A 57,671-nucleotide genomic window follows, 5' to 3' on the forward strand; every position below is an offset into this window, starting at 1 on the left:
CTGCTAAATCTCCTGCCCGCTTAAGTGCGTTACTCAGAGCCTGGGCTACCGATTGCAAACAGCGATCGCCAGCCAGATGACCGCAAGCATCATTGTAGGTTTTAAAATAATCGATATCGCACAATAATAAAGAAAGCGGTTGTCCTTCTCGAGAACAGCGGCGCAATTCTTGGGTCAGATAACAATCGAACTGGCGGCGATTGGCAATACCCGTCAACCCATCTAAGGTAACCAGGCATTCGAGAGTTTGGTGAACCTTTTCTAATTCGCTTTGGGTTTCTTGATGCTGTTGCATTTCCCGTTTCAGTTGTGCGTTTTTCTCGATCAGTTCTTGAGTTTGTTGCTGTAAGTTTTGATGTTGGCGAGCGATTGCAATGTGATTCTCGACCCGAGCTAAAATTTCAGCCTGTTGAAAGGGCTTAGCAATAAAATCTGTCCCGCCCATATTAAAAGCAATAACTTTATTTTTCGGATCGTCTACTTCACTGATGAATAGAATCGGAATATGGCAGGTGTTTGCAGAAGAGCGAAGTTGAGAGCAAAGCTTGTAGGTCTCAGAGTTTGGCGTTTTAATTTCGAGAATAATGAGTTGGATATTATAGCAATTAACAACTTGAATTGCTGCGGAATTATGATGTGCTTGAAATAGACGATAGCCTCGTTCTTTTAAAAGAACGAGTAGAGTCGAAGAAGGATGACCCACGTAGTCGATTATCAAGATGTTCGCATTTCGGTCAATACATAAAGAAGTCACAAATCCTATCCCTAAAAAAGTTAGCTAAATTAAAAAAATGGAAAAATTAGAGGTTTTTAAATTGAGAGCGCTAAAAATAGCTTCGGTATCAAAATTCTATTCGCGAGCTTCGAAACCTTATGCCGCTATGCGCCATGAAACATACAGGTATGAAGAAGCTGAGTCTATAGCAGTTCCGGGTTGACTGACAACTAAGAGCGACAATTGTGCCCGATACGCTCTGCCCCGTTGCCCGATCGGAATTGGCTTTTATCTTTTATGTTTGCGTTCAAGGAATCTTTCGATGGCAAATGTCAAATACCAGACATCTGGAAGTCGCTTGCAGCTCGGGAACGTGACAGACTCAGTTGAGAGTCGATGGGCGATCGACCCGACCGCTTCCTCATCATATTAAAGGGTTAAGGTACAAACTGAGAGGTTCGATCTCCACAGCCACTGGTATCGCTATATTCAATATCCTGTTTGACACACTTTGTTTGTGAGCTGGGGGAGACAAGGGAGACAAGGGAGAGGGGGGAGACAAATAAAGAAAGAGACGCTCATGTTGTCGGGCGGTCCTCACCTCATTGAATACAGCTATAGACATCGAGGGAGAGCGAGTTTCCGAATTCTTCACGTTTGTGATGTAACTTGTTCGGTGTCCCTCGCAATCGCCTGTTCGATCGCGCCGGTTTCACAAACTCCACGGCTTCTCGTACGATCGCACTGTAAGATCGATACTCATTGGGTTTGAGAGATTTTAAACGTCATGAAATTGCTAGTTGTTGAAGATGACGAATGGGTAACCGAAGCACTGGTGGAGTATTTTACCGATCTCAACTATTTAGTCGATGTCGCCCACGACGGTCAAACGGGTTTGGAATTAGCCCAGGCCTTTAGTTACGATTTGATGTTGCTCGATTTGATGCTACCGAAACTCGATGGCATCAGCCTGTGTCGGCGCTTGCGTCAGAACGGGTGTACCATACCCATTCTCATGCTCACCGCCAGAGATACCAATCCCGACAAAATTACCGGACTCGATGCTGGGGCAGATGATTATGTCGTCAAACCCTTCGATCTCGAAGTCTTGTCAGCTCGCATTCGAGCGTTACTCCGTCGGGGGGGGCAAAGTCTGCCGCCGGCTCTGGAATGGGGGGATTTGCGCTTGGATACCGTCTCCTGTGAAGTGTGCTATCGCGATCGCCCCCTGACCCTGACCCCGAAAGAATATCGCCTGCTCGAACTCTTTATGCGTAACGGTCGTCGCGTCTTCAGCCGCACTGCCATTCTCGAATTGCTGTGGTCTTTTGAGGAACTGCCCACGGAAGCGGCCGTGAAAACTCACATCAAGTGCTTGCGTTCTAAATTCAAAACCGTGGGTGCTCCTACTGATTTAATAGAAACCGTCCATGGCTTGGGTTACCGACTTAAAGAAATTTCGCCGCTCTAATTTTTTCAGTCTGCGGTTGCATCTACTGCTGTCTTACCTGACGGTAATGGCCGCTATTTTGGGGGTGTTTGCCGTTGGGGCTTATATTTTCTTCACTCGCAGTTTTTACCGACAACTCGACGAGAAGTTACAAATCCTGGCTCAAGCAGCCGCACCCTCCCTCGAAGAAGTGGAAACCCAAGGCAGCGAATATCTCGATCGCGTCGATGAAGTGCCCTGGCGGGATATTTTCAATCGCGATCGCCAAAGTTTAGAGTGGTTTAACGCCCAAGGGGAGCGCATGGCCCGCAAAGGACAACTCGATTTGGTTCTGCCCCCGCAACCGGGTCCCCAAACCATCGGTGCATCCGGTTGGGCATCGGTGCGATCGTTTACGATTTCGGTGTATACCGATAGCATCTACAATGGCAAACCCGACTTGGTGGGATACATTCGCGCCAGCCAGTCGGGGGAAGACTTAAAAACCCTGAAAATACAACTGCTGTGGGGATTGGGTATGGGGGGTTTAATGGCCCTCGGTTCCATCGGCATTGGCGGAGTGTGGCTGACTCAGAAAGCACTCGCCCCGATCGAGCAAAGTTTCCAACAACTGCAGCAGTTTACCGCCGATGCCTCCCACGAGTTGCGCGGACCCCTCACGGCGATTAAAACCTCGATCGATGTGATTCGCTCTCATCCCGAACGCATTCATCCCAAAGATACCCGCAAACTCGCCGCCATCTCCAGTGCCAGCGAACAAATGAAACATCTGGTGGAAGATTTGCTATTTCTGGCCCGAACGGATACCCAAGTCCCCGTCGCCCCGCGCGAGTGGGGAGCGGTCGCTCTCAACCCCCTCCTGCGCAGCATCCTCGAACTTTTGGAACCCTCCGCCCAAGCCAAAGATATTACCCTACTCTGGGAACTGCCCTTTGTCCTGTTTGTCTCTGGGGACAAGGCACAACTGATGCGGTTATTTTCGAATTTGGTCGATAACGCCCTCAAATACACGCCAGAGGGGGGTAAAGTCGTACTTTCCCTGGAAAAACAAGGTCGCTTTGCCGTCGCCAGCGTCAAGGATACCGGTATCGGGATTAGCGAACGCCATTTACCTCTGGTGTTCGATCGCTTCTGGCGAGCGGATAAGGCTCGCTCGCGTCGGGAAAAGGGTACGGGATTGGGCTTAGCCATCGCCCAGGCGATCGCCACTCGCCACGGCGGCAAAATTACCGTCACCTCCAAAGTGGGGGAAGGCAGTTGTTTTCAAGTCCGCTTGCCTCGCATTGTTTCCACGGTGACGATGCAATAGACTTCTCGAGGACAAGGGTGGAGGGGGAAGGGGAAAAGGGATAAAAAATATATGAATTCGGCATATAAATTGATTTGAGTTTTTATTTCTGGAGATGTCGAATAGAACAGCCTTGCATCGAACCAGAAGTTTTGTTACCTTGCCGGAATGGGATTCGGTGTCCTTGAGGGTAAATCCAATGATAAAAACTGGGATGGTGGCGTGAATGTGCGGAATTGTGGGTTATATCGGCATGAGAGCGGCCAGCGACATTTTGCTCGATGGGCTTGAGAAGCTCGAATATCGCGGCTACGATTCGGCAGGGGTGGCGACGGTGGGAGCGGGAGAAGTTCGGTGCGTGCGGGCAAAAGGTAAGCTGCACAACCTGCGCCGGAAACTCGACGGTGCGGAAAATCCCGATCGCATCGGCATCGGACACACCCGATGGGCTACCCACGGCAAACCCGAAGAACGCAACGCTCACCCCCATCTCGATGGCGTCGGTCGGGTTGCGGTGGTGCAGAACGGTATCATCGAAAACTACCGAGAACTGCGATCGGAACTCAAAGAGAAAGGATACGAGTTTCGATCGCAAACGGATACGGAAGTTATTCCCCACTTAATTACCCACATCCTCAACCATGGGGTGATGGATTCGTTTTCCCCCCTGCTCGATGCCGTCCGACAAGCAGTGCATCGCCTCGAAGGAGCGTTTGCCATCGCCGTCATTTGCGCCGATTATCCCGACGAACTGATTGTCGCCCGCCAGCAGGCCCCCCTCGCGATCGGTTTCGGGCAAGGAGAGTTTTTCTGTGCCTCGGATACCCCAGCGATCGTCCCCCATACCAATGCCGTCCTGCATTTGGACAATGGGGAGATGGCACGGCTGACTCCTTTAGGTGCAGAGGTCTATAACTTCGATGGCAAGCGCCTGAACAAGCACCCCCAAGTCATTGACTGGAGTCCGATCCAGGTGGAGAAGCAGGGCTTCCGCCACTTCATGCTCAAGGAGATTTACGAACAGCCCGGGGTAGTGCGCACCTGTTTGGCCAACTATCTCAACAGCGAGTGGAATCTCGATCGCCCCGAGGGGTCTCCGATCAAGCTGGATGTGCCCCCCAGCCTCTACGAAAATCTCGATCGCATCCAAATCCTCGCCTGCGGTACCAGTTGGCACGCCAGTTTGGTGGGAAAGTACCTCCTCGAACAACTGGCCGAAATTCCGACGATGGTGCAGTACGCCTCCGAATTTCGCTACTCTCCCTCCCCCATCACCGCCAATACCCTCACCATCGGCGTGACGCAATCGGGGGAAACGGCCGATACCCTAGCCGCCTTGGCGATGGAACAGCAGCGTCGGTTTGCCAAATCGAACCAACTCGAGGACGATCGCGGTCCTTGCTTCGAACCGCGATTGCTCGGCATTACCAACCGCCCGGAATCCTCCTTGGGACAGTTGGTGGCTCATATTATCGATACCCACGCCGGGGTGGAAATTGGCGTGGCGGCGACAAAAACCTTTGTGGCCCAGTTGATGTCATTTTATGCCCTGGCTTTGGATATCGCCCATCGGCGCAAAACCCTTTCGATCGAGCGGCTGGCGGAAATTTTGGAGGGGTTGCGTCAGATTCCAGTGCAAATCGAGCAGGTCTTGGCGAGTCAGGAAGCGGGGATTGAGGAGTTAGCCCACGAGTTTAGCGAGACGACGGATTTTATTTTCCTCGGCCGGGGGATTAACTACCCGATCGCTCTGGAAGGAGCGCTCAAACTGAAGGAGATTAGTTACATTCACGCGGAAGGGTATCCCGCCGGAGAGATGAAACACGGTCCGATCGCCCTGTTGGATGCTAAAGTTCCCGTGGTGGCCATTGCTATGCCGGGGATGGTCTACGATAAAGTCCTCTCCAATGCCCAGGAAGCCAAAGCGCGGGATGCTCGGTTGATTGGGGTTACGCCGATGGACGACCTGGAAGCGAAGGAAACCTTCGACGATTTGCTGCCGGTGCCGACGGTGGAAGAGTTGCTCTCGCCAATGCTGTCGGTCATTCCGTTGCAGTTGCTGTCCTATCACATTGCAGCGCGGCGCGGGTTGGATGTGGATCAGCCGAGAAATTTGGCGAAGTCGGTGACGGTGGAGTAGGAAGTCAGGGTCGCAGCAGACGAGGCTTGAGAGCCCACCAAAAGTGAAATCCGGTCCGTTCTGGCAAGATTGACACCAATCTCGGCCGAGCAGATGCTACATTGATTTACAAGCACAAATGAAATGGAGAAGCACAGCCTCGGTTAAAGCGAGTGGGTTGGGTGGCTCGGCAACCGCAACAATCGAGGGACTTGGGTGTTAAAAGTGAGTCCATGTTGCTGTGTCTGAAATCTAATAATGCATCGAAACGTCCTTTCTTGCATTTACTTCATCACGGAAAGCTATCTATGTCCAACTCCGATTCCGATGGGAAAGCGCTACCCTCTCAAGACAATGCAAAATCACCATCCGTACCGCTATCGGTGTATCGGGAGCTAGCGGCGGAGCTGCAAGCCACTCAAGCGATGCTCGATTCCTTGCACGCTCAAAACAAGCAACTCACCCAACACAACCAGCAATTGAGCGATCGCAACGAGCAACTGCAAACCGAAATTGGCAAGGTCATCGAATCGGTCGATCGTCTCAGACAAGTCGCCTCCGTTGAGGAATTGAAGGGTTCGAGCGCCACAACGGATACTTCCACATCCACCCTCGATTCGCGCTCGCCATCAAAATCGAACAGTACTCCCGAGAAAATCGATCGATCTCTATTCTCCCAAACGGTGACCGAACAGCCGGCCAGTACGCCCCCAATCTGGAGTACGCCAGCTGGAAATATCGATCGAAAATGGTCGATTGCGATGATCGTGGCGATCGTCCTCGCGGCCTTTAGTGCCGGTTACTGGTATCAGGTTTCTTTCGGGAACGATCGCTAGGACGTGTTATCGGTTAAATCGAGGAGCCTTTTAGGACAAGGATTTGATAGCTTTGGCTTGAACATATCGCAGTTCGCGCTCGTATCATTACAGATTTTCAGTCATGGGGAACACCGGAACGGGAAACGGGGAATGGGCATTGGTGAGGCGATTTTCATCGAACCTCATGAATCATGTAGGCTAAAATGTTCCATAAAAAAAGCCCTCATCATCCCTGTTGATGAGGGCTTTTCTGCGGGTGTCTAACCCTCAGAGTACCTACAATTAGTGATACCGGTTTTAGCGATGGCTGTCATCCGCCAAATGGCTGAATTTACTCGGATTTGGGCAATATTCGTATATTTTGTTACCGTTAATCGAGTCCCAATTCTCGTTTGAGTAGATTAATTGACTTTGCACCGATGTAGTTTTCAATGCAGACGATTTGAGGCGGACGAATCAGATCGTCTCGGGCTGCATTGATCGACATTTTTACACTCGGTTGACTGGCGCGATCGCAAATAATCGTCCGGGCACTGCGCACGAGGGCATTGAGTTTGTAAGCATCGCCCATTTGAGCGGTGACCACCAACAGGTCATCTCCTCGCAAGCTATGGATAATGACTTCGGAGGCTCTGAGCAACCCAGTACTTAAGCTTACCAGACCCACACAACTATCTTTCGGTAAACCTTTGATCAGTTCGATTTCCCCGGCGTAGTCGTAAATATCCACGGGAATCACCCGCACGGACTTGGGAGCGGCAATTTCTTCCGCATCGCCGATAAAATAGCGACTGGTGACAACGGTGCCGGAATTGGCGCGATCGAGAGTCCGAGCCAGCTCTTCCATGGGAACCAATTGTACCGGGATGCACAGCGCCTGCTCCAACTCCCGCGCCATCAACTCCCCCACACCGATATCTTGGGTGGGAGCCGTCACCAGCACCCGCGCGCTACACCGCAAACGCCAGTCAATTTCGGCCAGGAACAGCTCTCTGGCTTGGTTGAGGGAGCAACCCTGCTTGAGGAGGTCGTCGAGGCTCTGCTGGACGATTTTATAGGCCTGGGGATACTTTTCTAGGGTGGGGGAATTGAGCTGCGTGCCACCTTCGTGACCTTGAGCGCGAACGTAAATCCCCGATCCCGCTTGGGCTTCCACTAATCCCGTTTCTTCAAGCTGTCGGTAAACTTTGCTGATGGTATTGCGGTGCAATCCCGTTTGCATGGCAAGCTGGCGGGTGCTGGGTAGCCGATGTCCGGGGGGAAATTGCCGCGAAGCGATCGCGAACCGAATTTGGTTGAATAGTTGGTTCGAGGCCGGAATATCACTATCGGGTTGGATGTGAAACTGCATAACAATGTAATCCTCGAGGGTGAGGGGGTGGAGATACCCAATATACTTAAGCTTACCCTGTACTCAGTATACGAATGCTTTGGGGCAGATGGCTGGGTTTTGGCAGGGATTTGACGGTTTTTGCCTGGCGAGCAAGGGGGACACTCGAAGGCTGGGGGAGAAAGATACTGGTGGGAGATCGGACTGCGCGCGCGACCGATGAATACAGCGATATTAGCGTTAGTTCGGGATTGTTGTATCCGGAGAAGGTGGGGCGAGGGCTCGGGGGGAATGGGGATGGAGTACTTTCATGCTGAGCCAGGAGATCTCGCCAGTGTTGCCCCTTTGCTGTCGCGAGGCTTGCCGACCGCCCGAACCTCACCCAGAGTCGGCATCCCGGCGAGGTCGCGGTAGCAAAACTGACGTGATTTAGAACGATCGATCGTTTAATTTTTCGATGCCATGGGTTCGTGGAACTTCGTAAAATTTAGATTGCGAACCTATCAGATAAAGCATTCGCTTTCAATCTCACAAATCGGGATTTGCGAGTCTCCCTTCCCCTTTTCTGTGATTCATCGAACGAGAACGAAACAAACTTATCTAACTTCCACGAATTTCCCGATATTCTAGAACAGTTAGAATCTTGCTTCTTCAGAAAAATGACCGTATTAGAAATTAATTCAGAGCGCGTTAAACTTGTCAATGGTGATTTACAAATCGATGCTTACCTCGCTCGACCCGTTGGCGAGGGTCCGTTTCCCGGCATTGTTGTGTTTCAAGAAATCTTTGGCGTAAACGCCCATATTCGAGATATTACCGATCGCATTGCCGGGCAAGGCTACGTGGCGATCGCTCCGGCACTATACCAACGCACGGCACCCGGTTTCGAGATCGGCTATACCGAAGCCGATGTGGCACTGGGTCGATCGTACAAAGTCCAAACCCAAGCCACGGAACTCCTCGGGGATACCCAAGCTGCGATCGACTATCTCAAGGCACTTCCCAACACCACCGATGCCATCGGCACCATCGGGTTTTGCTTCGGGGGACACGTCGCCTATCTCGCAGCCACCCTAGCGGACGTGCGCGCCACCGCTTCCTGTTACGGGGCCGGCATTACCACTCTCTGCCCCGGAGAAGAAGGAGCAACCCTCGATCGCACCTCTCAAATTGGGGGAACGCTCTACGGTTTCTTCGGTACGGCCGATCCCCTCATTACCCTCGAAGAGGTCGATCGGATCGAAGCCGAATTGAAACAGCAAAATATCCCCCATCAAATTTTCCGTTACGAAGGGGCAGACCACGGCTTCTTGTGCGATCGACGTGGTAGCTATAATCCCACCGCTGCTGCCGATGCATGGCAGCAAATCTGGCAACTGTTCGAGCACACTTTAAAAGCTTAGGGATCTGCGGGAAAATAACAGACCAAGTCCCTGAGCGAGGCTGCCAGAAGCCTCGCTCTCGATTTGACGGCGACGCAAGGAATCTCTGATTTCACGCCACATCATCAGTCCGCTAGTACTCCGCCAAGGCAAAAATGACTGGTGAAGACTGACGCACCAGACACGGTGAAACGGGAATGCGGAGAATATTAACACTGGGCAAAGTTAGCTTGGCAGAGTACTAGGGGAGAAGCAGGAATCTTCACCAAGCAAGGTTGTTCGTCGTCCGTTTTGTATCGTCCGCGATATGTATAGCAAAGTGCATAGTCCTTAAGACAAATCGAAAGCGGAATTAAAAATGCGTCTTGAAAAGTTGAACGGGACTCAAACCGACACCCCCTACGCCCACGTTTCGTTCGCAAAATTAAAAATTAAAGATGCTGACTGTATATAGCTTTGAGCGCATTTGAGAACGAGCTTGTTATTTCTGGCACGCTGCAGTAGCCTGCATGATTCGTGAGGTTTGACGACTATCTCTCAAAGCTTTACTTCAAAAGCAAGCTGGCAATTTGTGCGAAAAATTATCTGTTTTTTGAGGCTGACGAGAGATCGGAATCGATCGCATCTCTTCGTGAATAATCCAGGCTAGCCACAACAAGGTTTTTTCTGACGACCCAAAACTGACCGCTGAGTACTCCTTGCCATCAATATTTTCTTAGCAATCAAAATCTAAAACAAATACAAAGAAAATGACTAGCTTTGGCGAGGTAACGGAAGATTAAACGATAGTTTTTTTCAAGAGTTTATTAATACTATAAAAATATAAACTCTTCATAATTTATTTGCAGAACCTTTGACTAAGGATGATTGTTATGAAGGATAATACTTTTCTGTTTATTCAGACCGATCTTGATGCTAGAAAAGTAACAGGCTCGCTCTCAACTATTTCAAATGTTGTCTGGGTTTCTCCCATATACGGGCCCGATCGTATTGTGGCTTACTTGGAATCGGATGGTCCGGCTGAGATGCAAGCAGTCATCAACGACATTCGGACTAGGCGATATATAAAAGCTGTTGATTCTCGTCGGTGCAAAGTGATTCCCGGCTACCCCGATCGACCCGGTGTCAAATTTACAAAGGCGGTTCGCGCTTGTTTGATGATTAATGTGGATTACCACACCCTTCAAGAGCATGACTTCGTTGCTTTTCTCAAGGCACAACCTTACTCAGTTCAAGTGCGGGCGTGTTGGGGAGCTTCAGATACAATCGCCTTGATTGAAGCAGACAACAATGAAGATTTGCAAAATATTGTCTGTGATGAAATCAAGATTTATGAGGGGGTAAAATCTTTAAGCACGCGGGCTTGCTATAAAATGGTCTAGAAGATCGGCAAATGCAAGACATTACATATCGTCAAATTCTCAGTTGGTATCAAGAATAATTTTCTGCACAACAAACTGAATCTGCGCTCAAAAGCGGACTGGGCAAGGAACGATTTAGCGCAGCTTCATAGAGAAACGGTATGAGTTGAAAAAGCCTATCTTTTGCCTCAGGCACCCGTTGCCCCCCTTGCTCGCGATCGAACTGTGGGAGTTGGTCGGTTCGGTCGTATCCGATGGCAGTGTAAGAGGATTCGTGTGAGATATTGCCTAAGGCAGATATGGGAGACGCGAAGACGCCCAGAGGGGGAGGTGGGGAGACAAGGGAAGAGGAGGAAGAGCATCGCAACTGACCCATTGACTCCTCCCCGACCCCAATCCATTGTCGTGATGCTCTAGACCTTAGAGAGGCTGGTTGTAATCGATGGTGACTTGACCGTCGGGAGAAACGGTGACGGCCGTTTCTACTGAAAACACGTCAGAACCCGGACGACCGCCCATGAAGGTAAACGTCCAACTGCCATCTTCATTGACGACAAACGGGGCTTCCGAAGAGGGGCCGTGCATCGACGGTTCGGCCCGGTAGTTTTCTAAACCGCCATTGAACCGTTCGGCAGCTTGACGGGCGTAATTTTTGGCGCGATTGAGTTCGATCGAATCGCTAACAATCCAGACATCGCTGGGTTCTACACTTTCAATTTCCGTCTGGGCAAATACGCTGCCTGCACTAAAGAATAAAGGAGTCAATAGCGTCATCGCAGCAATGGCGAACTGAGTAGATTTCATCGTGATTTCGCTCCTGGATTGGTATAGGAATCTGTCTTATTTGTTTCTTCACTTTCCTGACGCTCAAATCCGCCTAAAATGTTTCCAAATTGCCTATTTTTTTTCGATTAACTTGTCGATTTAATCGCATCCGCGTGAATGACGCTTGCCCGAGATCGTCAGCGATGGTGACGTAACGCTCGTCAGCTCGGAAAGCTGGAGAGGTCGATAAACGTGGAGGTCAGAAGGTCGGTATCCGGATGTGAGGAGGGCGGCTTCTTTTCGATTCACTCCAGATGAAGGTCGAGTGCGATCGAACCCAAGTTTCAGGAAAAGGCGAAGTGGGCGATACCCCAGGCTCAATCGTATTCAAGATCGTGCAGAGGTGACTTTTGCACGCCCTCGATATCGAGAAACTCATCGAGGAGAACGAGGTGACCTCGGACGATCGAATCTATCTTTTTTAGAATTAGTAAATCCTTCGATATTTATTGCAAAATCAGAATGAATATAAAGACTTTGTATTCGGTTTAAGGAATATTTTAAAGTTTCGAGGGCGTTCAATCAAAACATCCCGATTCTTGAAAAGTAAATTTTATGTAACAGAATCTTCATAAAAGTCACTGGTTTCTGTATTCTAAGTAAAAGTCAAATCAAAAACTTCCCATAAGAGAGAACGATTCATGCCCTATTACTGGTATAAAGCATTTCACCTGATTGGCGTGGTGGTTTGGTTTGCCGGGTTATTCTACCTCGTGCGCCTATTTATCTATCACGTCGAAGCCGAAGCCGAACCGGAACCCGCGCGGACGATTCTCCAAAATCAGTACCAGATTATGGAGAAGCGCCTGTACAATATCATCACCACGCCGGGAATGCTGGTCACCGTTGTGATGGCGATCGGGTTGCTGAGTACGGAACCCGAGGTGCTGAAAATGGGTTGGCTGCACGTCAAACTTCTGTTTGTCGCCTTGCTCATCGGCTACCACATTTACTGCGGTCGCCTGATGAAACAGCTAGAAGCAGGCGAATGCAAATGGGGGAGCAAACAACTGCGAGCCTTGAACGAAGCCCCGACGTTGATGCTGGTTTCGATCGTCATGCTGGCGGTGTTTAAAAATAGCTTACCTACCGATGCAACAGTTTGGACGATCGTTGGTTTAGTGGTGGTGATGGCCGCGACTATTCAGCTTTATGCCAAAAAACGGCGATTGGATAAAGAACGCCAACTCGCAGAACTCGCGCAAGAGTAGTATCGAACGTCAGTTCGGGATCGGATAGTTTCCGGTGAGGATGGGGTGTAGGGTGTCAGGAATAGAATCCCAAGCGATCGCCTCCCATCAAACATGTTCCCCTTGGTTGTTCAAAGCATTCGATCGCACTGCCCAAACCCACAAGACTTCCCCAACATTTGAATACTCCCGATCGCAAGCCTGACGCGATCGAGTTCCGTTCGAGATCGAGAATTCACCATCAGAGGAGCCTCGAGGGCATCGGGGGCGGGGGGAGACAATTATCGATCCCGATCGAAACACTCACCGCAATTCCTGACGCAATCGATCGAGAATTGAATCTCGATCGACTCGTGCGAGAATGTCGCGAATAATCGTATCCGCCCCCAGTTCTCCCCAGGTACAGCCCCGTTCCAGATACACCTGTGCAGCTTGCCCCACGGCATAAGCCCCGTATCCGGCAACGGCCCCCTGGGCAATCGCTGCCCCGGCAAATCCCGGTAGTCCCATTGCTGCCCCGGAAACTCCTTTTCCCAAACCGAATACCGCATTCGTTCCCAATTCTCCCAACAGCAACCCACCGCTACTGAAAAGAATCGTTTTCCACAATTTAGTCGCTTCGTAACTCGTCATCGGCAATCCGTACAACTGTGCCAGCGATCGAATCAGCACTAAATCCGAAATCGCCCCACCCAACACATCCAATACCGCCACGGGATTCACCCCCACCGCGATCGCCTTATACCGGGCGAACTGCCAGATGAGTTCTTCCGCCTCGCGATCGCGCAACTCCACGCTTTTACGAGCGATGGTTTCCTGGGCGTTCCGCGCCTGTACTAACGCATTCAATGCCAGTAGCGATCGCCCTTCGGTTCCCAAAATTTCAATCAGGGTTTGCCGCAGGGCCGCCACATCCGAAGAGGGGGTTTCCCACTCTTCGGTAACCCGTCCGTCGGGCCATTCCTGCCGCACTTGTATCGGCATCGGGGCGGCCGCAACCCGGACGATTTCCTCGGGTTTGAGGGGTACGTCGCGCCCGAGTTGTTGCAACTGTTCGTAGATCGCTTCGCGATCGCGATCGGGATACAAATCGATTTTGTTGAAGACCAAAATTAGCGGTTTGTGGGTTTGCCACAACTCCGACAGCGCCCGATACTCCGTCCGAGTGATATCCCCCGCCACGACGAATAAAATCAGATCCGCTTGCCGGGCCACATCCCTTGCCATTTGCGAGCGATCGAATCCACCCACCTCATCCAAACCGGGGGTATCGATGAGTTCCACTTGCAGGCTTTCATCTTCGCTTTGCGCCCACAACACCGATCTCGGCCACTTCGTCACCCCATTAATCGGTCCGGTTTCTAACAGGTTTTGACCCAATAGGGCATTTAATACCGCCGATTTACCCCGACTCACCAATCCAAATGCTGCAATCCGAATGACGCCGCCATCGAGTTTTTTCAGGTTGGCTTTGAGGATATCTCGCTGGGTTTGCAGGGCTACCCGCGCCGACTGGTTACGAGTGGTGGGGCGGTAACTTTGATTTTGGGAAAGGCGGGCGAGGGCAGTGCGGATGCTGTTACGGGCGCGATCGAAGTGGGAGTCGTTCACGGAGGGGTTAGACCTGAGAAGTTATTCTTAGGTTTAATATAATCGTTTCTCTGGGGATATCGATCGCTTGTTTGAGTGCGGAAATTGCGACAGTTCTTGAAGACGATCGTCTCTCGACTATTTTCAATCAAGGTCTGATGAAGAAAATCACAACATCCCATGGGCGATCGTAGCCAATGTTCGGGACGCATTCTGAATCCCACGCACTTACCAAAAACCAGAACCGAGAATTCCAGCAATAAAATAACTTTTGTAAAAAGATAATATTCTTATATTAAGAAATTTTTCTTTGTAAGAATTAGAAGTCTCTCACATAAGTTTCATCTCCACTCACCCATATTTCACATCAGATTCATGGGTGAGTTTAATACTAAATTTATGAAGCCAAGAAAAGCTTTGGCTTGAGAGTTAAGACGAATCAATAAATTCTTGAGGTGACTTCATGAAAAAAATAAGATTGAACGGGCACCAAATTATCAAAGATTTATTATCTTAATTCTTTTTCTGAATTTTTTATTTTTCTCGATTTGATGTCAGATATGGGGTGAGAAAAAGTCGATCGTTGTTCCACCTCAAGAAAGATGAATCAGTAGCAGAAGCACAGAAGCAATCGTTTTTTTTTCAATATTTGTGGCAAGGAAATTTAAGTTTTCAGGAGCTTACTATGAATGACGATTTTATGATGAACGACATGGATGGCATGGATGACATGAACGACATGGATGGCATGGATGGCATGAACGACATGGATGACATCGATGATGATGATGACGACATCGATGATGATGATGACGACATCGACGATGATGATGACATCGACGATGATGATGACGACATCGACGATGATGATGACGACATCGATGATGATGACGACATCGATGATGATGATGACATCGACGATGATGATGACGACATCGACGATGATGATGATGACATCGACGATGATGATGACATCGATGATGATGATGATGACATCGATGATGATGATGATGCGATCGTCGGTGTTTCTTCAGGACAATTCTTTACCCCACCAGGCATTAGCTCGACTTCAGTTATCGAAATTTCTGATGAAAATGGCGGGGAGAACAACCGATTGGAATGGGGTGTTGGTACAGACGAGAGTTTCTCTAGCCTGATTCAATTCGATGGTGCTGACTTATTTGGCACTCAGGACGATGATGCCTTTAAGATCGGTCAACTTTTCTATCGTAACGGTACGATCGAATCCGGTACGGGATTTGACGGTGAGTTTGCCTTCAGCATCGATCTCGATTTTGAAGGCACCGACGACGATCCCGACCCCTTTGTTTTCCTCTTCGATATTCTCAATACACCCAACGTCCACGATGATGCGGATTTAGATGCCGACATACTGCGTTTTATGGGTAGCGGACTCACCCCGCAAACCTTTGAACTCGATGACGATACCTATACCCTAGAACTACTCGGTTTCTCCCAAGATGGTGGCGACACCTTTACCAATGGGTTTGAGTCATCTGAAGAAGGAATCGATATTGCGAATTTGTACGGTCGATTGATTGAGATTGATGATGACGATGCCGCGTTCGCATCCCTCAGCGCAACAACGATCGCCGAAATTACAGATGCAGGCGGAATCTTTGTGGGGGGTAGCAGCGGCCCCGTTGCCGGATCGGTCATCATTGACGATGCCTCCGATTTGAATACGTTTTGGAGTATCAACGCGGGAGCAGCCCTTCGCTTCCACGACGACTCTACTTTCGAGATGGAGAACGAGACAGAAATCGATCTCGACGATCTCGATATTACCGCAGCGATCGGATCCGATGATGATGACGATATCGATGGTTCCGATCTCAACGATGCGATCGACGGTGACGATGGCGACGATGCGATCGACGGTGGCGATGGTAACGATGTCTTAATGGGTAGCGATGGTAATGACGTCTTGATGGGTGGCGATGGTAATGACTTGGTTTACGGAAACCTTGGCAATGACGTTCTCTCCGGTGGCGATGATGACGACATTCTTCGAGGTGGAAAAGGGAATGACGTTGTTGTCGGAGACGATGGAGATGACGTTCTTGCTGGAGACAGCGGCTTCGACGCACTAACTGGTGGCGATGGCGACGATGTCTTTGTCTTGCTAGCCGAATTTGACGAAGCCGAATCCACCTTTAGTGCCGATATCATTACCGACTTTACTGCTGGAGAAGATTCGATCGTCTTGAGCATCGATGTTGCCGTTACCTTTGAAGTGGGCGATTTCAACGCCGACGGTACAGATGATGTGGCGATCGAACTCGCTCAAAACGATGCCATTATCGGCTTCGTCCTCGGAACCGATCGCATCGCTGACGTTGAAAACTCGATAATGTCAGTTCCCGAAGGCGACTTCGCCCTGATGTAAGAGCGGTTTTGCGCTTCGAGTGGTTGTCAGATCGGTCTGAGTGAAGTTGCAATTGCTGGTTATCCATGGTTTCGGGATCGCCAGCAATTTTGTCTGTCAAACCGGGTATTTATGTGTGTTCCTTCTATGCGATCGAACTATACGATCGAAAATCTCGACTGAAATCGCGCATCTGCCAAAATTTTTCCTCAAATTCGTGAAACCGTGACGATGCTTGAATTTGAAAGAGATAATTGTGCGGCAATTCCTGGATTTTTCTGATGTTCTCGCATCCATTTCGGAAATTTCGCCAGCCAAAGTGCATAAGTTTCCAGCCCTGAGAAATATGTAGTAGTAGCTGACGCACGCGAGACGCTTCACTGCTTTCTCAAACATCGTCAGTCAGGCAATTTGAGTTGTAAGGAGTCTGGCAATGAACGACGACATGATGATGGATAACATGGATGACATGAACGACATGGATAACATGGACGACATGGATGACATGGACGACATGGATGACATGAACGACATGGATAACATGGACGACATGGATGACATGGACGACATGGATGACATGGACGACATGGATGACATGGATGACATAGATGACATAGACGACATAGACGACATAGACGACATAGACGACATGGATGACATGAATGTTGAAGCGATCGTCGGTGTTTCTTCCGGTACGTTCTTTAGTCCGAACGATGTAACCTCCGATTCAGTTATCGTCATTACTGATGAAAATGGCGGAGAAGACAACCGATTTGAATGGGGAATCGGCATTGAAGATAGTTTCTCTAGCGTGCTTCAGTTCGATGGTGGCGATTTATTCGGTGCCAAACCAGACGAACCCTTTAAAATCGGTCAAATCTTCTATCAAAATGGCACGATCGACCGGGGTACGGGTTTTGATGGCGAGTTTGCCTTTAGCGTCGATCTCGATATTGACGGTACAGACAACGATCCCGATCCTTTCGTCTATCTCTTCGATATTTTTAATACACCCAACGTTAACAACGATCCAGTACTAGACGCTGACGAACTACAGTTCATCGGTAGTGGATTTACCCCGCAAACTTTTGAACTCAATGGCGACACGTATACTTTAGAACTGCTCGGTTTCTCCCAAGATGGCGGTGACACCTTCACCCAAGGCTTCGAGTCTCCCGAGGAAGGGTTTGATATTGCCAACTTGTACGGTCGGTTAATTCAGATTTCTTCTCCCCAAGATCCCACCGATCCGACCGATCCCAATCCTACGGACCCCCCAACAAACCTAAACATCACGAGTTACACGACTTTAGAACAAACCACCATCACCGAGATCCAAGCTTTTGGAGGCATCTTTATCGGGGGTAGCAACGGTCCCGTTGCCGGTTCGGTCATCATTGATAACGCCTCTCAACTCAATACTCTTTGGAGTATCAATGTCGGAGCTTCTTTCAGCTTCAGCAGCGAAACCACCTTCGAGATTACCTCAACAACAACCACCACGATCGATCTAGATGCTCTCGATATTACCGCTGCGATCGGGTCTGATGGCGACGATGGCGTAGATGGTTCTGGCGGTAACGATGCGGTCGATGGTGGCGATGGCGACGACATGCTCGAAGGAAACGACGGTAACGACGTTTTAATGGGTAGCGATGGTAACGACACTCTCATGGGGGGAGACGGCATCGACTGCGTCTATGGTAACCAGGGAGATGACTTTGTATCTGGTGGAGCAGGGAATGATGTAGTCCGAGGCGGCAAGGGCAATGATGTCGTGCTCGGAGATGATGGAGATGACATTCTTTCGGGAGATAGCGGTTTCGATATTCTCACCGGTGGTAGCGGCGAAGATGTCTTTATCATACAAACCACATTCGACGAAACGGAAGCGACTTTTAGTGCGGACTTGCTAACGGATTTCGAAGCTGGGGAAGATACGATTGCTTTGACGGTTGATGTGGCTCTCACCTTTGAAGTGGGAGACTTCAATGCCGACGGTACGGATGATGTGGGCATCAAACTCGCAGAAAATGATTCCTTTATCGCCTTCGTTCTGAATACTGACAGCACCACTGATGTGGAGAACTCGATTTTCACTGCACCTCAAAATGACTTTGCTTTAATTTAATATCGGTTTCTAGGTTGTAGTTTGGATTAAATCGATCGCCTTTAAGTTAAAATTGCTGGTTATCCTATCTTTTGGAATAGCTAGCAATTTTCCCTTAAAACTATTTGTAATATCGGGATTGTATCACCAGCCTAAAATCGTTAAAAAGTTTTGAATATGATTTCAGATATTCGAATAATATGCTAAATTTATTTCTATAAAAATTAGTTTAAAAATATCGATTAGACATCGACCTAAATCAAACTTAAATCATTAACTGGGGTGTTAGAAGGTCAGGATATGAAACGGTGGATCTATCGAAGTGCGATCGCATTACAAGTGGTAAGTTTGTGGGGGGCGATCGAGGGTACCGCGTTGGCGCAAATCGTCCCAGATGCCACGCTTCCGAATAATTCGATCGTCACTCCCAATGGCAACGTCATTACCATCGATGGTGGAACGGAAGCGGGAAGCAATCTCTTCCACAGTTTCCAGGAGTTTTCCGTGACCACTGGGAACGAAGCATTTTTTAACAATAGCATCAGTATCGATAATATTATTACCCGCGTCACCGGAGAGAACTTTTCTAATATCGATGGTTTGATTCGTGCTAACGGCACGGCGAATCTATTTCTCGTGAATCCTAATGGGATTCAGTTCGGTCCCAACGCCCGACTCGATATTGGCGGTTCGTTTCTCGGGAGTACGGCCGATCGGGTTTTATTTGAAGATGGCAGTTTCTACAGTACGACAGATACTAACGCCGAGCCATTATTAACAGTGAACGTTCCCATCGGCTTGCAATTTGGGACCAATCCGGGAGATATTCAAGTGTCGGGTGCCAGGCTCGGGCGGCAGCCTTCTCCTGAAACCGCAACGATCGAAGATTTGCGCCAAGAAGAGATCGCCTTTCAAGAAACCCTCTTAAACGATACTCGGGGACTGGCGGTAGAATCGGGGCAAACCCTAGGTTTAATCGGGGGAAATGTGAACTTCTCCGGTGGAACGATCGAAGCTCGCCAGGGACGGATCGAATTGGGCAGCCTCGGCGAGAACAGTCGCGCGAACCTCTCTCTCGAGGAAGGGGGATTTACCCTCGACTACGCCGGAGTTGAAAACTTTCGAGATATCCAGCTCGCGGCGGAAGCGGGAGTTTTTGCCAGTGGGGAAGGGGGCGGTAATATCCAAGTTCGGAGTCGTAATTTGAGGGTGACGGAGGGTTCCGAAATTACGACGGCAAGCTTGGGAGCCCAACCCGCCGGATTGCTTTCCATTCAGGCAACAGAGACCGTCGAGATTAGCGGCGTATCCCCCAATGATATCGGCAGTAGCGTGGCTGCTGGGACTTTGGGGACGGGAAATGCTCGGGAATTGACCATCGATACCCGACAGTTGAGGGTTCTCGATGGTGGGGCGATTGGTGTTCTCTCCTTTGCCCAAGGAGATGCGGGAACTGTCACCGTCCGGGCTGCAGATTTAGTTGAAGTGAGCGGGACTCAAAACGATGGAAACCCTAGTCTTCTGGCTTCGATCGCCCTGAGTACGGGGAATGCGGGAGATATCACCATCGACACTCGGCAGTTTAGCGTCCGGGATGGCGGTGAGGTTTCTGTGAGTACTCGGGGCGATGGCGACGCGGGAACCGTGAGGGTGAATGCATCGGAACTGGTCGAGATTAGTGGGAGTTCCCCCGATGGTACAGCTAGTGCCTTAGCCGGAGCGACGTTTGCTGCGGGAAATGCGGGAGATGTCACCATCGATACCGGACGTTTGAGGGTTCTTGATGGCGGCTCTATTTTAGTGGGGTCGCTGAGCAGTGGCAATGCCGGAACCATCGAGATTAATGCCACCGAATCCGTGGAAATTCTTGGTGCGGGTAGTGGTTTATTGGCGATCGCCAGCGATACTGGGGAAGCGGGAGATATTTCGATCGAGACCGATCGATTCACCGTTCGCAATGGCGGCCAAGCATCGGCATTTACTCTCGGTTCGGGTCGGGCGGGAACCTTAAACCTTCAAGCCTCCGAGTCCGTGGAATTGAGCGGTTCCGGGAGTAGTTTGAGTGCTGGGACATTTGCCGCTGGGGACGGGGGCAACGTGAGAGTGGCAACGGAAGAGTTTCTCGTGCGCGATGGGGCATCCATTAACGTTGCCAGCCTACTCGCCGAAAACACGATCGTCCTTGGACAACCCGGCACGATCGATGTGGCTGCCGAAAACGTTCGCATTCTCGATCGCGGCAGTTTAATCGCGATTTCCTCAACGGGTCGGGGTGGCGATATTAATCTCAGCGCAGAAGACGTGAGAGTTAGCGGTCAGAGCTTTATTTTTGCATTTGGTGTCGAAACCCAGGAAGGTAATATCGATATCGCGTCCGATCGCTTGTTACTGTTCCAAGACGGCAGTGCGATCGTTACCCTCGCTGCCGATCCCAAAGAAGGTAGCAACCTCACCCTACAACCCCAAGACGATCCCTTTTTCACCCTCTTCTTGTGCAATAGCTGTGTTATTAGCGCCAGCGGAACCCTCCTCATCTTCGACGAAATTGAAGATCCCACCGTCATCGTCAACGATCCCTTCCGCGTCGATGACTTAATCCGCGACGATATCTGCGTCACCGGTTTGGGAAGCGAATTCTACATCACCGGACGAGGCGGTATTCCTCCGAGTCCCTTAGATATTATTCCAGGGCAAGCCCTCATCACCCTCGATTGGGTGGAATTTCCCGAGGAAGCAGCAGAAAATAGCAACAATACCGAGATTGCAGAAATTGCCGTTCCCGCAGAACACCCCCCCCTCATCGAAGCCCAGGGGTGGCAGGTGGGGGAAAATGGCGAGATTATCCTCACGGCCGAACCTCACTCAGGAAGGTCTTACCCTGGGAGAAATACTGGGGCTGACTCTAGCATCTTTCAACCCATTCGCTGCCAGGATTTGTGGCAAGGGGCGAGTGTCAATTGAATCGATATTGAGTAGTTCGCCGAACGCGATTTGAGCAGGTGTTAGGGGTAGTGCACCCGTGCTTACCCCGTCCAGATTCGAGGCTATACGAGAGAGGTTGGCCGAATCATTGACTATCTACCTCGGAAGCGGGTTTGCTGGCTGCAAATCGCAACCGCACGTAATCGGCAGCCCATTGCCCCGATTCATCCCGTAATGTCGGTTCCAAACGGGTAACGACCTCCTCTAAAAATGCCTCCCGTTCTGTACTCGGTAGTGCGACCAAAAATGGATTGGCAAAGGTTTGCAGCCAGCCGCGAATATCCGTTGGTAGGGGAGTGGGGCGCGGAATCAGGGCTATTTTATTGACTTGAAATCCTCTCAATTCGAGGCGGGTACGGTATTCTTCAACTGTGGGAAAATACCAGGGATGAAGGAGTTTTGCATCAATGCCTCGATCGGCTAAAGCATGATGTAAGGCATCGACGATCGCACCGACATTACCATCTCCCCCAAATTCACCCACAAATCGACCGCCGGGTTTCAACGCTCGCCACACCCCCTCGATAACGCGATCGGGTTGTTTCATCCAATGCAGTGCCGCATTACTAAACACCGCATCAAATTCACGCTCGAACGGTAATTCTTGCCCGTCCAAAAGTCGCGCATCTAATCCCAAAGAACGAGCAGACTCGATAAATTCGGGACTCGAATCGACCCCCACCACGTCACATCCCAAATCTCGCAACTTCAGCGTCAAAACACCATCACCGCAGCCGAGATCTAAAATGCGATCGCCCGGTTGAGGTGCCAGCCATTCCACCACTGCCATGCCCAAATCGGAAACAAATCGGGCATTTTCGTGATAGGTTTGAGTGTTCCAAGTTTGAGCCACGGCGATGGAGATTCCCTTGAATATTAACGATTTCACTAGGATAACAACTTGCGCGATTCTGAAATCGCCCTCAAATATAGCGTTTCTCGCATGAATGAGGTATAGAAGATCCCCCTAAATCCCCCTTGATAAGGGGGACTTGAGATTTAAACTTAGCCCTCACTGATTAGAGAAACGCTATATCAAAAAAAATTATTTCACCGATCGAACTTTGAGCGTTTTACTCAGAATTTTAATCGATATGATTTTGTGAAAAGTCTTGAAACTCTGCCATCGCAGACAAAAAAATATGGAAATCAGACTTGCAAATTTAGATGACCTCGAAGGTTTAGCCTTTCTATTCGATCGATATCGTATTTTTTACGGACAAGACTCCGATCTCGAAGCCGCAAAACAATTCTTACGCGATCGTCTCCAAAATAGTGATTCGGTAATTTTTATCGCTAGGGAAAACGAACAGTTCATTGGGTTTACGCAACTTTATCCCAGTTTTTCTTCGGTGTCGATGAAACGAATCTGGATTTTAAACGATTTATTTGTCGAGCAACGATACCGCAGACAAGGAATCGCCACCGCTCTCATGAATACGGCTGAGAATTACGCACGAGATACCGGTGCCGCGCGGATTGCATTATCCACGCAAATCTCGAATACATCCGCCCAAACTCTTTATCGATCGCGCAATTACACCAAAGATGAAGCATTCTACCATTATCAATTACCGTTCCAGTAGCCGGTTGCTATTAAGCCTTAAGTAATACTTAAAAATCAAATTAAAAGTACGGAAAGCAACATTTTTGATAATCGTTAAGCTTCGATCTTGCTTCCCCCTAATCTTCTTGAACTAGAGGGAAGTTTCATCCTCACTGGAGTTTAAAAAACTGAGGGTGTCAGAGGTGTATCGAAATCGGGAAATGTTGGATTTGAAAAATTGAGTTCGATGTCTCGTTCCGGGATAAAATCAAGGTCGGGTTGCAGTTGCGCGAACTGTCGATCGTCGAAGAAGAGCGCACCGGTGTCTCCATCGTACTGGAATTGGGTAATCGAGACCTCTCCCAAACCGGAGATCGCGATTTTATCCCCTTGATTGGTATTGAAATCTTCGATCGTATCGATACCCGGTTCGGGTCTGGGTGGCGGAACCACGAAGGGAAGACCGAAAAATGGATCGAGAAACGAAAACTCAAACGTATCGGCTCCTCCGCCACCATTGAGAATATCGCTCCCAAAACCTCCGGTGAGCCGATCGACTCCATCTCCACCTAAAAGACTGTCGTTCCCGTTTTCTCCCCTTAAATTATCGTCGCCAACACCCCCCAGCAGGGAATCATTGCCACCGGCTCCAATTAATGCGTCGTTACCTTCTTCACCCTTGAGCAAGTCGTCTCCCGAACCGTCAACGCAGAAAAATCCAGCACAGGCAAGATGTTGAATATCGATACCCCCGACGAGAATATCATCGCCACTTCCTCCTTCTAGAGAATCGTTGCCACCGCCACCATCGAGTCGATCGTTTCCTCCCTTTCCTTGAAGAAGATCGTTACCTCCTTCACCTAAAATTAAATCTTTGCCGTTACCACCGATGAGCGTTTCATCATCCTCTCCACCGAACATTACATTGTCATAAAATCTTAAATAGAATTGTTTTAAATCTTTGGGAACTTCAACGGTTTGAATGTCAAGATTAACAGTTGTCATCATCGTACCCCGAACACTTGAGAATTACCGAGAATAACTCTATTTCAAGATGAGTTTACCGGAGCCCTCGAGCAAGGTGTTGCCAATTTGCCGTAAAGATTCCAGTCAGAGGGATTTTTTTGAGAGATAGAGATGAAGGAAAAGCTTACCAATATAAACCATTCGAAATGTGGGTCAAGGTTCGATTTTCTCGATCGGTAACGAGCATATTCTCATGACTTTCCTAAACCGACGATCGCATCAATTCCACCCCATCTCGTCCGTCATATTCTTGCAAGTACACCTTCACGGTTTCCTCCTTGGCTGTCGGTAGCGTTTTACCCGTAAATGTCGGATGAATCGGTAATTGGCGATGTCCGCGATCGACCAATACTGCCAGCCAAATCGCCTCGGGTCTGCCGTACTCGTGAATTGCGTTCAGGGCCGCGCGAATGGTTCGACCGGTATAAATGACATCATCGACCAAAACGACACGCTTTCGGGTTAAATCGAAGGGGATTTTGTCCTTTGCGGGGGTGCGCACCCCACGGCGATCGAGATCGTCGCGGTAAAAGGTGATATCCAACGCCCCGAGGGGAACGGTAACATTTTCTAATGCTTCGATCTGCGTCGCCAGCATCTGCGCTAAGGGAACACCTCGGGTATAGATGCCCAACAGTACTAAATCTTCGAGATTTCCCGACTTTTCTATAATCTGAGAGGCTAAGCGCGTCAGGGTACGGCGAATTTCCTCTGAGGAGAGAATTTCAACGACTGAATTCGACATAAGCAGTTCTCACTGGTTCTACTTTCACCATATCTGGTTTAGATTGGAGATTTGAAAAGTTACGATTCACCCTCGATCCAGACACCCTACTCAATTCCACCCTCCCCAAACAAGCCACTCAGCCGGGCCAGTTCGTTCGCCGCGACGTAGGTAAAGTGTCCAGACAAAATACCCGATACGTTGCGGAAGGGTTTATCGATATGCATCCCCTTGCCATCGATGCGAAACTCCCGAATATCTTTATCGTGCATGGAACCGCGCATTTTCAGCACCGTCAGTCCTCGCTGCATCTCCCCGTACATTTCCACGTAGCGCAGCAGGATAATCGAATCGGTAATTGTCGAAATATGGGATTCCGTCACCGAAGATCCCCCTAAAAGCGTCGGAGTCGTCGAGGTAAACAACCCGGCAATGGTTTGGAACTTGATAAAAGAGGTCAAACTAATCACGAATTCCCGAAATCCCTTCTCGGTGGAAACTCGTTCCAAGGCTGACAGACTATCAACCGCCACGCGATTGGGTTGGAAGCGATCGATGACTTCTTTCATCTTAATCAGATGGTCTTCGAGTCCCGTGGCTTCGGGATAGCGACAGACCACCTTCAGTTTGCCTTGGGCTTCCATTTGCTCGAAATCCACCCCCCATCCCGTGGCATTGCGGAAGAGTTGTTCTCGGCTTTCTTCAAAGGCAAACAACAAACATTGTTCCCCGTCCCGAACGCCACCTCCCATAAACTGGGTCACCACTAGGGTTTTACCCGTTCCCGTCGCCCCGGAAACCAGAATGACGGAATCGCGGAAAAAGCCCCCGCCGCACATTCGATCGAGTTCTTGAATTCCGGAACTAATGCGGATATTGGAGGATTTTTGCTTCAACTCCATCGCCGAGAGGGGAATCACCTCAATCCCTTTGCGAGGCAACACCGTAAAGGGATACTCTCCTTTTTGGTGGGTGGTTCCCCGAAACTTGAGAATTTCCAACGTGCGCCGCCGTTTTTCCCCTTCCAAAACGTTGCGGAGGATAATCACGTTATCGGTGACAAACTCCTCCACGCCGTAGCGGGCAATATCGCCATATTCCTGGGTTCGTTCTGCGGTGAGGATTGCCGTGACTTCGAGTTCTTTAATAGCACTACCAATGCGGAACAAATCGCCGCGCACCGTTGCCACATCCCCCACCTGGGTAAATACGGCCCCCAAAGAATCGATCGACAAACGCGACGCCCCGATCGAGCGAATCGCATACTCGATCCGAGCAATCAGCGCCCCGAGGTCGTATTCGCCAGTCACCACGGGTTTTTCTCCCGGAGGCGGAGATGCATCGACAAACGCCCATTTCTTCTCGGCTTCCCATTCTTCGATGTTCCAACCAAAACTGCGCATATGCTTGCGCAGGGCTTTGGGGGATTCTTCAAAGGTGACGAAGACCCCCGCTTCCCCAGTTTCGAGAATGCCTTTGGCGAGGAACTGGCTGGCAAACACGGTTTTCGCACTACCGGCCGTCCCCGCCACTAACGTCGTGGCGCATTTGGGCAACCCTCCTTCGGCAATCAGATCGAAGCCGGCGATTCCCGTTGCGAGTTTTTCAACCCATTCTCGGTCGTCTTCAAATTGGTCGTTGATTAAAGTCATCAATTTTTACGCTCGTCGATCTAACGGTTTAAATCATGTTGGTAAAATCGCGTTGGCGATCGCTCAATCGAACTGGCCGAGTTCCAAACCCATCAGAACCCGATCTCGATTCGATAAATCGCCAATAGTGCGCCTCAGCGGTGGTGGCAGTTGTCTGATCAGGGTTGGGGTAACGAGTATTTTTTCCGATTCGGCTAGATTGGGATACTCTAAAACGTCAATGATGACGATTTCGTAGTTATCCGATAGTTCTTCTTCGCAAATACGGTATAAGTTCGCGATCGCCCGTTTCGTTCTTGGCGTTTGACCGGTCACATACAGCTTGAGTACGACTTTATCCATTAGAGTTTTATACTTAAGAGCGATCGGACCTCAGATTGACGAAGACAGGATTTCAACTTCGGATCTCATCTTACAAGTTGGCAAGCCGATCGTTGGTCCCATTTAGCAAACTTCGATCGAGCGAAAACGTTGATGTCTCCCCATACTTCCTCGACTCCCCCTCAAAATGTCTTCATTCTTAGCCGATTGGCTTAATCTTTACGAGGTTGCTCCAGCTTGGTTCGGGGGTACACGTGACTCAACGCCAAATGATATTTCCGGTAGTAAGATGTGAGGAAGCCCATGAGTTCGAGTACCATAATTCGGGCTTCCTCAATATAGACTTGAGCTTTGGGGGATGGCACGTTGATAATTTTCTGTTGGATGGCTTGGGTGTGAATCTCGATAATGTCCCGAGGACTGGCTTTGAGAAAGCCTAATTGTTCCGCCATGCCTCGCAATCCGTCGGAAATCGGATGGGTGACCCGATAAATTCGTTGTTCTAAGGCGCGATCTAAGAATTGACCGTACTGTTGCACTAATTGCTCGAAATCCTCGGGAATGCTTTCTTTGAGGGGGAGATTTCCGTAGAGTTTCGAGGCAACGAGGGTGGCTTGGCTGGTGGTCAAATGTTCGAGAAGCAAGAGTTCTCGTTCCTGGGGTTGCTGCGATCGATCGGCATGTTTCTCCACGCGCAACCGCTGCCGTTCGATGGCGTAGCGAATCGATCGCACGAGCAATCGACTATCGATTTGACCTTTGACGAGATAGTCCTGCGCGCCTTCGCGCACGGCTTCGATGGCTCGTTCGGCATCGTCAAAGTTACTCAGGACGATGGTGGGGATGTGGGGACAGCAACCATAAAGTTGTCGGAACCCATCGAGTCCGTCGCACTCTGGTAAAGATAGATCGAGTAATATCAGATCGAAATCGCTTTGGGAAAGCTGTTCGAGTCCGGCTTCCAGGTTGCGCGCGTGGGTAACGATAAACGGTACGGCCCGAACGACTGGCATCAGCAGCGTGCCGAACAGGTTGGCATCATCTCGATCGTCCTCGATCGATAAAATTCGGATCGGCTCGACTTTCACTTCACAGTTGCAGCTATCTCGATTGCGATCTGACCCATTCAAACGTCGATCTGAGTGACATCATAGAAACCTGACTCTCATTATCGCCTTTGCCGCTTCGATGGCTCGATCGCCTTTATCTTTTTTTCCGTTTCGATCGCGTTTCTTTGAGGTCGAGAACCTACGCCCTTACAAGGTTCTCAAAACTCTCGCCGGGAAAAAACCACCGTTGCCACCGACAGGAGCAAAATCACATACACTCCACCGTAGATGGCGTTGAGCAAGAGGGTCGCGATATCTGGCAGGGCCGCACTGCCGTACACCGCACCGTTTTTCAAATCCAGCCGAGCCAAGTCCGGTAAAATCAGGTACAACCCTTTAGCGATCGGTTGAATGCCGGGATTATCGGCCATCTCCCCCAGTTGCAACAAATCGCGACTGAAATGCCCCATAAAGTAAATGCCGAAGGTGAGCAGCGTTGCCAGCAAAGAACTGGTGAACGTGCCAAAGATAATGGCAATGGAAACGATGAGAGACAGCTGGAGAAAGAGGAACACAGATGCAATGATGATACTCCCGAGGGGAAAGGCAATTTCGTTGGCTTGAAGAATTAAGATAAAGATTGCCGTCATCAAAACGATCAGAACCGCTAAAACGGCGGATAATCCGAGAAACTTGCCGATAATGAGTTCCGATCGCCCGATGGGTTTGGAGATGAGAACAAAGACGGTGCGTTTCTCGATTTCTTTGTTAATCAGCCCCGTCCCGATAAAAACGGTGACGATTAAACCCAGGAGATTCATCGCCCCCAAGCCGACATCGAGGGTCATTTTATCTTGCGTTCCGGCGGCCACTTCCGGCAGCAGTAAAATGGCTGCGAGCAAAATCAGGGCATACAATGCCACCAGATAGAGCGTTCGATCGCGAATGACCTCTCGGAAGACATTCGCCGCGATCGTCGAAATGCTTCCCAAATTGACTTGAATCATTGAATTGACAACGAACAATGACGGCTAACCCAAGGGAGATGACCTCGGCAACGTTTTAGACCCTCATTGTTCGCGGTCGACGATCGATTGTCAATAGTTCGTTCTCCATCGAGATCCCTCAGTCAAAGGTAAACTGAGTGGATTCGCAACTGAGAATTCCGGCTGGGTAGTTTGGGGCATCCATCGGCATCCGAGTATCGGTGCGAATGCGGCAGGTTTTGCTGAGCAGGTAATCCGTGCGATTGCGACCAAAAGAGGGTTTGCGAGCGAAAATTCTCAAGTCGTATTCCGACTCGGGGACGATGTCAACTTGAACCGACCAGCGCTCGCGCTCGACAATCCCTTGCAGTTGATTCATCACCTGTTCTTGGATATTGATACGTCCTAATTGGAGATTGAGGAGAAAGCGTTCGATACTACCCCAAGTTTGACCGTTCACTCGATCGGCTATTTGGCTGACGGTTTGGTCTAGAATCACTTTGCCTTCTGTATTTTCGGGATTCCCCACCCGCACGACAAAGTTACTGCGACTCAAATCGGCGGAGGCGAGTTCGGGATAGTCTTGGGTCCAGTGGTTGACGACGAAGGCAAAGCCCAGCCAAGAACTGAAGATTAAGCTAATCAACCCGAGAATCAACAGTTGCGATCGCTCCTCTATCGGGGGAGCTTGCCATTTCTCATTGCCCGGACGAACTTTGGGAAAAATGGCGATCGCCGCTGCCAGAATCGGCCAGATTACCCAGGCGAAAGGGGGAATTTCTCCAGTCATCAAACTGGGAAAAAATAGTAGGCAAGCCAGGGCGCTTAAAATCCACGGTCGGAGGGAAAAGGATCCAATTTTAATGGGGTTCTCGATTTGCCACCATGCCAATCCAACACTTAACAGTAGCAAGCTCGATCGAATAAAGGCATCGCGATCTTCTCGTTCGATTTGTAAAGTCTCAGTGGGATAATACAGTTCTGAGAGATAAACAATGGCTAGAAATAGCCATAAAACTAAACTAATTAAAATTAAAGTTTGCCACGAAAATAGTTTTTTGGGCTTCAGGTTTTTATTAAACCATTCAACTGGATTAAACATAACGCTCTCGTAATAACGGGTTAGGGATTGTCAGTTGGAGATGAGAGACGAGAATGATTCGTCTGCCAATTACGTTCTCAGGAATTGGAGGTTTAAAATGACTAAAATTACCAGTATCGCACTATGGCTTAACCCGTGAGCCGCTAAAATTGCTAAGGTTTGCTCCCGACGAATCACCATCCGCTTGTGACGTTGAATGACGCGACCTTGCTGTACGATTCGACTGGGAATCGTGCCGGTGAGTTGCAAAAGATAAAGCGCTTGAACTTTGACTTCGAGAGTGATAAAAAAGATGGCAAATCCGATGACGATCGCCCAAAATTCAAACACTTGGGAAGCACTACTCGAGAGCTTGCCAATCAAAATATAGTGAATGAGTTGATTTTTGACGGGAGGGGGTAAAAACTCCGGTTCGACGGCGAAGAAAGCCAACCAGCTAATCACAACCGAGAGCAGGTTGATGATGGCTGCATAGATAACGCTGAGTTGGCGGGGTAAATTCAGGCGGTTGCGCAACACCCAAGACTCGATGGCAATAGTCACGAGTAGCAGGAGGGTTTGCAATAAAAAGGTTTTGAGGGGAAAAATAGAGGACACTGTTCGATCTCCAAGTCGGGTGGGAAAGGGGCGATCGCCATTTCAACCGCACTAGCGCTGGATTTCGGCGTTCACTTCATTAATCGGTCGGCGCTTCAACTCCACGGATTCAGAACGGGGCAGCAAGTTGAAGATTTCGCGAAAGCGATCGTCGAGCTTTTCAAATTCTACGATTCCACTTTCATTGAGGAGGACGTTTCCGGCAGTATCGAACAACACGGTTTGGGGAACCACGCCTCGATAGTAATATCCCGGTTCGTTGGTGGCGTACTCCGATTTGGGGACGATCGCATCGACGTTGATGGGAACGATATTGGTGTAGCGGCCGTAAAATGCTTGCAGCTGGGAAATCGTCGCCGAGAAGACTTTGCAATCTTCACTATCTTCAACGTACAGCGTCAGCAACGTCGGGCGTTCTGTTTGCTTGAGCGAATCTTTTAAATTCACTTTGGGTGGAATTAAAGAACCATTACCCGCATACAAGGCAAAGATATTGCCATCGAAGTTATCGTCGTGCAAACCGGCTAAGGCAGTCGGCGGTGCGATCGTGCATCCGACAACCAGAACGATCGCCGCGACGATGGCCATGACAAGGGAGCGCCAGGAATGCGATCGCATCTGCATTACCGCGCGCAGACGGGAATAAGGTTGACTCAGACGGCGCGATCGCCCTTGGGAAATACTCATATATATCGTAACGATCTGCGATCGATCTGGGGGATTGCGTCTGGCGCGATTGTCAGGGCGACTTTACACCAGAACCAGCCCTCATTTTACCCCTGTCGGTCGATCGGGAACAGAGGTCTTTACCCAAGTCGGGAATGGGGTGTGGGGTGTGGGGAATGGGATGTGAGTTAGTCGAGCCGTTGGAGCATGAGTCGGTCATCGGAAACCGTCTAGATCTCGAGATTCAATCGAGGGACAAGACTAAATATGGGGCTTGACCCACCCAAAATTTCCTGAACCTTTCACCAATGAGTGTGGAGTGATGGGAGAGCTGGGGGAGAAATGGGAGCCAGGAATTGCGATCGACGACTCTTTTGGGAGCGTTACAGAGCTTTACAATTCGATCGCATGATGGTGATTTTTGTAAAATTTCTACAAAATCGTAATAAAACTTTGCGGAAATTCATTTGCTTTAATAGAATAAGTATATCAGTAAGTATTTGTTCTCATTGGTGAATGTGATGGCCTTTCCCTGGCTAACAGCCATAATTCTGCTACCCTTGCTGGCAACCGCTGCCATTCCGATTATTCCGGACAAAAATGGCAAAACCCTTCGTTGGTATGCCCTAGGCATTGGTTTACTCGACTTTCTCCTCACCCTCTACACCGTCTGGCAGCACTACGATTTTCAGAACTCTGGCTTTCAGCTCGTCGAACGCTATGCCTGGGTTCCGCAAATCGGTTTGAACTGGTCGGTGGCCGTAGATGGTTTATCCGTTCCCCTGATCGTTCTCACGGGACTGGTGAACACCCTAGCCATTTGCGCTGCCTGGAATGTCGAGCGCAAACCCCGCCTGTTTTACTTCCTGATGCTGGTGCTATACAGCGCCCAAATGGGAGTCTTCGTCGCTCAGGATATGCTGCTCTTCTTCCTCATGTGGGAAATCGAGCTAGTTCCCGTCTACCTACTCATTTCCATCTGGGGCGGTCCCAAGCGTCTTTACGCTGCAACCAAGTTTATTCTTTACACTGCTTTAGCATCTATCTTTATTCTGGTCGCTTCTCTCGGTTTAGCCTTCTACGGTGGCAACGTCACCTTCGATATGGCCGAGCTAGGAACGAAGCACTACCCAATCTTATTTGAACTACTTGCATACGCAGGATTCTTAATTGCCTTCGGGGTAAAGCTGCCCATCTTCCCCCTCCACACCTGGTTGCCCGACGCTCACGGTGAAGCTTCTGCTCCGGTGTCGATGATTTTGGCCGGCATTCTCCTCAAAATGGGTGGCTACGCCCTCATCCGCCTGAATCTGGAAGTGCTACCGAACGCCCACATTTACTTTGCTCCGGCCCTGGTGGTTCTCGGTGTGGTCAATATCGTTTACGGCGCGTTCACCGCGTTTGCTCAGGATAACCTGAAGCGGCGGTTGGCTTACTCTTCCATTTCTCACATGGGCTTCGTGATGGTCGGTATCGGCTCGTTTACCGATGTCGGTCTCAACGGCGCGATTTTACAGATGATTTCCCACGGCTTGATTGCAGCGTTGCTGTTCTTCCTGGCGGGGGTAACCTACGAACGCACCCACACCCTCTGGATGGAAAAAATGGGGGGTTTGGCAACGGTGATGCCCAAGACCTTTGCCCTCTTCACCACTGGCGCGATGGCTTCTCTGGCCCTACCGGGAATGAGTGGGTTTATCGGCGAACTGACGGTATTTCTCGGCATTGCCACCAGCGACGTTTACAGCACCTCCTTTAAAGTGATGGCGGTACTGCTTTCGGCAGTGGGTTTGATTGTGACACCCATTTACTTGCTCTCCATGTTGCGGCGCGTCTTCTACGGTAAGGAGCAAGTCTCGACTTCTATCGATCCCTGGATGGATCTCAAACCCCGCGAATTGATGGTGGCGACTTGCTTGGTGCTACCGATTGTCGGGATCGGCTTCTATCCGAAAATTGCCACCCAAACCTACGATGTGAAAACTGTGGAAGTGGCAAGTGAAGTCCGCGGTGCGGTGCCGATGTTTGCCCAACGGCGCGATCGCGATCGCATCTTCTCGGGTGGATTCTTCGCCCCGGAACTGCGCAATTCTCAAGGTCTGTTGAGCGTTTCGGATATTGGCAAGGGCGCTTAAAGATACCCAACCCGCACGCTTAATAAGTCCGTAAATCGAAAAAGGGGACGCGCGATCGGCGTCTCCTTTTTCCGTTAGAAAAACTTTTAAATTCCCAAGATAATTCAATCGAGCAAGTCTCGAGATTCGCTCGTTATAGAACTGTCTATCTCCCCAACAAGATTTGAATTGGATGAAACGTTTTTAAGTTCCTAAAACTTCCCAATCAAGCCATTGTCAATTGTCAATTGTCAATTGCTAGTACGTCTTCTCCAATTTCCCCTCTTCCAAGTTAAATAGCAAGTGGAGGGTTTGCATGGCGCGACGGCGAGCTTCGATGTCCTGCTGTGCGCGCAGTTGCACCATCGGATCGTGGAGGATTTTATTCACGATCCCTCGGGTCAGGGCTTCGATGACTTCTTGATGCTTCTCGGCAAATTCGACCCCCAGACGGGAGAGGGCTTTTTCCAATTCCTGCTCGCGAATCGTTTCGACTTTCTTGCGCAGACTGCTGATGGTGGGAACGGTTTCAAGCGATCGCAGCCAAACTTCAAAGGCTTCGACTTCCTCATCGAGGAGGGCTTCGGCTTCCATAGCCATTTGCCGGCGACTTTCTTGGTTTTGCGCCACCACGGCTTTCAAGTTATCGACGTTAAAGGCTTGGACGTTCGCCAGTTCGTTGGCATCGGCCGCCACGTTCCGGGGAACGGAAATATCGAAGAGCATCAAATTATGAGCCGCGGGTAAGACAGCTTCGAGTTTGGCGCGATCGATAAGCGGTTCCGTGGAGGCGGTACTGGTAAACACGATATCAGAGGCGGCAACCACCGACATCATATTGTCGAGAGAATGGAGTTGCAGTTGGGCATCGCTAAATCGATTCGCTAACTCTTGCGCGCGTTTAGGCGATCGATTGAGGATGGCTATTTGGGTGGCACCTTTGGCAATCAGGTGTTGCACCAACAACCGAGCCATTTTCCCCGCACCAATGATGGCGACGCGACACAGGGATAAATTTTCTGCTTCGAGTTGTGCCAGTTCCACCGCCGCAGAACTGATGGAGACGGCACCGGTACCGATGCTGGTTTCCGTACGCACCCGTTTGCCGGCACCGATGGCTTTTTTGAAGAGTTGGTTGAGGATGCGCCCGACGCCTTTGTGTTGCTGACCGAGTTTGTAGGTTTGTTTGACTTGAGCGAGGATTTGTCCTTCCCCGAGAACCAAACTTTCTAAACCGGCACCAACGCGCATCAAGTGCATCACCGCATCTTCGTGGAGCAAGATGAATAGATGCGATCGCAACTGGGAGAGGGGAACTTGACTCGATTCGGACAGAAACTGAGTGACTTCGAGAACGCCGGGTTCGGTTTCGGTGGTGACGACGTAAATTTCGAGGCGATTGCAGGTGCTGAGGATCGCAACTTCTTCGATGTGGGGATAACTGAGAAGTTGGGCGATCGCCTGCTCGATTTGAGGCTCTGGAATGCTGAGTTTTTCTCGAACTTCGACGGGGGTGGTTTTATGGCTCAGACCAATAACAGCGATATTCATAAAATCATTGCTTGTTAAGGACGGTGTTTTAAATGGTGTCGATGGTTTTTTGTATTTTTTTTTAAGGGGATCGATGGATTTTTATGACTTGAAATCGAGTCATTTGCCCTCGAAAAATCGATACATTATTGATACATCAATGGCAAATGACCCGCAACTCAAAAAAAGAGATTAATGCAACTGCAAATACTTGGGAGCGTCAGACAGGTGAATGGTATCGACAAAACGAGCCGTTTTCGATTGGCTCGAAATCACCAAACTTTGCGTGCGAGCGCCACCGTGGAAGAAGCGAACCCCTTCCATCAAGGTGCCGGGGGTAATTCCGCAGGCAGCAAACAGCACCGTTTCGCCACAGGCTAGCTCTTCAGCACTGTAGACGCGATCGGGATCGGTAATGCCCATTTCCGTCAAACGGGCGAGGTTGCTTTCCCGGCTTTCACCAATCAGACCGGTTTTCACGATCGCCGGATCGTAAATCAGTTGCCCTTGGAAGTGTCCGCCCAAGCAGCGCATGGCAGCCGCCGAAATAACCCCTTCAGGAGCCGCACCGATCCCCATCAGCGCGTGAATGCTGGTACCGGCAAAGGCGCAAGAAATCGCAGCGGATACGTCTCCATCGCTAATCAGGCGGACTCGCGCGCCGGCGGCCCGAATTTCAGCGATCAAGTCTTTGTGACGGGGACGATCCATCACCACCACCACCAACTCTTCAATCGATCGCTCCAAGCAATCGGAGAGGATGTTTAGATTTTCCGTGGCCGTCTTATTAATATCGACGTGATTTTTAGCAGCTGGGGGAGCCGCTAATTTTTTCATATAGAAGTCGGGAGCCGCGAACAATCCGCCTTTTTCGGAGATCGCCAATACCGCCATCGAACCGTTTTGTCCGTAGGCAACCAGGTTCGTACCTTCACAGGGATCGACGGCAATATCGATTTCTAGTAATTCGTCGGGGTTGCAATATTCTTTGGCATCTTCCTGGGTGCAAATCCCCACTTCTTCGCCAATATAGAGCATGGGGGCGTCGTCCCGTTCCCCTTCTCCAATGACGATGCGTCCGCGCATATAAATCTTATTCATCCGCTCTCGCATGGCTTCCACAGCCACTTCGTCAGCGGTGTCTTTCTCGCCTTTTCCCATCCATTTGGCGCTGGCGATCGCAGCCTTTTCTACGACTTCAATAATCTCTAATCCAAGGGTTGCGTCCACGAAGTCTGTCCTCCGAAGTGCTTGTAATGTTTATTTATCGGGCGTTCCCAGTGTATAAGTTTATCAGAGGGCGGATACCCGTGGAGATGTGGACTTGTCTGTATTTATGTTAAGTTTTGCGTCTGGAGAGAATTTAAGCAATATTTAAAAGGAGTTGAACCTGGAGAGAGAGAAGGTTTGTCTCTTCCAATCTTGGCACGATAATTGAGGAAACGTTACTCTGCGATCGGATGAAGTTATCGTTGTTTTTCGGTCGATGTAAGTTTCAATCTAAGTTTCAATCCTTGGCTCTGAAATTTAGACCGCCAATTCCTCGAAGATTTGCGTCACTTTGATTCTTCGTTGATAAGCATTATTTTGCCAGCTTTTATCGGTTTTCTTATACGCCAAGGGGGTATGCTGACTAATCATTTTCCTTAACTGAGATTGAGACAACACCAACAATCGAGGCCACATTTGATAGTTGTCATACGTCAGATACGGAACTAAGCCGCTACACACCGCAGAGGTCATCAAGCCTGGACCCGTGGCAAACCAAGGACTTTCGTTGCAGTAGTCGAGTAAATTAGTGATAGCTTGGTGAAAAGCGATCCGAATGATAGTTTGACCGGGAATACAGCCTAAAAAGTTATTGCCAATGCACGAAAAATCTTCTTGAAGTACCACTAATTCTGGACTGTACTCGAGAATGGTATCGAGGGATTGACGACATACATCGTCTGCATCTGCATAAAACCCACCCATTTTATTGAGATAGGCGAGTCTAAAAAAGTCGGCTTGAGTGGCAGGTTGGTCGCAATTTGAGAAAGCTTTGAGTGCTTTGGCGTCGTAATGTTCTTGTAAAAACGCAATGGCGGTCTCAATGGAAAAACGAGTATATTCATAGTCTGGATTTCGATCGATCCAGCTTTGACAGATTCTTTGAACTTCTTTTGGGGGTGTGGGATCGTCCCAAAACTGAACGATACGTTTAGGAATCGAAGAAAAGCTCGTTGCCTCAGCGGATAATTCTTGTTGCAGCTCTTCAAAAATGCCTTGTTCTCTTAATTCTCTGGCTAAATAAAGAGCGCTGCCTAGGTAAGTGGGTTCTTGAGACAGAAGACTGCCCAACGCTAAGATTCGATCGTATCCTTGCTTTTCTTTTGTTTCTATCAGTTGTTTGAGCAATGGAGGATTAATCTGCAATTCATTAATCAGCATTGCCGGATGGCTTTTCAACGGAACGGCTGCTTTCCCTGGGGGGGTTTTGAGATTTAGTTCTTCCGTGGCAATTTTTAATTCTTGTCGAGCCTCATTGATACGGCTATCGAGCATTAACAGCGTAGCAAGGCGATTTCGTTCTCCAATAGCAGTCGGTGCAAGTGTAATAGCTTTGCGTAAGTGTTCTTCCGCTTTCGGGTAATTATATTGATGGAAATAGAGATTTGCTCGATTTTGTTCGGTTTTTCGGATCCAATCTTGATTATCTGTTGAAATACTATCGAGAACCTCAAATGCCGCCGGATAGTCTCCATCTCCCATCTCGACTCGGCACAGTTGCCATCGTAGTGGTACGTTATCGGGAAATGTCTTCAGTGCATCTAAGAGTCGCTTTCGAGCGAGATCTAGATTGCTCGCACGGATTTGTAAGTCAATTAATTTAATCAGAATTGGAATAGAGTTGGGAATTTTGACCTGAGCCTCTTGCAGTAACTCCATAGCGGCTTCGCTTTCTCCTTCCAGAGACATGACATTGGCTAACGCACAATATCCTCCAGGATGGTAGGGATATTCTTGAGTTGCTTTTTCATACCACTGCCGTGCGGCTTCCCATTCTTCTAGAGCTTGGTTGAGTGCTCCAAGTTGCATGAAAACCAGGGAATTCGATCCCAATAATCGATCCGTTTTTTCCAAAAGCGCGATCGCACTTTCCACTTGACCGGATTGACTGTACACTCGAGCGAGTTCTATCCTAGCATTGAGATTCTTGGGTTCTGTTGATAATATACGTTTGTATATATTGGCGGCTTCGGCGAGATTGGGCTGTTTCTGTAAAATATTCCCTTTCACCATCTGAGCGCGACGGTATTCGGGAAATTCTTCGATGATTCGATCGATTTTTTGAATCGCTTCATCAAAATGACCTAAATCTCTTAATTCTTCAACCGCTAAAATTTGGATATCTAAAGATTGGGTGAGTGTAGAGGTTTTCTCTTGCGCTAAATCAAACCACTCTAATGCTTTTGCTCTAGACCCGAGTTTCCGTTCTAGCTGACCCAACTTAATCAAGACTCGCGGTTCTTCTGGATAGCTTTTTTGGAGTAGCTTGAGATAATTTCGAGCAGCATCGAAACGTCCCAACTCGCATAAAATATCCCCCTGACTCAAACGTGGCTCAATTCGATCGGGATGATGTTCGATGACAGCTTGAAAGCGCTCCATAGCCGTCTCTAACTTTTGTTGTTTTTGCTCGAGTTGACCGAGCTGCATCAGAGCATGAAAATGATTGGGGTGATATTCTAAGGTCGTCTGTATTTGTTGTTGGGCAGCTTCTAAATCTCCGCCATCTCGGAGTTCGGTGGCAACCTTAAGATTTGCCCATAAATTTTGCGGATCGAGTTCTAAAGCTTGTCGATAGGATTTAAGGGCTTGGGTTCGGTCTTGCTCTTTTCGATATAGATCGCCCAATTTTTTCAAAATCTGAGTATCATCGGGATTTGACTCTCGAATCACTTCCAAATGCTCGATCGCTTCTTGAGTTTGACCGCATTCACTCAAACAAGTCGCTAATTCTAAATAAGGGTGAATTTTATTCGGGTCAATTCTTATGAGTTCTTGATAAATATCTGCGGCAGTCTTAAATTCTAGCTTAATCTTTAGAAGCGACGCATAAATTAATTTTGCTCGAGGATCGTTCGGGAACTCTTGTAAGATTGGTGTTATTTTTTCAACGGCTGCATCGATTTCACCTAACCCTCGCAACTCTTCAATTGCATGAAGTCGATCGTTATTCGTTTGAGATGAATTGGAAGCAGCTTCACTCCCAAGGGAATACCATTTTAAAGCTTGCTCCCGATCGAGTCTTTGTCGTTCTAAATGACCCAGTTGCATCAGAACTTCAAAACGATTCGGATATTTTTCTAAAAGCTGAATGAGGCGAGCGCGAGCTTCTTCTAGTTGTTGAGTATTTCGGAGAATTTCGGCAATTTTTAATTCTGGCTGAATTTTATTGGGATGATGTTCGCTGGCTTGTTTAAAATAAGCTAATGCTTGTTCTGGCTGTTGCTGCTTTTGCTCTAGTTCTCCCAACTTCACCAAAACATCTAAATGAGTTGGAGCATATTCAAGGGCTTGTTTGAGTTGTCGTTCGGCTTCGTCAAATCTTTCAAGAAATGTTAGCTCCCTAGCAACCCTTATATGATTCCAAATTGACTGAGGTTTTAATTCTAAAGCTTTTTGAAAAACCTCTAAGGCTTCTTCTCTCTTCTGTTGCTTCCGATAGAGTTCTCCCTGTTTTAACAAAGCTCCTTCTTGTTTGGGATTAATTTTTAATATTTTGTCAATTGTTGTCTGGCAATCATCAACTTGATTCAAGGCAAGTTGCTCGGTCGCTAACTCTAAATTGAGACTTTGATGATGTGGGGCAAATGTGAGGGCTTCGGTAAAAGTACTCAAAGCTAATTGCCGATCGCCCCTTCGACGATGGATGCGCCCCAGTTCTATCCATCCAGGTATAAACTTCGGTTCTTCTTTTAACAGGTCTTGGAGTTGGGCGATCGCCTCGGGAGTGTCGCCTCGTTTTTTGATATCGGCTAAATGCTCTTGTTCCTGAGAGTTAGAGGGATGATTAGAGGGATTACTCATAACAAATATCTCATGCAAAATATATTGAAGAACAACTCCAGCCTTTACTCGAGCGTTTTGTGTCAGAGAGTTATATTGTTGTATCTCTAGACTCTATACCTCGATCGCATGGTCTCCCGGTCACCAATAACGATATTACTTATATTAGAAGTCTCTCGATTTCCTTCACGACATCGAGCTTCCACGATTTATACTTATTCTGTACTCAGAGAGTCGACACTGCTAACTTGCTCTATCTCTCATTATTATCGCTTGTTTCCGAGCGATCGCTCTCATGAAGTACAAAAACCTGCCGCTACTTATCAATAACGGCAGGAGGAAGATAGAAGCTCTCATTCTAATCATCTATAGATTGCAAAAGAGCAAGCAATTTTCATCGAGGAATTTAAGCGGTCAACACTTCCACTTTACCTTCGAGTTGATTAGCAATCTGCATCAACTTCTGAGAGACAAAACGAGGAACTTTATTCTTGCTGCTCACCCGAGGATAATCCAGAGGCCACAGCATTAATTTGCTGCCGTGGGGATATAACTCCTCGTACTCCGCCCCATTGTCGTAGAGAGAGCGGTCTTCCTTTTGGGGGAAAAAGCTCTCGGCTGGAACGCCTTCAGCATCGAGCAGTGCGTGATTTTCCAGTTCGACGTGGTAGTAGGTGTATTGAGTGGGATAGGTTTTGACGATCGAGACGCCGTTTTCGAGTGCTCCAGCGTTGATGAGCAACCCGTCGATGAGTACCGCGTGGTCTGGGGAAACGAAGAGATCGCGACTGGGAGTATTTTCACCTAAAGCCCCAGCTTTGATTTGAATGGGGAGGGAACGCAACGGATGAGCGGTGAAACGATGGCGAGTTTGCGTACCAATCCACTTGATGGGTTCTAATTTACCATCGAAGGTTTTGACTTTATCGCCAATGTTCAAGTCTTCAACTTGACGATATCCATCTTCGGTGAGGACATTTGTTCCTTCCAGGAAGCATTCGTCAATAATGACGAAATCCGTAATCGGACTCGATCCGGACTCAAAAGTGAAATTTGTTCCTTCAAGGTTGACGATAAATAACCGAAGGGTTTCGTCAGGTTCGGGTCCTACGTCATCAAGACTAGGAGTGATGGTGATAGAGTTTGACTCACCATAGCCAGAAAAGCTAACGCTGCCACTGGTACCATCAGAAAAATCCACATCTCCAGAGCTAGCACCATCTGTTAATGATGCTGCGAATTCCCAGTCAAAAGAGTGATCGGGGGTAGCTGGATCGCCTGCTTCTGAATTTAAAGTAAAGGTAACTTCATAGTATCCGTCACCTTCTCTTCCCTCTTCAGCTTCTGGATCCATCTCTGTAAAAACCCAATTCCTTGTAATACTTAGCTGTGCCATAGTTGCTGCTCCTTAATATTAGGTAAACGAACGAATTTTATGAATTCAATTGTTCATCAAAACTCAGTCAAGTTTATCGAATAACTTGACTCTTCGCAGAAGCACTTTTGATGACGAAAAATTGATTAATTTCTACCTTCACATCATAGTGAAGGTGTAACTGAGCTTGATTTTTGGGACAAGTTTGGTCGCGATAATGCCCCGCATCAATACTAGTGCAAGAGATTTATTATTATGATTATTGCTTCAAAAGCATGATGTCAAGTTCGCAGGAAAATTTAATTAAACCCTTACATAAAAAAAAGCTACAGTAAAGATTTAATTGCTTGACTTGACTTGTCGATCGAATACATCTACGCTGCTGTATCGATTCTACTGTCTCGTAGCTTCAAGCCGATTGGTTATATAGCTCTCAGTGAGACAGGATTAATGTGGTTGATGTTCGATCGGCTTTAGCGTTGTCTTCTCGGAATATCTTCGATTGCTTGCTATTTAAAGGTTTTTCCGAAATATTACTGAGGTTTTTTAACCTTCCTGCTTATTATGATTTGGATGTCGAGGTTTAGTCAAGTTTACAGAAGAGTTTTATCAAATCTTTAAAATAAGCCGAGTCACCTCTATAGTTTTGCGGATGGGATTTGGCAAGGCGATCGTTATCTTCAAATTTTGTGCATCGATCGCGATCGATGAGATTTCAATTTGTAAACTACGACGTTATTTTTTTGAGCTCGAGCAGGTCCGCGAAATCTCATTGAGGCGAAGGGAAATTCTGAAAAGCCAAAATTCCATGTTGAAGCGTCTGATTCACAACACAAGGTTGCGTGTTTTTACAGACGATCGCCAGCTAATTAATCCGATGAATCAGTTAAGGAGCGATCGCAACAGAACGATCGCTCCCCTGAAATTTAAGCACTCAAGTGAGCGTCTGCATCTTCGAGTTGACCGGCAATCTGCATCAACTTTTGACTGACAAAACGAGGAACCTTATTCTTGCTGCTCACCCGAGGATAATCCAGCGGCCACAGCATTAATTTGCTGCCGTGGGGATACAACTCCTCGTATTCAGCACCGTTGTCGTAAGCCATACGGTCTTCGTTTTGTGGGAAAAAGCTCTCAGCTGGGACACCTTCAGCATCAAGCAGGGCGTGATTTTCCAGTTCGACGTGGTAGTAGGTGTATTGCACCGGATAGGTTTTGACGATGGATACGCCGTTTTCGAGTGCTCCAGCGTTGATGAGCAACCCGTCGATGAGTACCGCGTGGTCTGGGGAAACGAAGAGATCGCGACTGGGGGTATTTTCACCTAAAGCCCCAGCTTTAATTTGAATGGGGAGGGAACGCAACGGATGAGCGGTGAAACGATGGCGAGTTTGTACGCCAATCCACTTGATGGCTTCTAACTGACCGTCAAAAGTTTTGACGTTATCGCCAATTTTCAGATCTTCTACCGGACGATATCCATCTTCGGTAAGGATATGAGTTCCTTCGAGGAAGCATTCTTCAATCTCAAAAACCTGCCCCCTTAATGGTGGTCTGAGCCTTAGGGGGCTACTTCCGTCAGAATTAAAGTAGCGAATCCGAAAGAATTCATCGGGTTCTACTAGACCATCAAGAACAGGACTTCCCAACTCTAGATCGATCGAGTCTCCATAATTGAGACCTGTAAAGTCGATTGTACCTTGTGTCCCGTTAGGCGTATCGAGATCGTTTGGCTGTGCGGAATTCGGATTTCTTGGGAGCAGTATCCACTCAAAGGAGTGATCGGGAGTTGGTGGATCGCCAAATTCTTCGACGATCGTGAACGTTGCAATATAAGGCCCCTCTCCTTCTTGGAGGCTGGTCGTATTATACGCGACTTGTAATCTTGCCATAATTCTTGGATTCCTAAACGTTACACCGATACAGAACCGTCACCATGTCGGTTTTTCGCGACTATTTCGTGACAGCACGGTCAATTTGACCGAACCACTGACCTCTTTGTAGAAGCACCTAGAACTACGCCGTACGATCGCACTACGGATATACCGAAAGAAACAAACAAGCACACAACTCCACTGCATGTGGCTGGAGTTGGAAAATTCCTTGCCAAAGCATACTTACCAAAGGTTTTCAAACTTCGCGAGGATTGTGAGTCAGTTGGTCGAGCGAACTGGGTTTTGAGGGGCAAATTGTGGATTGCAATAATACCCGACCTCAAAACTTTTCAAGGGATTACTGGTCATTGTTAATAGATTGACAAAAATTAGTCAAGTTTACGGAGCGACTTTACGCACTCTTTATATTTTGTCACTCAGAATCCAAAGGTTTACAGAGAAGATTCTGAGGAGCTATTTGTTTGAGAACTTCCTATATCCGTAAAATTTCGCGGTTGGGAAAATTATGTGAATTGGGAAGGTTGCTCGATCGAGTACTTTTCCGGAAAGCTTTTCAAGACATGCAAAATGGAGGCTAGATCGTAATGCAACACTCACCTAAACGGAATCTCAACGACTAATCTTTCAATTTGTAAAGTACGAAGTTATTTTTTTTGAGTCGAACCTGACCGCGAAATCCCATTGAGGTGAAGGGATATTCTGAAACGCAAAAATTCCATCTCGAAGTGTTCGATGAAGCAATTTTCCTGTCTAAATGTACGATCCGATACGACATGGAGCGATCGTGTATGTGCGATCGCTCCTTTGGAGTTGAAGAGATTTAAGTTGAAGAGAGTTGAGGGATGGGCGGGAAAATAACGTACCCACGTAGGGGTCAAGGGCCCTTGACCCCTACCGTATATCTAGAACAAGCAGGTACCTTATTTCTTTGCAAGTCCCTTAGGCACTCAATTGAGCCGTTTCTCCTTCGAGTTGACCGGCAATTTGCATCAACTTTTGACGCACGAAACGAGGAACTTTGCTCTTGCTGCTCACCCGAGGATAATCCATCGGCCACAGCATTAACTTGCTACCGTGGGGATACAATTCCTCGTACTCCGCACCGTTGTCATACACTAAACGGTCTTCGTTTTGAGGCATATAGCTTTCTGCAAAAGTGCCTTCGGCCACCAATAGTGCGTGATTGTCCAGTTCGATGTGGTGGTAAACAAAAGTTTCGGTGGGTTGGGTTTTGACGATGCTAATGTCGTTAACCAACGCACCGGCATTAATGAGCAATCCATCGACGAGTAATGCATGGTCGGGAGAGATAAATAAGTCCCGAGTGGGGGTATTCTCTCCCAAGGCACCGGCTTTGATTTGGACGGGATTGCCGCGAAGGGGATTGAGGATTTCACTCGGGTTGATGGTTTGATAACCAATCCACTTGACTGCTTCGATTTTGCCGTCGGCGGTTTGAACGCGATCGCCTATTTCTAATTCTTCGACGAGTTGGTCGCCATTTTCTGTGAGGATGCGAGTACCCGTCAGGAAGCACTCTGGGGTGGGTGCTGCAACGACAAATGTGTCAGAACCATCGGGAGACCGTTGAATTGATAAACCGTCAGTATCTGTAAAGAAGTCGTCAACATCAGCACCAGCAGGAATATCATTATTGTTTTGAGCGTTGTAGACCGCAGCAATGGTGTTTGTCCCATCACTGAGAATTACTTCGTCTCCGGTATTGTTCCATAGCGCATTCGGGCCGAACGAATAAACCCAGGAAGGTTGTGGTTCGGGACTATTCCAACGAGTGACAATAACGATATGCTCTCCAGCTGGGATCGTCGTCCCCGCAGGAAATGTAAATGTAGAAACGTCACCATCACTGAGCGTCCAGCCGGAAATATCTACATCTGCACCGCTGGTGTTGTATAACTCAACAAATTCATCGCTGTCCTCAACAACTCCATCCATATCGGTATCAAAGTTGTTGCCACCAGCGCTACTGGGATCGGCTAGGATTTCATTAATGACAATCCCATTTAAACTTGCCGCCATAATTTATCTCCTTTTGAAAATGAATGTTACTTACTAAATTTTTAGGGGTGAATTTGGATCGCAATAATATCCCCGGCTCAGAGGCTTTTTATATAGTAAATATCAAGAACGATCGACGAGCTAAATGTGGTGGGATAACGGTAGATTGACGATCGCTCTGAAAAGATTACGCTCATGCGTTCGCGAAGCATCTCCTAGCTCTTTTAGATCGGCTGCGCCAAGGTCGAATCGCCACCATAAACCACCAGATAAGAGTTTAAAGTTTACTTTCAATATGACTTCTAACGTTAGTTCAAGGGATTGTTTATTATTCTGATTACTTTAAAATAATGTTGCCAAGTGAACCGCAAAAATTAATATAATCTTTAATATTTAGTATCTTGAAAAATGCTGGCTCTATGGAATGCACCGTTAAACTGCGATCGCGTGCCGTCACCGCAGTCGAACTCACTTCAATGAGACGCTTGTTGCCGATGCGATCGGAGGGAATTCCGAATCGATCGCAAGTCATTGCCAGAAAAAATGGGATCGAGATATTTCAAGCACTCTCGACCCCTATTTCAACTCATTCTCTATTCACCAGTTCGTATCGGGTATTCGTCCCATCGTCATAATTCAGGTACGCCTGAAGCGTCATTCGTCGGTGAGTGGAGAGCATCTTCGATCGAACCTCTTGCGACTGTCTTTATCTTAAGGCGATCGTTGGGAGAGATTGGCATGCTCGCGTTTGCGACCTATGACAGCAGTCAAAGCAGCAAAATGTCCGCACTCTGAATGCGTACGATCTTTCCCAAAAGGAGATCGAGACCCTTGCCCTAGGGGAAACAAAACGATCGACCTAAAAATTCGATCGCTCTGCAATCGCCCCCTGCAATTTCTCCAACACCTCAGATACCGCCATCGCCCCCAACTCCCCAGAGGCGCGGGTGCGGACGCTCAAACTCTTGGATTCCACTTCCTTCGCCCCAACCACAGCCATCACCGGGATTTTCGCTTTCTCGGCGTTGCGAATCAGCTTACCCAGGCGTTCGTGACTGGTATCGGCGACGGCGCGAATCCCCACCAGTCGCATCTGCGCCGCCACATCTCGGGCGTAGGGCAGAAACTCATCGCTAACCGGCAGCAATCGCACCTGTTCCGGGGCCAGCCACAGGGGGAAATCTCCCGCATACTCTTCGATGAGGATACCAATCAACCGTTCCAGGGAACCGAAGGGGGCGCGGTGAATCATCACCGGACGCTGGCGAGAACCATCTTCGGCGACGTATTCCAACTCGAACCGTTCCGGTAAGTTGTAGTCCACCTGCACCGTTCCCAACTGCCACTCCCGATCGAGTACGTCTCGGAAGATAAAATCGAGTTTGGGGCCGTAGAATGCCGCCTCTCCCGGCGCTTCAAAGGAGTCCATGCCCAAGGTTTCTACCGCGTGGCGAATGGCATTTTCCGCCTTATTCCAAGCTTCGTCGGAACCGATGTACTTATCGGAATCGGGATCGCGGAAACTCAATCGGGCGCGGAAATCTTTCAGTTGCAAGTTTTTAAATACCGACAAAATCAGATCCACCACGTTGAGGAACTCCGCCTCCAACTGTTCCGGGGTGACGAAGAGGTGGGAGTCATCCACGGTAAACCCGCGTACCCGAGTTAATCCCCCCAGTTCCCCGGACTGTTCGTAGCGGTAGACGGTGCCGAACTCCGCCAATCGCATGGGCAAATCCCGGTACGATCGCAACTCGCTTTGATAGATTTGGATGTGGAACGGGCAGTTCATCGGTTTGAGGACGAATCCCCGTTCGTCGGCCGCCGATTCCTCATCTTCCGCCATCATCGGGAACATATCTTCTTTGTATTTCTGCCAGTGTCCCGAGATTTTAAACAAGTCGATACGGGCGATGTGGGGGGTGACGACTCCGAGATAGCCCCGTTTGACCTGTTCTTCTTTGAGGAAATTTTCTAAGGTCGATCGCAAAATGGTGCCTTTGGGAGTCCACAGGGGCAACCCTGGGCCGACGGGATCGGAAAAGACGAACAATCCCAACTCTTTGCCCACTTTGCGGTGGTCCCGTTTGAGGGCTTCGGCTTTGCGCCGCTTGTACTCCTGCAACTGTTCCGGGGTTTCCCAGGCAGTGCCGTAGATGCGCTGGAGTTGGGCGTTGTTGGCATCGCCGCGCCAGTACGCCCCGGCAACGGTTTCGAGATCGATCGCCTTGGGATTCAAATCGGCGGTACTCTCGACGTGGGGGCCGGCGCACAAATCCCACCAGCGATCGCCCAAATGATACAGGGTAATCGGCTCTTCAATACTATCGAGGATTTCCAGCTTGTAGGGTTCCTGAATCTCTTCAATCCGCCGTTTGGCTTCCTCGCGAGACACTTCTTCCCGAATTACCGGCAATTTCTGCTTGATAATCTTCACCATCTCTTTTTTGATGGCTTTCAAATCCTTTTCGGTGAAGGCTTCGGGACTGTCGAAGTCGTAGTAAAACCCGTAATCCGTCCACGGCCCGATGGTCACTTGCGCCTTGGGAAATAGCTTCTGTACCGCCATGGCCATCACGTGAGAGGCGGTGTGGCGAATGCGTTTGAGGGAGTCGGATTCGCTGGTACGCGGCAGGTAAATTTTTTCTGCGGGTTCCGATGAAGCTTGAGGTGACGCTTGGGATGACATGGGCTATTGCACGGTTTTGGGTAGTTGAGAAAAGCGATATAACTGTTTGTACTACAATTATAATACGCAGTCCGGATTCTTCACTATATTATCGGACGATGTCGGTGCGATCGGGTGGAGAGTTAAGCTTGCGGTTTGTGAGCAAGGGGACAAGGAGAGAACTAACTCCGTACCGCAATAGTAGACATCTCTCAGATCGACTCCCGAAAGGACTAACTCCGTATCGCAATAGTAGACACCTCCCAGGTCGACTCCTGAAAGGACTAACTCCGTACCGCAATAGTAGACATCTCCCAGGTCGACTCTTGAAAGGACTAACTCCGTACCGCAATAGTAGACATCTCTCAGATCGACTCCCGAAAGGACTAACTCCGTACCGCAATAGTAGACATCTCTCAGATCGACTCCCGAAAGGACTAACTCCGTATCGCAATAGTAGACACCTCCCAGGTCGACTCTTGAAAGGACTAACTCCGTATCGCAATAGTAGACATCTCCCAGCTCGACTCCCGAAAGGACTAACTCCGTATCGCAATAGTAGACGTCTCTCAGGTCGACTCTCGAAAGGACTAACTCCGTACCGCAATAGTAGACATCTCCCAGGTCGACTCCCGAAAAGACTAACTCCGTATCGTAATAGTTGAACGATCGATGCCAGCTTTGCATCTAATGCTTGACCACACTGGTATGAATGGTTAACTGGCTTTGGTTCCCCTCTCGGGAGGGGTTAGGGGTGGGTTCAGTTTCAAAAATACTCACCCGACGACTCATCAACATCAATTTGGTCAACCACTACTCTGCCTCCCCTGCCTCCTCTGCCTGTCGAAGAACCTCAGCAACTTTGGCGGGTAAATCCAATTCCCGGTACAGGTTGGCGCTGTCGGTGAAGAAAGATCGCGCGGTTTCCTCATCCCCAGTATGTCGGTGGATTTCCCCCAGGAGTTTGAGGGCTTTGGCTTGCAGCTTGCGACGGTTGAAGTCTTGGAAGGTTTGCAGGGCTTCGCGGGTGAGGGTGAGGGCGGTGCCGGGGTTGTGCAATGCCGGGACTTCTAGGTACGCGCGGGCGATATCCAGGGCTTCCTCGGCGCGGCTGACGGTTTGTCCGAGTTGGGTGAGGGAGTCGAAACCTTGGCGGTAGTTGGTTTCAAATTGGGCGATGCGTTGGGAAGACTCGGGACTGTCGGCTGGGAAGTGATGCAGGAATTCGGCGCAGATGAGGGCGAGAACGATGGCATCGTAGGCGAGGCTACTGGTGTAGTCTCCAGCAGTATCGAGTTGGATGGCGTGCTGGATGTTTTGTTCGGCTTGGGGGAGGAAGGAGGAGTCGAGGGTGTTTTTTGCCATCAGGCATTGGGTATTGCCGATTTGTCGATACCCCCATGCCATACTTTCATTTTGCCCGAGTCGCTGGTGTAAATCGCGGCTTTGTTGATAGTATTCTATGGCTTTTGGGTAATCCTCTAAATCTCGGTAACAACTTGCCAACCAAGACCACAAGTTAGCAATATCTTGTTCTAAGTCTAGTTGTTGGTAGAGTTCGCAACTTTGTTGGTGATCATCGATCGCCTCTTCATACTTTCCCCAACTCTGATAAATTCGACCCAGCTGATTATAGGCTAAAGCGACATCTTCTTCTAAACTGAGCTGTTGACGTAAATCCAAGCATTTTTGCTGATATTCAATCGCTGTATAATATTGTCCTATCTCGTGATAGCAACTTCCGAGCCAGTAACACTGATTGGCTACATCTTGTTCTAAATCTAACTGTTGATATAGGTTGCGGCTTTGTTGGTGATAATCGATCGCCTGTTCGTATTTCCCCCAACTTTTATAAATTCTACCGAGTTGATAGTAAGCTAAAGCAATTCTCGATTGGTCATCAAGCTGCTGGCGAATTTCTAAATCTTTGAGTTCGCAATCGAGTGCTTCCTGATATTTTCCTAACACTCGATAGCAAGCTGCCAGATAGTACCACGAGTCAGCGACATCTTTTTCTTTCTCTAATTGTTGATAAAGTTCGCGGCTTTGTTGGTGATACTCGATCGCCTCTTCGTATTTCTCCCAACTCTGATGAATTCGACCCAGTTGATAGTAAGCTAAAGCAATTCTCGATTGGTCATCAAGCTGCTGGTGAATTTCTAAATCCTGGAGTTCGCAATCGAGTGCTTCCTGATATTTGCCCCACTCTCGATAGCAAACTGCCTGGTTATACCACTGATTGGCTACATCTTTCTCTAATTGTTGGTAGAGTTCTCGGCTTTGTTGGTGATACTCGATCGCCTGTTCATATTTTTTCCAACTCTGATAAATTCGACCTAGTTCAAAGTAAGCATAAGCAATATTAGATTGGTTATTAAGCTTCTGATGAATGTCTAAACTCTTGACACGAAAATCAAGTGCTTCTTGATATTTCTCCCACCCTCGATGGGAATCAGAGATCCATCCCCATAGATTCGCGACATTTTGATCTTCCTCCAGTTTTTGGTAGAGTTCTCGGCTTTGTTGGAAATAATCGATCGCCTGTTCATATTTTTTCCAACTTTTATAAATTCGACCAAACTGGTAGTATGCTAGTGCAATTCTTAATTGGTCATTAAGCTGTTGGTGAATTTCTAAATCCTGGAGTTCGCAATCGAGTGCTTCCTGATATTTGCCCCACTCTCGATAGCAATTTGCCAGATCGTACCAACGGTTTGCAACACTTTTATTTTTCTCCAATTTTTGGTACAGCTTGCGACTTTTTTGGAAATAATCGATCGCCTGCTCGTATTTCCCCCAATGTTGATAAATTTGACCGAGTTGATAGTAAGCTAAAGCAATATTCAGTTGGTCATCAAGCTGCTGGCGAATTTCTAAATCTTTGAGTTCGCAATCGAGTGCTTCCTGATATTTGCTCCACTCTCGATAGCAGCTAGCCATGAAGTACCACGAGTCAGCCACATCTTTTTCTTTGTCTAGTTGTTGGTAGATTTTTCGGCTTTTTTTGTGATACTCGATCGCCTCTTCGTATTTCCCCCAATGTTGATAAATTCGACCGAACTGGTAGTAGGCTAGAGCTACAGCACTATCTAGATTTAGCTTTTGACGTAGATCTAAGCAATTTTGTTGACACTCTACAGCTTGCTCGTATTGCTCCAATTTCTCATAACAGCTTCCTATCCAGTGCCACTGATTCGCGACATTCTCTTCTCGCTCTAATTTCTTGTAGAGTTCTCGGCTTTGTTGATGATACTCGATCGCCTGTTCGTATTTTTTCCAATATTGATAGGTTTTACCCAGTTGCCAAAGTAAATGTGCTTCTTCTTTTTCTCGATCGATTTCTTGAGCTACCGTCAAACTCTGTTGAAAGCAATCTACTGCTTTTTCGTACTGTTCTTGCAAGCGATAGCAAATTCCCCATTGCTTCCAAAAGAAAATTAACGCAACTTGCCTGTTACCAGTCGAAATATTATCGAATGTTTGCTGGTAATATCGTTCGGACTGAGTGTATTCCTCTTTGTCTTGATAACAGATAGCAAACGACCAAGATATGTAAGGTTCGATTTTAGAATTTGAGAGATTTATCAAGTTTTCTAAAACTGCGAGACTCTTGTCATAATGCTTCGATCGAAGATAAGAGATTGCCAGCATCACATCCAACGATTGCTGAGTTCGCTCTTTTTCCCCATGCTGCTCTCGAACTTTCTCCAACGCCGGAGTCATTTCATCGCCCAATTCCGAGACTAACTCTTTGAGCACACTAAATAAAAGCGGCGTGAGATTATTGATAATCTTTTCTACCCACGCCACTAGAATAGAATCGGCTTGTCTGCAAGCAATATATAGCGCAGCAACCTTCGCTCTAACTCGAATTTCATCCGTTAGATTGCAATTCTCAATCGCCCGTTGCAAGAATGCAAAAGTTTCCCCTTTTTCGTTGAAATCTTCAATTTTACGGAGTACCTGAAGTAATGCTGGTATTGTGTCTTCATTAATATCTTCATCTAATCCCAACACTGTCAAAACCAACTTCTCAATAACTTTCGATCGAACTTTAGCCCTGACTTCCACTTCCGCCAAAACCAGCGCGGCAAACCCCAATTCCTCAGGTATTGTCGCCGACTCTTCGTAACGGATCACCCCGGCTTCATCCACCACGGGAAATGCCAAAACCGCATCGCTTGTCGAACCATTTTTAACCTGAATTTCCCCCCGTTCGATATCCGGTTGGTAGTCATCCAGCGCCGCAAATAACTTTTGCACTACCTTATTTAACTGCTTCGGCATATGCATCCCGCTATATCCCAACGCTAGCAAAATCGGTTCCATCCAGCGCGGTTCCTCCTGGTGGCGGCGAATCAGCGCCAGCATATCCTCAGACTCGTTATCGGCGATATACCGCGCGGCAAAATACTCCTCGAACGTCAGGTGCATAAACCCGTAGAATCCCGGCGCGCGTTCCACAAATAACCCCGTCGTCTCTCGCACTCGCCGCAAAAATCCCTCCACTGCCTGCCGTACCGATGGCGAATCCGGTTCCTCGTCGTTGAGTTCCGCCAACTTTTCTGCCAGCTTCGCCTCCACTTCTTCCTGACTCACCAATCCCGACGGCTTCTCCTCGTGCATCCAGTAAGCCAGGGGTGCGAGTAAATCCACCACCTCCGTTTCCTTGAGTAGTACCTTCTCCCCATCGGGTAACTTCTTCCCCAGTTGCCAGTCTTCCGTCAGGGTTTTCACCGCCAGCGCGTACAGTTCCACCCGGCGATGGGGTAAACGGGAACCGTTGCGGTGAATCAGCGCCAAAATTGTCAGCAGCAGGGGATTTCCCGTCAGGCGCTGCACTCCCTCGTTGCTGTCGATGGCATCGAGTAGCCCCCGCACCTCCGCCTCGGCGTTCCGTTCCTGGCGTTCCGGCGTAGCTTCCGACTGTTGCGCCTGTTCCACTGCCAAACACCAACGGCGCAGAAACCGTTCCACCTGTTCCCGTTCCATTTCCGTAATAGTAAAATGACCGAAGCGCTGGCTCAGATTCACCTCCCGATACCCGGCAATCCGACTGGTGATGACGAATTTATTCCCGGCGTAGGTGCTGACAAATGCTTCGATGCCATCGACAATTTGCTTGCGACTCGAGCGATCGAACACTTCATCTAAACCATCCAGGAGAACGATACACTGCCCGGATTGCAGCTTTTCGCACAGGAGTTGCGCCACCTCCTCCGCCGAGAATTCCGTGGATGCGGCAGTAAGCTGGGTTTCCCACTGGCGGTAAAACTGCTGCAAAAACTCTTCTAACTTCAAATCCGGCTGAGTCGCCAGTTTTTCCGCATAGTCGGCGATGCGGAAGAAAATCGGCAACCGCATCTGCCCCAAATCCTCCCGTTCTTCACCAGCCAATACTGTCTGCGCCTCATCCCGTCGCGCCGTTGCAAAATGAAGTGCCAAATACCGCAGCAGCGTCGTTTTTCCCGCCCCCGGATCGCCAAGAATGACGCTATATTGCTGGTTCCGGATTGCCTGGGCTAAATCGACCTTTTCCGTAACAGTTTTAGTCGAACCCACATCAGGAGAACCGAAATCCGGGACAAAATCGGGAACGATGGGTTCGAGTTCGTCGGCGAAGGATTGACTTAACGACTTACCCAAAGATTTGCCCGGAGAACATCGTGCTGCCGATTCCATTTCTCCCTTGCTGCGGCTGGCTACTTCCACCTGCCGTTCCCCCCGCAGGGATACGTAGACGCGATCGAGAAATAAGTCTACCTGGCGCTGTACCTGCATGATGCCACCCATTTTCAGGGAAGAATTTTCAGCAATCAGCCATTCCAAATAGGGGTACAGCAGGGGTTCGAGGCGGGGGCGAGTCTCGAATCTCACCACCTGTTCCCGCCAATCCCAAAAATCCGGGGCGCGATCGCGAAATACTTCTAAATACTCCCCCCGAGTCAACCAAAATACCAGCACCAAATTGCGGCTGAAGAGCATCTCTCGCCCCAGATTCAACTGCCGCAATTCCCGCACCTGCCGGTGGAAAGGAAGGCGATCGATCCCAAATGCCATCACCACCCGCCGCGTCCCCTCTGGCAACGGTTTCAGACCATTGAGAAACGGATGCAGCGACTCATCGCTATAGAAAAAGTTCTGCACCGCAAACTCCTCGTCGCAGTTACCCAGCAACCCCTTGAGTTCATCCACCACCGGATGTTTAGGGCTGCTATCGGGGGCAACAGCAAACACGATCGTCGTTCCATCGGAAAGTTCGAGAACATTGACGAGAGTTTCCAATTCCGCGCGATCGTTTGGGGTTAGGGCATTTTCAGGTGCTGATGTCATTGTTTGGTAGAGGGGGAAAAAATATGTAGTGCGAGCATCTTGCTCGCGTCGTCATATCGCTGTATTTCTCAAATCGCGAGCGAGACGCTCGCACTATGTTTTATTTCCGATTTTCCACCGTTCCAAATCTTCGAGAATCATCGGATTGACATCGAACCAATTCCGCACTTTCTCATCGTAATACCCCAAAATAAATTTGTTTTGCAGTAGTTCATCGCAAATCACAAACTCTCCCTTATCCGGTAAGTTATAGGTTTGACTCGTTAATTTTCCCGTTGAGTGAACGGCATCGAGTTCGGGGTAATGATAATCGCTTAACGTATAGACTTTGCGTTCTTCTCGCACGGCTTCCTCTGCAACCGATAAATCAACCTGAGTTAACCGATGCTTGCGGGCAATTTTACAGGTACTTCGAGCGAGGCGAATCAAATCTCGCAGAACGCCACCGCTTTTTTCGCCAATATATTCTAATGCTTCGAGGGTAAATAAATTCGCATAATCCGTTCCCAATCGCTTCAACCGCCGCTGGATAATCATCCTGAGTAATTCTCGTCCCGTAAAATCTGGATTTGCAGTCGGTTTAGCATTATCGTCGCATTTAAATACGGGAATATTAACTAAATCGAGACATTCATTAAAAATTTCTTTGGGTTGGGCAAAATGTGGAGAATAGCGCAGAGACATGGGAATGGTGTAGATAATATGACAGTTGAGTGATGTCATCAAATCGTCGGAAAACATTTCTAATGCCGTTGCGTAATCGTGGCGATCGAGTCCATCGACAATTACGACCAGTTTCTTCCCACAAGACTGTTCGGCCGCATCAATAATATCGTTCACTCGCGATAGAATATCTGTCAGAGTCGGGCGAATATTTTGAATTTTCTTCAGCGTTCGATTGAAGCCAATTTTAAGTATGACTCCCAACTTTTTCACCAACTCCGGTGTTTCCAAACCATCCGTTTTCACCTCTTCGTATTCCACCACCACCGTTCGCAGGCTATCGATTAGCGCACTTTTCAATCTCGGCTGGATTGCCAATTCCAACGTGTGAATCGTATCGAGAATCTTTAAACCAATCAGAACGATCACTTCTGCGTAGCCGATATTGTAGCGATCGAGGGCATTCGCCGTATCCACCCAAATTGCGGTAAACTCGTGTTTGAGCTGCCCTTGAATGCGTTGCTGCAATCGCCGTAATTCCGTGGTTTTACCCCCGCCTCGATGTCCTGCCAGCAAAAATTTCGCCGGATCGTCTTCCAATTCCAACGTCCCGATTAAATCTTCGATGGGGCTATCGGGACGAATGACGTAAAAATCTTTTAAATCTTGGGGACTCGTGAGGGGTTCTTCGGGTTTGAAGAGTTGATAGACGGGTTTCCAGAATTTGGTATTGCTCATTTCTCGCAATTTATCGTGCGTGACTCGGGGCGATCGTGTAGAGAATGTAGATGCAGAAAAACTGAACCTCGATCGATAGCTTTGATATTATAAATGCTTTTTTTGAATTCCGCAGTTCGAGAAAACAGCTTAGTTTCTCTTGATATATCGATCTATTTTTGAGTAAATTGCTTCGATGTCTGAGTCATTTAACATCCCAAAAATGATTAAATTGCAGATTTTTTAATGTCTGTATTTAACTAATTCGATCGACTCGCAGCCAATCTCCCGCCTCGTTAAACCATCCCCAACCCGAAATCGCAGTACCAGAGGGATAGGTTTGCAATTGCTTGTCGATATCCGGTTGCAGAGTAACCAGTTGCCAAGTGCGATCGCCCTTATTTTCTAACACTTTTAAGGTGTAATCCTGCCATCCGTTGCGCTGAAATATACCAGAAAAAGCTGTGGTATTAGTGCGATCGCATACTCTCGGTATCTCTCGATCGATTTCTCCAGAACTCGGATACCGATCGGGATTTGCCAAGAAATACCGCTGCCAGTGTAACCAATCCTCATCTTCTGGTAGGGAATCGAATAGCGGAACCAAGGCGGCTGGGGCGGTAGGTTCTTCCAACAACGCCTGTTGCAGAATCTCCACGGGCAAATCTCGCGGCTGACAGCCCAGTTCGACACACAGTGCAGCCGCCATCCCCGCTGCTTGCCCCAGATTCATCACTACTGGTTGCAGCCGAGTTGCCCCGTTGGCGATGTGGGAGACAGAAATATTTTTCTCGCAAACGAGCAAGCCATCGATGGTTTCTGGAACTAAACAACCGTAGGGTAAAGTAAATGGCGTTCCGGTAATGCGTCCTCCCCAGCGGGTGGATTTGGGTTTTAGGGGAAGGTGGTAGCCGGGATAGTGGCGATCGTTCTCGTAATTGGCGATCGCAATACTATTGGCGTTCAACGATGCGGTTTTGCCCCCAGCAATGGGTAAGATATCCTGTTCGCGCACGGTTTCGAGTCCCACGAGTCGGCGGCTTTCGCGATAGTAGGGATGCAAGGCAAACGCAGAAGAGACAACACGATCTTCACCCAACACAGGAAACACTCCCTGTGCCAAACCGTAACGCCGCCCCAACTGCTTCTGGACGAAACGGGCGAAACTTGTGCTGTGCCAGTAGGCTTCTTGGAGTACCGCTTGCCGCTGACTCGCACCACCCACCAATCGATCTAAATCCTCTGCATAATCGTTCCCATGTTGCGGCCAGTTCAACATATATATATTGTCGGATAATCGACCGTAACTGAGAAATTGCTCCGGCGTGTAACCCTCCAAAGCACCAGCAAATCGATCGGGGTTATCTGTTGGTGGTGCGGGAATTTCCGGGGCGATCGCATCTTCCCCAAAATCTCGCAGCAACACCACCCAGGTGAGGGCTTGGACGGGAAAGCGATTTGTTAGTGTGTTAGGCGCGGTGGGGGCGCTGGGTTCGTTCCAGGATGGTTGCCAGTCCCAACCCCACCGATGGGGAACTTCCCCCAATGCCAGCACATCCCCCAATTCCGTCCCGTCGAGAACGATGTCAGCATCGATTCGGTACTCATCAAAACCCACGCCGGTAATGCGATCGCCTCTTCGATACACTTCGCGGGGAACCTGCCCCCAAATCCAGGTTAAATTGGGCAAAGCTTCCACCCAATCGGCAAAAATCTTCGCACCGATGCGGGGATCGAAAGTAAAAAAGCTCACCCAAGCGCGATCGAAGCTTCCGGGTTGCCGTTGCTGAAGTTCTCGGAGAAACGCTCCCCACAATCCCGTTTGAAAAGCCGCCAACTCGTTACCATCGGGGGCAGACACTCCCGCCGCTGTCAGCATGCCCCCCAATCTGGAAAACTCGCTTACCAGTAACGTCTGCATCCCCTGACGAGCAGCTTGAAGGGCCGCAGCCGTCCCTCCCGTACCGCCACCAACGACTAAAACCTCAGTTCTCAGATACTCTCTCTCGGATACCAATTGAAATGCTGTATTTGGGAAGGGTGAAATCTGCAATTTATCGCGGTCAATCTATTACAATAGCAGTGAA

38 protein-coding genes (1 of these 38 only partly in view) are annotated in these 57,671 nt (G+C 48.7%); 12 read left to right on the forward strand and 26 right to left on the reverse strand.

Annotated features, from left to right (window positions below):
* A protein-coding gene (locus tag AC2215_RS22550; protein WP_486812264.1) for a diguanylate cyclase domain-containing protein crosses the window boundary here: on the reverse strand, nt 1–718 show its 5' portion. Its footprint begins 308 nt before the window's first position; 718 of the gene's 1,026 nt are visible here — the first part of the coding sequence; its start codon is at nt 716–718; its stop codon lies off the left edge, out of view.
* Between the two features lie 784 nt (nt 719–1,502).
* Here AC2215_RS22550 and AC2215_RS22555 point away from each other — a divergent pair.
* The 4 genes from AC2215_RS22555 to AC2215_RS22570 all read left to right on the forward strand — a co-directional run bounded on the left by AC2215_RS22555 (nt 1,503) and on the right by AC2215_RS22570 (nt 6,408).
* Nucleotides 1,503–2,186: a response regulator transcription factor gene (locus AC2215_RS22555; protein WP_486812265.1), complete on the forward strand. Its 684-nt coding sequence runs from the start codon at nt 1,503–1,505 to the stop codon at nt 2,184–2,186.
* Entirely contained in the window at nt 2,146–3,474 is a 1,329-nt protein-coding gene (locus tag AC2215_RS22560) for a sensor histidine kinase (RefSeq protein ID WP_486812266.1), read from the forward strand. Before AC2215_RS22555 ends, AC2215_RS22560 begins: the two co-directional genes overlap by 41 nt.
* A 205-nt stretch (nt 3,475–3,679) precedes the next feature.
* Nucleotides 3,680–5,593, forward strand: a complete 1,914-nt coding sequence (gene glmS, locus AC2215_RS22565) for a glutamine--fructose-6-phosphate transaminase (isomerizing) (protein WP_486812267.1) — start codon at nt 3,680–3,682, stop codon at nt 5,591–5,593.
* Nucleotides 5,594–5,880: 287 nt separating this feature from the next.
* Complete coding sequence (locus AC2215_RS22570; protein ID WP_486812268.1) at nt 5,881–6,408, forward strand: FtsB/FtsL family cell division protein; 528 nt, start codon at nt 5,881–5,883, stop codon at nt 6,406–6,408.
* 352 nt (nt 6,409–6,760) lie between these two features.
* Here AC2215_RS22570 and AC2215_RS22575 read toward each other — a convergent pair whose 3' ends face one another.
* Nucleotides 6,761–7,741, reverse strand: coding sequence for a GntR family transcriptional regulator (locus AC2215_RS22575; RefSeq protein WP_486812269.1), 981 nt, complete (start codon nt 7,739–7,741; stop codon nt 6,761–6,763).
* A 638-nt stretch (nt 7,742–8,379) separates the two neighbouring features.
* Here AC2215_RS22575 and AC2215_RS22580 point away from each other — a divergent pair.
* Nucleotides 8,380–9,123, forward strand: coding sequence for a dienelactone hydrolase family protein (locus tag AC2215_RS22580; RefSeq protein WP_486812270.1), 744 nt, complete (start codon nt 8,380–8,382; stop codon nt 9,121–9,123).
* A gap of 851 nt (nt 9,124–9,974) precedes the next feature.
* Complete coding sequence (locus AC2215_RS22585; protein ID WP_486812271.1) at nt 9,975–10,484, forward strand: hypothetical protein; 510 nt, start codon at nt 9,975–9,977, stop codon at nt 10,482–10,484.
* Nucleotides 10,485–10,883: 399 nt separating this feature from the next.
* Here AC2215_RS22585 and AC2215_RS22590 read toward each other — a convergent pair whose 3' ends face one another.
* A complete protein-coding gene (locus AC2215_RS22590) occupies nt 10,884–11,267 on the reverse strand; it encodes a hypothetical protein (RefSeq protein WP_486812272.1) in 384 nt (127 codons plus the stop codon).
* A gap of 662 nt (nt 11,268–11,929) precedes the next feature.
* On the opposite strand from AC2215_RS22590, the gene hemJ reads away from it, so the two are divergent.
* Nucleotides 11,930–12,499 carry a protoporphyrinogen oxidase HemJ gene (hemJ, locus tag AC2215_RS22595; protein ID WP_486812273.1) on the forward strand — a complete coding sequence of 190 codons (570 nt, stop codon included), beginning with the start codon at nt 11,930–11,932 and terminating at the stop codon, nt 12,497–12,499.
* 282 nt (nt 12,500–12,781) lie between these two features.
* On the opposite strand, the gene AC2215_RS22600 is transcribed toward hemJ, so the two are convergent.
* Nucleotides 12,782–14,089, reverse strand: a complete 1,308-nt coding sequence (locus AC2215_RS22600; RefSeq protein ID WP_486812274.1) for a GTP-binding protein — start codon at nt 14,087–14,089, stop codon at nt 12,782–12,784.
* A gap of 664 nt (nt 14,090–14,753) precedes the next feature.
* On the opposite strand from AC2215_RS22600, the gene AC2215_RS22605 reads away from it, so the two are divergent.
* From AC2215_RS22605 to AC2215_RS22615, 3 genes are all read left to right on the forward strand, one after another.
* Nucleotides 14,754–16,478, forward strand: coding sequence for a choice-of-anchor K domain-containing protein (locus tag AC2215_RS22605; protein WP_486812275.1), 1,725 nt, complete (start codon nt 14,754–14,756; stop codon nt 16,476–16,478).
* Between the two features lie 412 nt (nt 16,479–16,890).
* Entirely contained in the window at nt 16,891–18,588 is a 1,698-nt protein-coding gene (locus AC2215_RS22610) for a choice-of-anchor K domain-containing protein (RefSeq protein WP_486812276.1), read from the forward strand.
* A gap of 279 nt (nt 18,589–18,867) precedes the next feature.
* Complete coding sequence (locus AC2215_RS22615) at nt 18,868–21,528, forward strand: two-partner secretion domain-containing protein (RefSeq protein WP_486812277.1); 2,661 nt, start codon at nt 18,868–18,870, stop codon at nt 21,526–21,528.
* A gap of 106 nt (nt 21,529–21,634) precedes the next feature.
* On the opposite strand, the gene AC2215_RS22620 is transcribed toward AC2215_RS22615, so the two are convergent.
* Nucleotides 21,635–22,402 (reverse strand): class I SAM-dependent methyltransferase, encoded by a 768-nt coding sequence (locus AC2215_RS22620; RefSeq protein ID WP_486812278.1) that lies wholly within the window; start codon nt 22,400–22,402, stop codon nt 21,635–21,637.
* A gap of 289 nt (nt 22,403–22,691) precedes the next feature.
* Between AC2215_RS22620 and AC2215_RS22625 the strand changes: the two genes are divergently transcribed.
* Nucleotides 22,692–23,135 (forward strand): GNAT family N-acetyltransferase, encoded by a 444-nt coding sequence (locus AC2215_RS22625; RefSeq protein WP_486812279.1) that lies wholly within the window; start codon nt 22,692–22,694, stop codon nt 23,133–23,135.
* A 140-nt stretch (nt 23,136–23,275) separates the two neighbouring features.
* On the opposite strand, the gene AC2215_RS22630 is transcribed toward AC2215_RS22625, so the two are convergent.
* The 9 genes from AC2215_RS22630 to AC2215_RS22670 all read right to left on the reverse strand — a co-directional run bounded on the left by AC2215_RS22630 (nt 23,276) and on the right by AC2215_RS22670 (nt 31,239).
* Complete coding sequence (locus AC2215_RS22630; RefSeq protein WP_486812280.1) at nt 23,276–24,103, reverse strand: calcium-binding protein; 828 nt, start codon at nt 24,101–24,103, stop codon at nt 23,276–23,278.
* Between the two features lie 220 nt (nt 24,104–24,323).
* Nucleotides 24,324–24,866: a bifunctional pyr operon transcriptional regulator/uracil phosphoribosyltransferase PyrR gene (gene pyrR / locus AC2215_RS22635; RefSeq protein ID WP_486812281.1), complete on the reverse strand. Its 543-nt coding sequence runs from the start codon at nt 24,864–24,866 to the stop codon at nt 24,324–24,326.
* Between the two features lie 86 nt (nt 24,867–24,952).
* On the reverse strand, nt 24,953–26,497 hold the full coding sequence (gene kaiC / locus AC2215_RS22640; RefSeq protein WP_486812282.1) for a circadian clock protein KaiC: 1,545 nt from the start codon (nt 26,495–26,497) through the stop codon (nt 24,953–24,955).
* Between the two features lie 63 nt (nt 26,498–26,560).
* Nucleotides 26,561–26,839 (reverse strand): circadian clock KaiB family protein, encoded by a 279-nt coding sequence (locus tag AC2215_RS22645; protein WP_486812283.1) that lies wholly within the window; start codon nt 26,837–26,839, stop codon nt 26,561–26,563.
* 191 nt (nt 26,840–27,030) lie between these two features.
* Nucleotides 27,031–27,906 carry a response regulator gene (locus tag AC2215_RS22650; RefSeq protein WP_486812284.1) on the reverse strand — a complete coding sequence of 292 codons (876 nt, stop codon included), beginning with the start codon at nt 27,904–27,906 and terminating at the stop codon, nt 27,031–27,033.
* 179 nt (nt 27,907–28,085) lie between these two features.
* Nucleotides 28,086–28,874 carry an ABC transporter permease gene (locus AC2215_RS22655; protein ID WP_486812285.1) on the reverse strand — a complete coding sequence of 263 codons (789 nt, stop codon included), beginning with the start codon at nt 28,872–28,874 and terminating at the stop codon, nt 28,086–28,088.
* 118 nt (nt 28,875–28,992) lie between these two features.
* Nucleotides 28,993–29,955 carry a DUF5357 family protein gene (locus AC2215_RS22660; protein ID WP_486812286.1) on the reverse strand — a complete coding sequence of 321 codons (963 nt, stop codon included), beginning with the start codon at nt 29,953–29,955 and terminating at the stop codon, nt 28,993–28,995.
* Between the two features lie 69 nt (nt 29,956–30,024).
* Nucleotides 30,025–30,552, reverse strand: a complete 528-nt coding sequence (gene fraC, locus AC2215_RS22665; RefSeq protein WP_486812287.1) for a filament integrity protein FraC — start codon at nt 30,550–30,552, stop codon at nt 30,025–30,027.
* A 51-nt stretch (nt 30,553–30,603) separates the two neighbouring features.
* A complete protein-coding gene (locus AC2215_RS22670; RefSeq protein WP_486812288.1) occupies nt 30,604–31,239 on the reverse strand; it encodes a thylakoid membrane photosystem I accumulation factor in 636 nt (211 codons plus the stop codon).
* 500 nt (nt 31,240–31,739) lie between these two features.
* Here AC2215_RS22670 and AC2215_RS22675 point away from each other — a divergent pair, with 500 nt between their 5' ends.
* A complete protein-coding gene (locus tag AC2215_RS22675) occupies nt 31,740–33,353 on the forward strand; it encodes an NAD(P)H-quinone oxidoreductase subunit 4 (RefSeq protein ID WP_486812289.1) in 1,614 nt (537 codons plus the stop codon).
* Between the two features lie 237 nt (nt 33,354–33,590).
* Here AC2215_RS22675 and AC2215_RS22680 read toward each other — a convergent pair whose 3' ends face one another.
* The 12 genes from AC2215_RS22680 to AC2215_RS22735 all read right to left on the reverse strand — a co-directional run bounded on the left by AC2215_RS22680 (nt 33,591) and on the right by AC2215_RS22735 (nt 57,601).
* Nucleotides 33,591–34,883, reverse strand: a complete 1,293-nt coding sequence (locus AC2215_RS22680; protein ID WP_486812290.1) for a glutamyl-tRNA reductase — start codon at nt 34,881–34,883, stop codon at nt 33,591–33,593.
* A 171-nt stretch (nt 34,884–35,054) separates the two neighbouring features.
* On the reverse strand, nt 35,055–36,092 hold the full coding sequence (gene glpX, locus AC2215_RS22685) for a class II fructose-bisphosphatase (RefSeq protein WP_486812291.1): 1,038 nt from the start codon (nt 36,090–36,092) through the stop codon (nt 35,055–35,057).
* Between the two features lie 297 nt (nt 36,093–36,389).
* Nucleotides 36,390–39,935 (reverse strand): tetratricopeptide repeat protein, encoded by a 3,546-nt coding sequence (locus AC2215_RS22690; RefSeq protein ID WP_486812292.1) that lies wholly within the window; start codon nt 39,933–39,935, stop codon nt 36,390–36,392.
* A gap of 385 nt (nt 39,936–40,320) precedes the next feature.
* Nucleotides 40,321–41,310, reverse strand: a complete 990-nt coding sequence (locus tag AC2215_RS22695) for a Hint domain-containing protein (RefSeq protein WP_486812293.1) — start codon at nt 41,308–41,310, stop codon at nt 40,321–40,323.
* A 905-nt stretch (nt 41,311–42,215) separates the two neighbouring features.
* Nucleotides 42,216–43,181 carry a Hint domain-containing protein gene (locus AC2215_RS22700; protein WP_486812294.1) on the reverse strand — a complete coding sequence of 322 codons (966 nt, stop codon included), beginning with the start codon at nt 43,179–43,181 and terminating at the stop codon, nt 42,216–42,218.
* A 942-nt stretch (nt 43,182–44,123) separates the two neighbouring features.
* A complete protein-coding gene (locus AC2215_RS22705; protein WP_486812295.1) occupies nt 44,124–45,224 on the reverse strand; it encodes a Hint domain-containing protein in 1,101 nt (366 codons plus the stop codon).
* A gap of 316 nt (nt 45,225–45,540) precedes the next feature.
* A complete protein-coding gene (locus AC2215_RS22710) occupies nt 45,541–45,735 on the reverse strand; it encodes a hypothetical protein (RefSeq protein ID WP_486812296.1) in 195 nt (64 codons plus the stop codon).
* A 327-nt stretch (nt 45,736–46,062) separates the two neighbouring features.
* Entirely contained in the window at nt 46,063–47,892 is a 1,830-nt protein-coding gene (gene thrS / locus AC2215_RS22715; protein WP_486812297.1) for a threonine--tRNA ligase, read from the reverse strand.
* A 57-nt stretch (nt 47,893–47,949) separates the two neighbouring features.
* Nucleotides 47,950–48,558 carry a hypothetical protein gene (locus AC2215_RS22720; protein WP_486812298.1) on the reverse strand — a complete coding sequence of 203 codons (609 nt, stop codon included), beginning with the start codon at nt 48,556–48,558 and terminating at the stop codon, nt 47,950–47,952.
* A 126-nt stretch (nt 48,559–48,684) separates the two neighbouring features.
* Entirely contained in the window at nt 48,685–54,204 is a 5,520-nt protein-coding gene (locus tag AC2215_RS22725) for a tetratricopeptide repeat protein (RefSeq protein WP_486812299.1), read from the reverse strand.
* A gap of 93 nt (nt 54,205–54,297) precedes the next feature.
* The gene (locus tag AC2215_RS22730) at nt 54,298–55,605 is read right to left on the reverse strand and encodes a hypothetical protein (RefSeq protein WP_486812300.1); all 1,308 of its coding nucleotides are present in this window, start codon (nt 55,603–55,605) and stop codon (nt 54,298–54,300) included.
* 235 nt (nt 55,606–55,840) lie between these two features.
* Nucleotides 55,841–57,601, reverse strand: a complete 1,761-nt coding sequence (locus AC2215_RS22735) for an FAD-dependent oxidoreductase (RefSeq protein WP_486812301.1) — start codon at nt 57,599–57,601, stop codon at nt 55,841–55,843.
* Between the last annotated feature and the right edge of the window lie 70 nt (nt 57,602–57,671).

The organism is Zarconia sp. (assembly GCF_057467645.1).

Excerpts from the sequence above, each read along its gene's own strand:
- AC2215_RS22705 (WP_486812295.1), bottom strand. The coding sequence starts at position 45,224 with ATGGCGGCAAGTTTAAATGGGATTGTCATTAATGAAATCCTAGCCGAT.
- AC2215_RS22730 (WP_486812300.1), bottom strand. The coding sequence starts at position 55,605 with ATGAGCAATACCAAATTCTGGAAACCCGTCTATCAACTCTTCAAACCC.
- AC2215_RS22680 (WP_486812290.1), bottom strand. The coding sequence starts at position 34,883 with ATGAATATCGCTGTTATTGGTCTGAGCCATAAAACCACCCCCGTCGAA.
- AC2215_RS22695 (WP_486812293.1), bottom strand. The coding sequence starts at position 41,310 with ATGGCACAGCTAAGTATTACAAGGAATTGGGTTTTTACAGAGATGGAT.
- thrS (WP_486812297.1), bottom strand. The coding sequence starts at position 47,892 with ATGTCATCCCAAGCGTCACCTCAAGCTTCATCGGAACCCGCAGAAAAA.
- AC2215_RS22585 (WP_486812271.1), top strand. The coding sequence starts at position 9,975 with ATGAAGGATAATACTTTTCTGTTTATTCAGACCGATCTTGATGCTAGA.
- AC2215_RS22605 (WP_486812275.1), top strand. The coding sequence starts at position 14,754 with ATGAATGACGATTTTATGATGAACGACATGGATGGCATGGATGACATG.
- pyrR (WP_486812281.1), bottom strand. The coding sequence starts at position 24,866 with ATGTCGAATTCAGTCGTTGAAATTCTCTCCTCAGAGGAAATTCGCCGT.
- AC2215_RS22645 (WP_486812283.1), bottom strand. The coding sequence starts at position 26,839 with ATGGATAAAGTCGTACTCAAGCTGTATGTGACCGGTCAAACGCCAAGA.
- AC2215_RS22590 (WP_486812272.1), bottom strand. The coding sequence starts at position 11,267 with ATGAAATCTACTCAGTTCGCCATTGCTGCGATGACGCTATTGACTCCT.
- AC2215_RS22555 (WP_486812265.1), top strand. The coding sequence starts at position 1,503 with ATGAAATTGCTAGTTGTTGAAGATGACGAATGGGTAACCGAAGCACTG.
- AC2215_RS22570 (WP_486812268.1), top strand. The coding sequence starts at position 5,881 with ATGTCCAACTCCGATTCCGATGGGAAAGCGCTACCCTCTCAAGACAAT.
- AC2215_RS22675 (WP_486812289.1), top strand. The coding sequence starts at position 31,740 with ATGGCCTTTCCCTGGCTAACAGCCATAATTCTGCTACCCTTGCTGGCA.
- AC2215_RS22720 (WP_486812298.1), bottom strand. The coding sequence starts at position 48,558 with ATGCAAAGCTGGCATCGATCGTTCAACTATTACGATACGGAGTTAGTC.
- AC2215_RS22660 (WP_486812286.1), bottom strand. The coding sequence starts at position 29,955 with ATGTTTAATCCAGTTGAATGGTTTAATAAAAACCTGAAGCCCAAAAAA.
- AC2215_RS22560 (WP_486812266.1), top strand. The coding sequence starts at position 2,146 with ATGGCTTGGGTTACCGACTTAAAGAAATTTCGCCGCTCTAATTTTTTC.
- AC2215_RS22655 (WP_486812285.1), bottom strand. The coding sequence starts at position 28,874 with ATGATTCAAGTCAATTTGGGAAGCATTTCGACGATCGCGGCGAATGTC.
- AC2215_RS22700 (WP_486812294.1), bottom strand. The coding sequence starts at position 43,181 with ATGGCAAGATTACAAGTCGCGTATAATACGACCAGCCTCCAAGAAGGA.
- AC2215_RS22575 (WP_486812269.1), bottom strand. The coding sequence starts at position 7,741 with ATGCAGTTTCACATCCAACCCGATAGTGATATTCCGGCCTCGAACCAA.
- AC2215_RS22670 (WP_486812288.1), bottom strand. The coding sequence starts at position 31,239 with ATGAGTATTTCCCAAGGGCGATCGCGCCGTCTGAGTCAACCTTATTCC.
- AC2215_RS22580 (WP_486812270.1), top strand. The coding sequence starts at position 8,380 with ATGACCGTATTAGAAATTAATTCAGAGCGCGTTAAACTTGTCAATGGT.
- AC2215_RS22610 (WP_486812276.1), top strand. The coding sequence starts at position 16,891 with ATGAACGACGACATGATGATGGATAACATGGATGACATGAACGACATG.
- AC2215_RS22625 (WP_486812279.1), top strand. The coding sequence starts at position 22,692 with ATGGAAATCAGACTTGCAAATTTAGATGACCTCGAAGGTTTAGCCTTT.
- kaiC (WP_486812282.1), bottom strand. The coding sequence starts at position 26,497 with ATGACTTTAATCAACGACCAATTTGAAGACGACCGAGAATGGGTTGAA.
- AC2215_RS22615 (WP_486812277.1), top strand. The coding sequence starts at position 18,868 with ATGAAACGGTGGATCTATCGAAGTGCGATCGCATTACAAGTGGTAAGT.
- hemJ (WP_486812273.1), top strand. The coding sequence starts at position 11,930 with ATGCCCTATTACTGGTATAAAGCATTTCACCTGATTGGCGTGGTGGTT.
- glmS (WP_486812267.1), top strand. The coding sequence starts at position 3,680 with ATGTGCGGAATTGTGGGTTATATCGGCATGAGAGCGGCCAGCGACATT.
- AC2215_RS22710 (WP_486812296.1), bottom strand. The coding sequence starts at position 45,735 with ATGACTTGCGATCGATTCGGAATTCCCTCCGATCGCATCGGCAACAAG.
- AC2215_RS22690 (WP_486812292.1), bottom strand. The coding sequence starts at position 39,935 with ATGAGTAATCCCTCTAATCATCCCTCTAACTCTCAGGAACAAGAGCAT.
- AC2215_RS22630 (WP_486812280.1), bottom strand. The coding sequence starts at position 24,103 with ATGATGACAACTGTTAATCTTGACATTCAAACCGTTGAAGTTCCCAAA.
- AC2215_RS22725 (WP_486812299.1), bottom strand. The coding sequence starts at position 54,204 with ATGACATCAGCACCTGAAAATGCCCTAACCCCAAACGATCGCGCGGAA.